At 49.6% G+C, this 57671-nt stretch carries 50 protein-coding genes and 3 pseudogenes (1 of these 53 running past the window's edge); 28 read left to right on the top strand and 25 right to left on the bottom strand.

Translation table 11 applies throughout. From position 1 onward, the window contains the following. The 3 genes from rhaA to rhaM form a co-directional block, all read left to right on the top strand. Positions 1–297: the 3' portion of an L-rhamnose isomerase gene (rhaA, locus tag FQZ95_RS02265; protein ID WP_088542131.1), read on the top strand. 963 nt of this gene lie to the left of the window's left edge; only the last 297 of its 1260 coding nucleotides appear in the window; its start codon lies off the left edge, out of view; the stop codon is at positions 295–297. Positions 298–379: 82 nt separating this feature from the next. Then, positions 380–1204, top strand: coding sequence for a rhamnulose-1-phosphate aldolase (gene rhaD, locus FQZ95_RS02260; RefSeq protein ID WP_032185621.1), 825 nt, complete (start codon positions 380–382; stop codon positions 1202–1204). 9 nt (positions 1205–1213) lie between these two features. Beyond that, positions 1214–1528 (top strand): L-rhamnose mutarotase, encoded by a 315-nt coding sequence (gene rhaM, locus FQZ95_RS02255; protein ID WP_000619503.1) that lies wholly within the window; start codon positions 1214–1216, stop codon positions 1526–1528. Positions 1529–1568: 40 nt separating this feature from the next. Here rhaM and FQZ95_RS02250 read toward each other — a convergent pair. Beyond that, positions 1569–2963 (bottom strand): annotated as a pseudogene (locus FQZ95_RS02250) (carbohydrate porin). A 476-nt stretch (positions 2964–3439) separates the two neighbouring features. On the opposite strand from FQZ95_RS02250, the gene FQZ95_RS02245 reads away from it, so the two are divergent. The 4 genes from FQZ95_RS02245 to FQZ95_RS02230 are packed head-to-tail and all read left to right on the top strand — an operon-like array spanning position 3440 to position 8156. Next, positions 3440–3886: a PTS fructose transporter subunit IIA gene (locus FQZ95_RS02245; RefSeq protein WP_160529840.1), complete on the top strand. Its 447-nt coding sequence runs from the start codon at positions 3440–3442 to the stop codon at positions 3884–3886. 10 nt (positions 3887–3896) lie between these two features. Next, entirely contained in the window at positions 3897–5348 is a 1452-nt protein-coding gene (locus FQZ95_RS02240; RefSeq protein ID WP_021574865.1) for a PTS fructose-like transporter subunit IIBC, read from the top strand. Continuing rightward, positions 5338–6408: an aminopeptidase gene (locus tag FQZ95_RS02235; protein WP_160529839.1), complete on the top strand. Its 1071-nt coding sequence runs from the start codon at positions 5338–5340 to the stop codon at positions 6406–6408. Before FQZ95_RS02240 ends, FQZ95_RS02235 begins: the two co-directional genes overlap by 11 nt. Then, complete coding sequence (locus tag FQZ95_RS02230) at positions 6408–8156, top strand: putative frv operon regulatory protein (protein WP_160529838.1); 1749 nt, start codon at positions 6408–6410, stop codon at positions 8154–8156. Before FQZ95_RS02235 ends, FQZ95_RS02230 begins: the two co-directional genes overlap by 1 nt. Before the next feature lie 55 nt (positions 8157–8211). Here FQZ95_RS02230 and FQZ95_RS02225 read toward each other — a convergent pair whose 3' ends face one another. Continuing rightward, the gene (locus tag FQZ95_RS02225; protein WP_115739181.1) at positions 8212–9267 is read right to left on the bottom strand and encodes a YiiG family protein; all 1056 of its coding nucleotides are present in this window, start codon (positions 9265–9267) and stop codon (positions 8212–8214) included. Positions 9268–9419: 152 nt separating this feature from the next. After that, a complete protein-coding gene (gene fdhD, locus FQZ95_RS02220) occupies positions 9420–10253 on the bottom strand; it encodes a formate dehydrogenase accessory sulfurtransferase FdhD (RefSeq protein ID WP_160529837.1) in 834 nt (277 codons plus the stop codon). Positions 10254–10446: 193 nt separating this feature from the next. On the opposite strand from fdhD, the gene fdnG reads away from it, so the two are divergent. The 4 genes from fdnG to fdhE are packed head-to-tail and all read left to right on the top strand — an operon-like array spanning position 10447 to position 15970. Continuing rightward, positions 10447–13497: a formate dehydrogenase-N subunit alpha gene (gene fdnG / locus FQZ95_RS02215; RefSeq protein WP_015953878.1), complete on the top strand. Its 3051-nt coding sequence runs from the start codon at positions 10447–10449 to the stop codon at positions 13495–13497. Between the two features lie 12 nt (positions 13498–13509). Beyond that, positions 13510–14412 (top strand): formate dehydrogenase O subunit beta, encoded by a 903-nt coding sequence (gene fdoH / locus FQZ95_RS02210; RefSeq protein ID WP_000331377.1) that lies wholly within the window; start codon positions 13510–13512, stop codon positions 14410–14412. Then, positions 14409–15044 carry a formate dehydrogenase cytochrome b556 subunit gene (gene fdoI, locus FQZ95_RS02205; RefSeq protein ID WP_000829013.1) on the top strand — a complete coding sequence of 212 codons (636 nt, stop codon included), beginning with the start codon at positions 14409–14411 and terminating at the stop codon, positions 15042–15044. Before fdoH ends, fdoI begins: the two co-directional genes overlap by 4 nt. Beyond that, positions 15041–15970 carry a formate dehydrogenase accessory protein FdhE gene (fdhE, locus tag FQZ95_RS02200; protein ID WP_000027715.1) on the top strand — a complete coding sequence of 310 codons (930 nt, stop codon included), beginning with the start codon at positions 15041–15043 and terminating at the stop codon, positions 15968–15970. Before fdoI ends, fdhE begins: the two co-directional genes overlap by 4 nt. Before the next feature lie 214 nt (positions 15971–16184). Here fdhE and FQZ95_RS02195 read toward each other — a convergent pair whose 3' ends face one another. The 9 genes and pseudogenes from FQZ95_RS02195 to yihV all read right to left on the bottom strand — a co-directional run bounded on the left by FQZ95_RS02195 (position 16185) and on the right by yihV (position 24027). Continuing rightward, positions 16185–16403 carry a CopG family transcriptional regulator gene (locus FQZ95_RS02195; protein WP_123059859.1) on the bottom strand — a complete coding sequence of 73 codons (219 nt, stop codon included), beginning with the start codon at positions 16401–16403 and terminating at the stop codon, positions 16185–16187. Between the two features lie 694 nt (positions 16404–17097). After that, positions 17098–18012: a transposase gene (locus FQZ95_RS26255; protein WP_337190582.1), complete on the bottom strand. Its 915-nt coding sequence runs from the start codon at positions 18010–18012 to the stop codon at positions 17098–17100. A 12-nt stretch (positions 18013–18024) separates the two neighbouring features. After that, positions 18025–18912 (bottom strand): annotated as a pseudogene (locus tag FQZ95_RS26250) (hypothetical protein); the annotation flags it as partial. A gap of 415 nt (positions 18913–19327) precedes the next feature. Further along, a complete protein-coding gene (gene fabY, locus FQZ95_RS02185) occupies positions 19328–20269 on the bottom strand; it encodes a fatty acid biosynthesis protein FabY (RefSeq protein ID WP_001297068.1) in 942 nt (313 codons plus the stop codon). Between the two features lie 44 nt (positions 20270–20313). Beyond that, the gene (gene dtd / locus FQZ95_RS02180; RefSeq protein ID WP_000560978.1) at positions 20314–20751 is read right to left on the bottom strand and encodes a D-aminoacyl-tRNA deacylase; all 438 of its coding nucleotides are present in this window, start codon (positions 20749–20751) and stop codon (positions 20314–20316) included. Then, the gene (locus FQZ95_RS02175; protein WP_032185608.1) at positions 20748–21620 is read right to left on the bottom strand and encodes a virulence factor BrkB family protein; all 873 of its coding nucleotides are present in this window, start codon (positions 21618–21620) and stop codon (positions 20748–20750) included. The genes dtd and FQZ95_RS02175 overlap by 4 nt, the downstream gene beginning before the upstream one ends. Further along, positions 21614–22213: a glucose-1-phosphatase gene (gene yihX / locus FQZ95_RS02170; protein ID WP_160529835.1), complete on the bottom strand. Its 600-nt coding sequence runs from the start codon at positions 22211–22213 to the stop codon at positions 21614–21616. The genes FQZ95_RS02175 and yihX overlap by 7 nt, the downstream gene beginning before the upstream one ends. Before the next feature lie 98 nt (positions 22214–22311). After that, complete coding sequence (locus FQZ95_RS02165; protein WP_000059678.1) at positions 22312–23097, bottom strand: DeoR/GlpR family DNA-binding transcription regulator; 786 nt, start codon at positions 23095–23097, stop codon at positions 22312–22314. Between the two features lie 33 nt (positions 23098–23130). Beyond that, positions 23131–24027, bottom strand: coding sequence for a sulfofructose kinase (yihV, locus tag FQZ95_RS02160; RefSeq protein WP_088542136.1), 897 nt, complete (start codon positions 24025–24027; stop codon positions 23131–23133). 167 nt (positions 24028–24194) lie between these two features. On the opposite strand from yihV, the gene yihU reads away from it, so the two are divergent. From yihU to ompL, 9 genes are all read left to right on the top strand, one after another. Continuing rightward, entirely contained in the window at positions 24195–25091 is an 897-nt protein-coding gene (yihU, locus tag FQZ95_RS02155; RefSeq protein WP_160529834.1) for a sulfolactaldehyde 3-reductase, read from the top strand. A 23-nt stretch (positions 25092–25114) separates the two neighbouring features. Then, a complete protein-coding gene (gene yihT / locus FQZ95_RS02150; RefSeq protein ID WP_042002952.1) occupies positions 25115–25993 on the top strand; it encodes a sulfofructosephosphate aldolase in 879 nt (292 codons plus the stop codon). A gap of 15 nt (positions 25994–26008) precedes the next feature. Next, complete coding sequence (gene yihS / locus FQZ95_RS02145; protein WP_000870914.1) at positions 26009–27250, top strand: sulfoquinovose isomerase; 1242 nt, start codon at positions 26009–26011, stop codon at positions 27248–27250. A 118-nt stretch (positions 27251–27368) separates the two neighbouring features. Continuing rightward, the gene (locus FQZ95_RS02140; protein ID WP_123059743.1) at positions 27369–28271 is read left to right on the top strand and encodes an aldose-1-epimerase; all 903 of its coding nucleotides are present in this window, start codon (positions 27369–27371) and stop codon (positions 28269–28271) included. A gap of 60 nt (positions 28272–28331) precedes the next feature. Further along, on the top strand, positions 28332–29207 hold the full coding sequence (locus FQZ95_RS02135) for a sulfite exporter TauE/SafE family protein (protein WP_000345431.1): 876 nt from the start codon (positions 28332–28334) through the stop codon (positions 29205–29207). Between the two features lie 107 nt (positions 29208–29314). Then, positions 29315–31351: a sulfoquinovosidase gene (gene yihQ / locus FQZ95_RS02130; protein ID WP_160529833.1), complete on the top strand. Its 2037-nt coding sequence runs from the start codon at positions 29315–29317 to the stop codon at positions 31349–31351. Between the two features lie 45 nt (positions 31352–31396). Next, entirely contained in the window at positions 31397–32782 is a 1386-nt protein-coding gene (locus FQZ95_RS02125; protein WP_001586503.1) for an MFS transporter, read from the top strand. 40 nt (positions 32783–32822) lie between these two features. Beyond that, positions 32823–34226, top strand: coding sequence for an MFS transporter (locus tag FQZ95_RS02120; RefSeq protein WP_160529832.1), 1404 nt, complete (start codon positions 32823–32825; stop codon positions 34224–34226). Between the two features lie 66 nt (positions 34227–34292). Further along, entirely contained in the window at positions 34293–34985 is a 693-nt protein-coding gene (gene ompL, locus FQZ95_RS02115) for a porin OmpL (protein WP_160529831.1), read from the top strand. A 90-nt stretch (positions 34986–35075) separates the two neighbouring features. Here ompL and FQZ95_RS02110 read toward each other — a convergent pair whose 3' ends face one another. The 4 genes from FQZ95_RS02110 to typA all read right to left on the bottom strand — a co-directional run bounded on the left by FQZ95_RS02110 (position 35076) and on the right by typA (position 40182). After that, positions 35076–36341 (bottom strand): MFS transporter, encoded by a 1266-nt coding sequence (locus tag FQZ95_RS02110; RefSeq protein ID WP_000956330.1) that lies wholly within the window; start codon positions 36339–36341, stop codon positions 35076–35078. A gap of 102 nt (positions 36342–36443) precedes the next feature. After that, a complete protein-coding gene (locus tag FQZ95_RS02105; RefSeq protein ID WP_160529830.1) occupies positions 36444–37424 on the bottom strand; it encodes a sugar phosphate isomerase/epimerase family protein in 981 nt (326 codons plus the stop codon). A 7-nt stretch (positions 37425–37431) separates the two neighbouring features. Then, complete coding sequence (locus tag FQZ95_RS02100; protein WP_000829805.1) at positions 37432–38142, bottom strand: GntR family transcriptional regulator; 711 nt, start codon at positions 38140–38142, stop codon at positions 37432–37434. Positions 38143–38358: 216 nt separating this feature from the next. Further along, complete coding sequence (gene typA / locus FQZ95_RS02095) at positions 38359–40182, bottom strand: ribosome-dependent GTPase TypA (RefSeq protein WP_000570668.1); 1824 nt, start codon at positions 40180–40182, stop codon at positions 38359–38361. 372 nt (positions 40183–40554) lie between these two features. Between typA and glnA the strand changes: the two genes are divergently transcribed. The 4 genes from glnA (at position 40555) to FQZ95_RS02075 (ending at position 44831) form a co-directional block, all read left to right on the top strand. After that, a complete protein-coding gene (glnA, locus tag FQZ95_RS02090) occupies positions 40555–41964 on the top strand; it encodes a glutamate--ammonia ligase (RefSeq protein ID WP_001271718.1) in 1410 nt (469 codons plus the stop codon). Between the two features lie 174 nt (positions 41965–42138). Continuing rightward, positions 42139–43188, top strand: a complete 1050-nt coding sequence (gene glnL / locus FQZ95_RS02085) for a nitrogen regulation protein NR(II) (protein ID WP_000190577.1) — start codon at positions 42139–42141, stop codon at positions 43186–43188. Positions 43189–43199: 11 nt separating this feature from the next. Next, positions 43200–44609, top strand: a complete 1410-nt coding sequence (gene glnG / locus FQZ95_RS02080) for a nitrogen regulation protein NR(I) (RefSeq protein ID WP_015953882.1) — start codon at positions 43200–43202, stop codon at positions 44607–44609. Between the two features lie 111 nt (positions 44610–44720). Beyond that, positions 44721–44831 carry a YshB family small membrane protein gene (locus tag FQZ95_RS02075; protein WP_000893994.1) on the top strand — a complete coding sequence of 37 codons (111 nt, stop codon included), beginning with the start codon at positions 44721–44723 and terminating at the stop codon, positions 44829–44831. Between the two features lie 228 nt (positions 44832–45059). Here FQZ95_RS02075 and hemN read toward each other — a convergent pair whose 3' ends face one another. The 3 genes and pseudogenes from hemN to FQZ95_RS26245 all read right to left on the bottom strand — a co-directional run bounded on the left by hemN (position 45060) and on the right by FQZ95_RS26245 (position 47416). Continuing rightward, complete coding sequence (hemN, locus tag FQZ95_RS02070) at positions 45060–46433, bottom strand: oxygen-independent coproporphyrinogen III oxidase (protein WP_160529829.1); 1374 nt, start codon at positions 46431–46433, stop codon at positions 45060–45062. A 188-nt stretch (positions 46434–46621) separates the two neighbouring features. Continuing rightward, complete coding sequence (gene yihI, locus FQZ95_RS02065) at positions 46622–47131, bottom strand: Der GTPase-activating protein YihI (RefSeq protein ID WP_001295266.1); 510 nt, start codon at positions 47129–47131, stop codon at positions 46622–46624. A 118-nt stretch (positions 47132–47249) separates the two neighbouring features. Further along, positions 47250–47416 (bottom strand): annotated as a pseudogene (locus FQZ95_RS26245) (hypothetical protein). 296 nt (positions 47417–47712) lie between these two features. Here FQZ95_RS26245 and yihA point away from each other — a divergent pair. Further along, positions 47713–48345: a ribosome biogenesis GTP-binding protein YihA/YsxC gene (gene yihA / locus FQZ95_RS02060; protein WP_000183349.1), complete on the top strand. Its 633-nt coding sequence runs from the start codon at positions 47713–47715 to the stop codon at positions 48343–48345. Between the two features lie 137 nt (positions 48346–48482). On the opposite strand, the gene FQZ95_RS26905 is transcribed toward yihA, so the two are convergent. Together FQZ95_RS26905 and polA are read right to left on the bottom strand one after the other, a co-directional pair. Then, the gene (locus tag FQZ95_RS26905) at positions 48483–48530 is read right to left on the bottom strand and encodes a spot 42 RNA, inhibition of DNA synthesis (RefSeq protein WP_071892919.1); all 48 of its coding nucleotides are present in this window, start codon (positions 48528–48530) and stop codon (positions 48483–48485) included. A 165-nt stretch (positions 48531–48695) separates the two neighbouring features. Continuing rightward, positions 48696–51482: a DNA polymerase I gene (gene polA, locus FQZ95_RS02055; protein ID WP_000250026.1), complete on the bottom strand. Its 2787-nt coding sequence runs from the start codon at positions 51480–51482 to the stop codon at positions 48696–48698. Positions 51483–51845: 363 nt separating this feature from the next. Between polA and FQZ95_RS02045 the strand changes: the two genes are divergently transcribed. After that, positions 51846–52778: an acyltransferase gene (locus tag FQZ95_RS02045; protein WP_001353708.1), complete on the top strand. Its 933-nt coding sequence runs from the start codon at positions 51846–51848 to the stop codon at positions 52776–52778. Between the two features lie 40 nt (positions 52779–52818). On the opposite strand, the gene FQZ95_RS02040 is transcribed toward FQZ95_RS02045, so the two are convergent. The 4 genes from FQZ95_RS02040 to FQZ95_RS02025 all read right to left on the bottom strand — a co-directional run bounded on the left by FQZ95_RS02040 (position 52819) and on the right by FQZ95_RS02025 (position 56378). Next, positions 52819–54249: a YdgA family protein gene (locus FQZ95_RS02040; protein ID WP_001355342.1), complete on the bottom strand. Its 1431-nt coding sequence runs from the start codon at positions 54247–54249 to the stop codon at positions 52819–52821. 153 nt (positions 54250–54402) lie between these two features. Further along, entirely contained in the window at positions 54403–55029 is a 627-nt protein-coding gene (dsbA, locus tag FQZ95_RS02035) for a thiol:disulfide interchange protein DsbA (RefSeq protein ID WP_000725337.1), read from the bottom strand. Between the two features lie 16 nt (positions 55030–55045). Then, positions 55046–56032, bottom strand: a complete 987-nt coding sequence (srkA, locus tag FQZ95_RS02030) for a stress response kinase SrkA (RefSeq protein ID WP_160529828.1) — start codon at positions 56030–56032, stop codon at positions 55046–55048. Positions 56033–56108: 76 nt separating this feature from the next. Next, entirely contained in the window at positions 56109–56378 is a 270-nt protein-coding gene (locus FQZ95_RS02025; protein ID WP_001295263.1) for a YihD family protein, read from the bottom strand. A 69-nt stretch (positions 56379–56447) separates the two neighbouring features. Here FQZ95_RS02025 and mobA point away from each other — a divergent pair, with 69 nt between their 5' ends. Together mobA and mobB are read left to right on the top strand one after the other, a co-directional pair. Further along, positions 56448–57032: a molybdenum cofactor guanylyltransferase MobA gene (mobA, locus tag FQZ95_RS02020; RefSeq protein WP_032185590.1), complete on the top strand. Its 585-nt coding sequence runs from the start codon at positions 56448–56450 to the stop codon at positions 57030–57032. Then, positions 57014–57541, top strand: a complete 528-nt coding sequence (gene mobB / locus FQZ95_RS02015) for a molybdopterin-guanine dinucleotide biosynthesis protein MobB (protein ID WP_160529827.1) — start codon at positions 57014–57016, stop codon at positions 57539–57541. The genes mobA and mobB overlap by 19 nt, the downstream gene beginning before the upstream one ends. Positions 57542–57671 lie beyond the last annotated feature (130 nt).

Below are 57671 nucleotides of genomic sequence, written 5' to 3'. Positions count from 1 at the left end.
CATATCGGTCTCGATTTCTTTGATGCCTCTATCAACCGCATTGCCGCGTGGGTCATTGGTACACGCAATATGAAAAAAGCCCTGCTGCGTGCGTTGCTGGAACCTACCACTGAACTGCGCAAGCTGGAAGCAGCTGGCGATTACACTGCGCGTCTGGCGCTACTGGAAGAGCAGAAATCGTTGCCGTGGCAGGCGGTGTGGGAAATGTATTGTCAGCGTCACGATACCCCAGCAGGTAGCGAATGGCTGGAGAGCGTGCGGGCTTATGAAAAAGAAATTTTGAGCCAGCGTGGGTAAACACTGCCGGATGCGGCGCGAGCGCCTTATCCGGCCTACGGGTCGTGCATCCGACAACACCGAATTTACAGGAACACAGAACATGCAAAACATTACCCAGTCCTGGTTTGTCCAGGGAATGATCAAAGCCACCACCGACGCCTGGCTGAAAGGCTGGGACGAGCGCAACGGCGGTAACCTGACGTTGCGCCTGGATGACGCCGATATCGCGCCTTATCAAGACAACTTCCATGCACAACCACGCTATATCCCGCTCAGCCAGCCCATGCCTTTGCTTGCAAATACGCCGTTTATCGTCACCGGCTCGGGCAAATTCTTCCGTAACGTCCAGCTTGATCCTGCGGCTAACTTAGGCGTCGTAAAAGTCGACAGCGACGGCGCGGGCTACCACATTCTCTGGGGGCTAACTCACGAAGCCGTTCCAACCTCTGAACTTCCGGCTCACTTCCTTTCCCACTGCGAGCGCATTAAAGCCACCAACGGTAAAGATCGGGTGATCATGCACTGCCACGCCACCAACCTGATCGCCCTTACCTACGTACTGGAAAACGACACCGCGCTCTTCACTCGCCAGCTTTGGGAAGGCAGCACCGAGTGTCTGGTAGTGTTCCCGGATGGCGTCGGCATTTTGCCGTGGATGGTGCCCGGCACGGACGAAATCGGCCAGGCGACCGCACAGGAAATGCAAAAACATTCACTGGTGTTGTGGCCCTTCCACGGCGTCTTCGGCAGCGGTCCGACACTGGATGAAACATTCGGTTTAATCGACACCGCAGAAAAATCAGCACAAGTATTAGTGAAGGTTTATTCGATGGGCGGCATGAAACAGACCATCAGTCGTGAAGAGCTGATAGCACTCGGCCAGCGTTTCGGCGTTACACCACTTGCCAGTGCGCTGGCGCTGTAAGGAGCAAATATGATCCGCAAAGCCTTTGTCATGCAGGTTAACCCCGACGCCCACGAAGAGTATCAGCGTCGGCATAATCCAATCTGGCCGGAACTGGAAGCAGTGTTGAAATCTCACGGTGCGCATAACTACGCCATTTACCTCGACAAAGCGCGTAATCTGCTGTTTGCCACGGTAGAGATTGAATCTGAAGAACGGTGGAATGCGGTAGCCAGTACTGATGTTTGCCAACGTTGGTGGAAGTATATGACCGACGTTATGCCAGCTAACCCGGATAACAGCCCAGTCAGTAGCGAGCTGCAAGAAGTGTTTTACCTGCCTTAATGAGTTGCGGTGCCGGAAAATATCCAGCACCGCGCCTTCATCAGAAGAAGTATTTAAAGCGAACGCGTGCGCCGTAACGGTCATCATTATCATCACCGTGTTTTTTATCACCGTCGCTATCCAGAATGGAGTAATAAGTACCAAGGTAAATATTAAAGTTCTCCATATCCATCACATTAGCGAACTGATAAGACGCATGAATGGTGTGAATGGTGTACGTCCCTTCATCATCAATCCAGCAGTCGTTATCACAAACTACACCGCTGAATTCATCAATCTTATTGTGCGCGTAGATATAACCCAGCTCGAAACGTTTCCACAGCGCGTTAATCCCGGCAGTGAAATCTTTCTCATTATTAGCATCTAAATAGGCGGTATTAAGATTAACCACGACGCCATTTTCCGGATCCGTTTTCAGGCCATTCCAGGTCATGCTCATACCATAGCCGGTACGATCGGACTGATCGACAAAATTACCCTTGTTATCGGTATAACCATAAGCATTATTTACTACGTTCGCTTCCATCGCTGCGGAAACGGTGAATTCTTCCGTCGGCGACCAGGCAATTACCGGACGCAGATAAGCGACATTTTTCTGCTGCTCCATATCGCGTCCATGATAATTACCGTCATTATATAAAGATGTTCCGTCTTCAAGTAACGTGTTTAATTCAAAATACCAGTTATCGAGTTGTTTGCTGACGAGGAAATTACCGCCAGCGTTAGAGCGCCCGCGGCCCTCTTTCATTATATAGATATAACCGCTGCCATCGTCATAAAGATCGTTCGCAGTATTACCGGAATGTTCAACAAAGGTATCCTGATTCAGCGGGAACATATCGTAGGCTTCAAAACGGCCTACTTTGACCTTCCAGTCGTTTTCTTTGCCAAAGAAGAATACCGCATCATCGATATTTACTGAACCGTGCATATCCCCCAGCGGTTGTGCGGAGAACCCGGCGAAATAACCATTATCCAGTTTTCGCATACCATCAAAACCTAACAGAATACGACCATTGAGATTCCACTGTTCATTAGTGGGATCGCTATTCACATCAGCGTTGGTCATTGCCAGCAGGCCATGATTACTTTCCGCATCCATATTAAATTCTACGTCGCCGTAGATTTTTAAATCGCCATAACCTGAAAGCAAAAGATTAGGTGAGGTGGCATTTTTCTTTGCAGATTCCGCCGTTGTCTGTCCATTTACCGGCGTATTGCCCTGGGCAGCCTTAATTTCGCGGATCTCAGCGGCTTGTTGTGTCTGCAGCTATTTTACCTGCCCCTCTACTTTTGCTGCCCGCATTTCTGCCGCTTCCAGGCGTTCTTCCAGCAATGCCATGCGTTGTTCCAGCGTTAAATGCTGTGTTTTTGCCATTCCGGTACTACATGCCAATAATAAACCGATGGCTAAAGATAATGTCGATTTTTTCATTATTTACGTTCCCTGAAATAAAAGATACCCTACGCTTTCCAAAAGGAATACGTATATAGAGAAATATAAGGTGTGCACTTTCGAATTTTTAATCCAACTTCAGCAGGCCGATGGATAGTATCCCGCCACATAATATGAGTAAATCCGCTGATTTCCTGGAACGTGAGGAATATAACAATAGTGCCGTTTTTAACTAAATATCGTAAAAAATATTAGATATAATTCACGCTGACTCATAAGCCACAAATATAAATAACCTTGCTGCAAAATATGTGCGGCAGTTAAACATTCACAACATCATTAAATAATGATTTCTTATTCACTGCATTTATTTTGCCCATCAATATGTGCCTTACACCGCAAAATTTATCCTTCACTCTGCCTTATATTGTCACGACTTCACGACATATCCGCGCTCATCACAAAACCGCCCCGCCGTTACAATTAACTATAATATTTTTTCATGGAGTCCAATAATGGCAGCCCTTACTGCAAGCTGTATTGACCTGAATATTCAGGGCAATGGCACTTATTCCGTTCTGAAGCAGTTGGCGACAATGGCGTTACAAAACGGTTTTATCACCGACTCACATCAATTCCTGCAAACCCTGCTGGTGCGCGAAAAAATGCACTCCACGGGATTTGGTTCCGGTGTCGCCGTGCCGCACGGTAAAAGCGCCTGCGTTAAACAACCGTTCGTGTTATTCGCCCGCAAAGCGCAGGCTATTGACTGGAAAGCCAGCGATGGCGAAGACGTCAATTGCTGGATCTGCCTCGGCGTGCCGCAAAGTGGCGAAGAGGATCAGGTCAAAATCATCGGCACACTGTGTCGCAAAATTATCCACCAGGATTTTATCAACCAACTGCGACAGGGCGACGCCGACCAGGTGCTTGCTTTGTTAAATCAAACCCTCAGCTCATAAGGAAGTGGCGATGGAGTCATCCTTACGTATTGTCGCGATCACCAACTGCCCCGCCGGGATCGCTCACACCTACATGGTGGCGGAAGCCCTGGAACAGAAAGCCCGTTCTCTCGGCCATACCATTAAAGTGGAAACTCAAGGATCAAGCGGCGTCGAAAACCGCTTATCCAGCGAAGAGATTGCCGCTGCCGATTACGTGATTCTCGCTACCGGGCGTGGCCTGAGCGGTGATGATCGCGCGCGATTTGCCGGGAAAAAGGTTTATGAGATTGCCATCTCCCAGGCGCTGAAAAATATCGACCAGATTTTCAGTGAATTACCGACAAACTCACAACTTTTTGCCGCAGATAGCGGCGTGAAGCTCGGCAAACAGGAAGTGCAAAGTGGCAGCGTAATGAGCCATCTGATGGCGGGCGTCTCTGCGGCGCTGCCGTTTGTCATCGGTGGCGGTATCCTGGTGGCGCTTGCCAACATGCTGGTGCAGTTCGGTTTGCCGTATACCGATATGTCGAAAGGCGCGCCGTCGTTTACCTGGGTGGTTGAATCCATCGGTTATCTCGGTTTCACCTTTATGATCCCCATTATGGGCGCTTATATTGCCTCGTCGATTGCCGATAAACCGGCTTTCGCTCCGGCTTTTCTGGTTTGTTATCTGGCAAACGACAAAGCCCTACTCGGCACCCAGTCGGGTGCGGGATTCCTCGGCGCGGTGGTGCTGGGGCTGGCGATTGGCTATTTCGTCTTCTGGTTCCGTAAAGTCCGTCTCGGCAAAGCGTTACAACCGCTGCTCGGTTCCATGCTTATCCCGTTCGTTACTCTGCTGGTTTTTGGCGTACTGACTTACTACGTTATCGGACCGGTGATGTCCGATCTCATGGGCGGGCTGCTGCACTTCCTGAACACCATTCCTCCATCAATGAAGTTTGCGGCGGCGTTTCTGGTCGGTGCGATGCTGGCGTTCGATATGGGCGGCCCCATCAACAAAACCGCCTGGTTCTTCTGCTTCTCACTGCTGGAAAAACACATTTACGACTGGTACGCCATCGTCGGCGTTGTCGCGCTAATGCCGCCTGTCGCGGCGGGTCTTGCGACGTTCATTGCGCCCAAACTGTTTACTCAACAGGAAAAAGAAGCCGCCAGTAGTGCCATTGTGGTCGGTGCCACAGTCGCAACCGAACCGGCTATTCCTTACGCTCTGGCAGCCCCGTTGCCGATGATTACCGCCAATACGCTGGCGGGCGGTATTACCGGCGTGCTGGTGATCGCTTTCGGAATCAAACGTCTGGCACCTGGTTTGGGTATCTTTGACCCGCTGATCGGCCTGATGTCGCCGGTAGGTTCATTTTATCTGGTGCTGGCGATTGGCCTCGCGCTGAACATTTCATTCATTATCGTCCTGAAAGGATTATGGTTACGCCGCAAAGCCAAAGCTGCGCAACAGGAGCTTGTCCATGAACATTGAGTTACTGCAACAGTTGTGCGAAGCCAGCGCCGTCAGCGGCGATGAACAGGAAGTTCGCGACATTCTGATGAACACGCTGGAACCCTGCGTGAATGAGATCACCTTCGATGGTCTGGGCAGCTTTGTTGCCCGTAAGGGGAATAAAGGGCCGAAAGTTGCCGTTGTCGGGCATATGGATGAAGTCGGCTTTATGGTCACCCACATCGACGAGAGCGGTTTTCTGCGTTTTACCACCATTGGCGGCTGGTGGAATCAGTCGATGCTCAACCACCGGGTAACCATACGCACACACAAGGGAGTGAAAATCCCTGGTGTAATTGGCTCCGTCGCGCCACATGCGTTAACCGAAAAGCAAAAGCAACAACCGCTGTCATTTGATGAGATGTTCATTGATATTGGCGCAAACAGTCGCGAAGAAGCGGAAAAACGTGGCGTGGAGATTGGCGATTTTATTAGCCCGGAAGCCAATTTTGCCTGCTGGGGCGAAGATAAAGTGGTCGGCAAGGCGTTGGATAACCGCATCGGCTGCGCAATGATGGCTGAGCTATTGCAGACGGTGAATAACCCCGAAATTACGCTGTATGGCGTTGGCAGTGTGGAAGAAGAAGTTGGGCTACGCGGGGCGCAAACCTCGGCTGAACACATTAAACCGGATGTGGTGATCGTGCTGGATACCGCTGTCGCGGGCGATGTTCCAGGCATTGATAACATTAAATATCCGCTGAAACTGGGCAACGGGCCGGGGCTGATGCTGTTTGACAAGCGCTACTTCCCCAACCAGAAACTGGTAGCAGCGTTAAAAAGCTGTGCCGTACATAACGATTTACCACTGCAATTTTGCACCATGAAAACCGGTGCGACGGATGGCGGGCGCTACAACGTGATGGGCGGCGGACGTCCGGTTGTCGCGCTGTGCCTGCCAACGCGTTATCTGCACGCCAATAGCGGTATGATTTCAAAAGCCGATTACGATGCTCTGCTCACGTTGATAAGGGATTTTCTGACCACTTTAACCGCGGAGAAAGTCAACGCGTTTAGCCAGTTCCGTCAGGTGGATTAATGCTAAACGAACGCCAGTTAAAGATTGTCGATCTGCTGGAGCAACAGCCACGCACGCCTGGCGAGCTGGCGCAACAGACTGGCGTTTCTGGCAGGACCATCCTGCGTGATATTGACTATCTCAACTTTACCCTTAACGGCAAAGCCCGCATTTCCGCCAGTGGCAACGCGGGCTATCAGCTGGAAATCTTCGAGCGCCGCAGCTTTTTTCAGTTGCTGCAAAAGCACGATAACGACGATCGGCTGCTGGCGCTTTTGTTGCTGAATACCTTCACTCCCCGTGCGCAACTCGCCTCGGCGCTTAATTTGCCAGAAACGTGGGTCGCAGAGCGCCTGCCCCGCCTGAAACAGCGCTATGAACGCAGTTTTTGTCTCGCCAGTCGCCCCGGCTTAGGTCATTACATAGATGAGACGCAAGAGAAACGCATTATTTTGCTGGCAAATCTGTTACGCAAAGATCCGTTTTTAATTCCGCTGGCGGGCGTAACACGAGACAATTTTCAACAATTAACCACCGCCTGCGAAAAGCAACGTCGCTGGCCGCTGATGCAAGGCGACTATCTCTCAAGCCTGATTCTGGCTATTTACGCGTTGCGTAATCAGCTTACTGACACATGGCCTGAATATCCCGGTAGCGAGATAAAACAGATTGTTGAATATAGCGGCCTGTTTCTTGGTGATAACGCTGTAAGAACGTTGACGGGGTTGATAGAAAAACAGCATCAACAGGCGCAGGTTATTTGTGTCGATAATGTGCTGGCATTGCTGCAAAGGGTGCCGGGCATTGCGTCATTGAATATTATTGATACGCAACTGGTTGAGAATATTACCGGGCATTTATTACGTTGCCTTGCCGCGCCGGTGTGGATTGGAGAGCACCGCCAAAGCAGCATGAATAACCTGAAAGCCGCCTGGCCTGCGGCCTTTGATATGAGTCTGCACTTTATTACGCTACTGCGTGAACAACTCGATATTCCCCTTTTCGACAGCGATCTGATTGGTTTGTATTTTGCCTGTGCGCTGGAACGGCATCAAAACGAACGCCAGCCGATCATTTTGCTCTCTGATCAGAACGCGATTGCCACTATTAATCAGCTCGCCATTGAGCGCGATGTCCTGAATTGTCGGGTGATTATTGCCCGCAGCGTAAGCGAACTGGTTGCCATTCGCGAAGAGATTGAGCCGTTATTGATCATTAATAACAGCCATTATTTACTGGATGACGCGGTCAATAATTGCATCATCGTAAAAAATATCATTACGGCTGCCGGTATCGAACAAATAAAACATTTTCTGGCGACGGCATTTATTCGCCAGCAACCGGAGCGTTTTTTTTCTGCCCCCGGAAGTTTTCATTATTCGAATGTACGTGGTGAAAGCTGGCAACATATTACCCGGCAAATATGTGCGCAATTAGTGACGCAACACCACATTACCGCCGATGAAGCACAACGGATCATCGCCCGCGAAAGCGAAGGCGAAAACCTGATTGTTAATCGTCTCGCCATCCCACATTGCTGGAGCGAACAGGAACGACGTTTTCGTGGATTTTTTATTACCCTCGCCCAACCGGTTGAGGTGAATAACGAAGTAGTTAACCATGTGCTGATCGCCTGTGCCGCCGCCGATGCGCGTCATGAGCTAAAAATATTTAGCTATCTTGCCAGCGTATTGTGCCAGCATCCGGCAGAGGTTATTGCCGGGTTAACAGGATATGAGGCATTTATGGCGTTACTTCACAAGGGGTGAACTGTGTCGGATGCGCCGCATCCGACACTGCATTTATCACCAAAATCAAAAACATTTAACGCAGGCGATTATAATCATCGACCATTTCGTTGTACTCGCGTAACGCTCGCGGAAATGAGTCGTCGACCATCCAGCTTGTGTTTGCATCCTGAAGTTGCTCTTTATCCCAGTCAGAATACGGAACTTTATCTCTGACGCGGCGAACATATTTTTTAGCCTCGAGTTGATACTGGTCTGCCGAATTAATGAACGAGAAATTCATACCGCCTTTATCCGCTTCTTTGGCCTGCGCCACCAGCGTTTCCAGTTCAGAGACTTTCTTCATTGCCGCATCAACATCAAACTTCTCTTGCGAAATCAGGTTATTAATTTGTTTCGCTGAAATCATGACTGCCAGAGAGTAGTAGTGGAATGTTTTCCCTTCTCTTTGTTCAATATTTTTCAGTTCCGCAAGCTGGCGCTTATCGTTAATTTCCTGAATCGCCGCATGATAAGATTCTGCTACAGGTTCAAAGGCTTCAAGATTTTTTAAGAATGTCTGGTGCAGCGTTTTTCCTTTGGCAAACGCATCGTCTTTATAATTTTCCTGGGTGTAATATTTATCCATTTCGTTAATGGTATTACCCAACGCCACGGCAGCATCGATATAACTCACCGCCACGCCATCAATAGGTTGCAGCGCAGGCGTTAATGCCACGACTCTTTTTATTCCTTTTTCACACTCAGAGAGATTCGATTCACTAATGCTGTAGATGCCATAAACAGTACGCTCTTCACCGGTAGGCCCCTGTTTAAAATCTTTCAGCCAGTCAGCATAACGCGCCAGACTGCTCTGTACCGGGATCTGTAACTTGTTGTAGCACTTGATATAGACATCCATTTTTTCGTCGAAAACCGCTTGTTCATCGACCACTGGTTGCGCAGGTGTTTCAGGTTTAGCTTCTGCTTTTGCAACGGGAGCTTCAGTAGGTTTCGCTTCAGGAGTTGGTGCGGCAGGTTGACTATTGGCAGGCGGGGGCGTTTCTGTTTCGGTTTTTTTATCATCACAACCCGTGATACCGAGAGCCATGATGGCGGCTATAATAGCGGAAGATAATAAATTCCTTTTCATTTAATTGCCTTATAAATAGATAAATAAGAGAGTGAATATAATAAATGAAAAAAGAAAATGTCACTACACGCGTTTTGTTTATAAATAAATCGATAATATTCACGAAATGAATAAATCCTGCAATTTAATATATATCGCAGGACTTATTTTAATTAATTACTCAAACGCTGCGGATGGGTATAAACCGTTGCCCGACCCGGTTTACAAAAGCCCACCAGCGTCAAATTACAACGCTCAGCCACTTCTACAGCAAGTGTGGTCGCGGCAGACACCGCAAACAAAATCTCTACGCCACACATCGCCGACTTTTGCACCATTTCATAACTGGCACGACTGGAAACCAGCACCGCACCTTGCTGCCAGCTTTCCCCTTCTTGCGCCCGGCGACCTAACAGTTTATCCAGCGCCACATGGCGACCCACGTCTTCATGCCCGCCTACCAGTTCGCCAGATGGCAACATCCAGGCAGCGGCGTGAGTACAACCAGTCAGTTGCCCCACTGGCTGGAAATCATTGAGATGGCATAATGCATCATCCAGTTTGTTGAGATCAAATGTCTGAGTGAACGGCAGCGGCTGCACCGGTTTACCGATGTCATTAAGTTGCTCCACGCCGCACACACCACATCCCGTACGTCCCGCCAGTGCCCGACGACGCTCCTTCAACCCCATAAAGCGGCGGCTGGAAAGCTCAATTTGCACTTCCAGACCATTACAGGAAGGAACGACATCCATACCGAAGATATCGCGCGGACTTTCGATAATCCCCTCGGAAAGCGAAAAACCGAGCGCAAAGTATTCAAGGTCTTTGGGCGACGCCATCATCACCACATGCGAAATGCCGTTGTAGACCAGCGCAACGGGAACCTCTTCCGCCACCTCATCTAACCGTGGGTGTTGTAAATCGTCACGCCGCCATAACTCAATTTGACGAACACCTGTGACATTTGTCACATTTTTGATTTCTTTTTGCTGTGTTTTTTTCACTTTCTATTAACCGGATAAGAACACACACACCAACATTATGGTATTCTGTTACAAACCCTTCCTGGATGGAGGGAAATTGAGCCAATTCTGGACCTTTGCGGCCCCTTCCGCAAAGAAAAATAACTCCCACTCCCTGCACACGCAGCAAGCGAATGTAAATGGGACGTGACAATGTCGAAACAAGGAGCAATCCATGCAGGTCAGCAGAAGGCAGTTCTTTAAGATCTGCGCTGGCGGTATGGCAGGCACCACGGCAGCGGCACTGGGTTTTGCACCCAGCGTAGCACTCGCGGAAACCCGGCAGTATAAACTGCTGCGCACCCGCGAAACCCGTAATACCTGCACCTATTGTTCCGTAGGCTGTGGGCTGTTGATGTACAGCCTCGGTGACGGAGCAAAAAACGCCAAAGCATCTATCTTCCATATCGAAGGTGACCCGGATCACCCGGTCAACCGCGGTGCACTTTGTCCGAAAGGCGCTGGCCTGGTGGATTTCATCCACTCCGAAAGCCGTCTGAAGTTTCCGGAATACCGTGCGCCAGGTTCTGATAAATGGCAGCAAATCAGTTGGGAAGAGGCGTTTGATCGCATTGCCAAACTGATGAAAGAAGACCGCGATGCTAACTACATTGCGCAAAACGCCGAAGGCGTGACTGTTAACCGCTGGCTCTCCACCGGGATGCTGTGTGCTTCCGCGTCGAGTAACGAAACCGGCTATTTAACGCAAAAATTCTCCCGCGCGCTGGGTATGCTCGCGGTCGACAACCAGGCGCGTGTCTGACACGGACCAACGGTAGCAAGTCTTGCTCCAACATTTGGTCGCGGTGCGATGACCAACCACTGGGTCGACATCAAGAACGCCAACCTCGTCGTGGTGATGGGCGGTAACGCCGCTGAAGCACACCCGGTCGGGTTCCGCTGGGCGATGGAAGCCAAAATTCACAACGGCGCGAAGCTGATTGTGATCGATCCTCGCTTTACGCGTACGGCGGCGGTGGCTGACTACTATGCCCCTATTCGTTCCGGTACTGACATTGCTTTCCTGTCAGGCGTATTGCTGTACCTGCTGAACAATGAAAAATTCAACCGCGAATACACCGAAGCCTATACCAACGCCAGCCTGATCGTGCGTGAGGATTACGGCTTTGAAGATGGCCTGTTCACCGGCTACGACGCGGAAAAACGCAAGTACGATAAATCCAGCTGGACCTACGAGCTGGACGAAAACGGCTTCGCCAAACGCGATACCACGCTGCAACATCCGCGCTGCGTGTGGAACTTGCTGAAACAGCACGTTTCCCGTTATACGCCAGATGTGGTTGAAAACATCTGTGGTACGCCGAAAGACGCGTTCCTGAAAGTCTGCGAATACATCGCCGAAACCAGTGCTCACGATAAAACTGCCTCGTTCCTTTACGCGCTCGGCTGGACGCAACACTCCGTTGGTGCGCAAAACATTCGAACGATGGCGATGATCCAGCTGCTGCTCGGCAATATGGGGATGGCAGGCGGCGGCGTTAACGCCCTGCGCGGTCACTCCAACATTCAGGGGCTGACGGACCTGGGGCTGCTGTCGCAGAGCCTGCCAGGTTACATGACGCTGCCAAGCGAGAAGCAGACCGATCTGCAAACCTACCTTGCCGCCAACACGCCGAAACCGCTGCTGGAAGGCCAGGTTAACTACTGGGGCAATTACCCGAAATTCTTCGTCTCCATGATGAAGGCCTTCTTTGGTGATAAAGCGACGGCAGAAAACAGCTGGGGCTTTGACTGGTTGCCGAAGTGGGATAAAGGCTACGACGTCCTGCAATACTTCGAGATGATGAAAGAGGGCAAGGTCAATGGCTATATCTGCCAGGGCTTTAACCCGGTTGCCTCATTCCCGAACAAAAACAAAGTGATCGGTTGTCTGTCGAAACTGAAGTTCCTCGTCACTATCGACCCGCTGAACACTGAAACCTCTAACTTCTGGCAGAACCACGGTGAGCTGAACGAAGTGGACTCGTCGAAGATCCAGACCGAAGTGTTCCGTCTGCCATCGACCTGCTTCGCGGAAGAGAACGGTTCAATCGTTAACTCCGGTCGCTGGTTGCAGTGGCACTGGAAAGGTGCGGACGCCCCGGGGATTGCGCTGACTGATGGCGAGATCCTCTCCGGTATCTTCCTGCGCTTGCGCAAGATGTACGCCGAACAGGGTGGCGCGAACCCGGACCAGGTGCTGAACATGACCTGGAACTACGCCATTCCGCATGAGCCGAAGTCGGAAGAAGTAGCGATGGAGAGCAACGGTAAGGCGCTGGCCGATATTACCGATCCGGCAACCGGTGCGGTTATCGTCAAGAAAGGCCAACAACTTAGCTCGTTCGCTCAACTGCGCGATGACGGCACCACCTCCTGTGGCTGCTGGATTTTCGCCGGTAGCTGGACGCCAGAGGGCAACCAGATGGCGCGCCGTGATAACGCCGATCCGTCTGGCCTCGGTAACACGCTGGGCTGGGCATGGGCATGGCCGCTTAACCGCCGCATTCTGTATAACCGCGCCTCCGCAGATCCGCAGGGTAACCCGTGGGATCCGAAGCGTCAGTTGCTGAAATGGGACGGCACCAAATGGACCGGCTGGGATATTCCGGACTACAGCGCAGCGCCTCCGGGCAGTGGCGTCGGGCCGTTTATCATGCAGCAGGAAGGCATGGGGCGTCTGTTTGCCCTCGATAAGATGGCGGAAGGTCCGTTCCCGGAACACTACGAGCCGTTTGAAACGCCGCTGGGAACTAACCCACTGCATCCAAACGTTATCTCGAACCCGGCTGCACGTATCTTTAAAGACGACGCCGAAGCATTGGGTAAAGCCGATAAGTTCCCGTATGTCGGAACCACCTATCGTCTGACCGAGCACTTCCACTACTGGACCAAACACGCGCTGTTGAATGCGATTTTGCAGCCAGAGCAGTTTGTGGAAATCGGTGAGTCGCTGGCGAATAAACTTGGCATTGCTCAGGGCGATACCGTGAAAGTCTCCTCCAACCGTGGCTATATCAAAGCCAAAGCGGTGGTGACCAAACGTATTCGTACGCTAAAAGCGAACGGCAAAGATATCGATACCATCGGTATTCCGATTCACTGGGGCTATGAAGGTGTTGCGAAAAAAGGCTTTATTGCCAATACGTTAACGCCATTCGTTGGTGATGCGAACACGCAGACGCCGGAGTTTAAGTCCTTCCTTGTGAATGTGGAAAAGGTGTAACGGAGACGACATATGGCTTATCAATCTCAAGATATCATTCGTCGTTCCGCGACTAACGGTCTGACCCCCGCGCCTCAGGCGCGGGACTTCCAGGAAGAAGTGGCGAAACTCATCGACGTCACCACCTGTATCGGCTGTAAAGCCTGTCAGGTGGCGTGTTCAGAGTGGAACGACATTCGCGATACCGTCGGCAATAACATTGGGGTGTACGACAACCCCAATGATTTAAGCGCCAAATCGTGGACAGTGATGCGCTTCTCGGAAGTGGAGCAGAACGACAAACTGGAATGGCTAATCCGTAAAGACGGCTGTATGCACTGTTCCGATCCAGGCTGCCTGAAAGCGTGTCCGGCGGAAGGGGCAATTATTCAGTATGCCAACGGTATCGTCGACTTCCAGTCCGAGCAGTGCATTGGTTGCGGTTATTGCATTGCGGGCTGTCCGTTCGACATTCCGCGCCTCAACCCGGAAGACAACCGCGTTTATAAATGTACGCTGTGCGTTGACCGCGTGGTGGTTGGGCAAGAACCGGCCTGCGTGAAGACCTGCCCAACGGGCGCGATTCACTTCGGTACGAAAGAGTCGATGAAAACGCTGGCGAGCGAGCGCGTGGCGGAGCTGAAAACTCGCGGTTACGACAATGCGGGTCTGTACGATCCGGCAGGCGTGGGTGGTACACACGTTATGTACGTGCTGCACCATGCTGACAAGCCAAATCTGTATCATGGCTTGCCGGAGAACCCGGAAATCAGCGAAACCGTGAAATTCTGGAAAGGCATCTGGAAACCGCTCGCAGCTGTTGGCTTTGCGGCTACCTTCGCAGCCAGTATCTTCCACTACGTGGGTGTCGGTCCGAACCGTGCGGATGAGGAAGAGAATAATCTGCACGAAGAGAAAGACGAGGAGCGCAAATGAAACGACGTGACACCATCGTGCGCTACACCGCGCCGGAACGTATCAACCACTGGATCACCGCCTTCTGCTTCATCCTGGCGGCGGTGAGCGGGCTGGGCTTTTTGTTCCCTTCCTTTAACTGGTTGATGCAAATCATGGGCACACCGCAGCTGGCGCGCATTCTGCACCCGTTTGTCGGCGTGGTTATGTTTGCCTCGTTCATCATCATGTTTTTCCGTTACTGGCATCACAACCTAATCAATCGGGATGATATCTTTTGGGCGAAGAATATTCGTAAGATCGTCGTCAACGAGGAAGTAGGTGACACCGGGCGTTATAACTTCGGTCAGAAATGCGTTTTCTGGGCGGCGATTATTTTCCTGGTCCTGCTGTTGGTGAGCGGCGTGATTATCTGGCGTCCTTATTTTGCGCCTGCTTTCTCAATCCCGGTGATCCGATTCGCGTTAATGCTGCATTCATTTGCCGCAGTGGCGTTAATTGTGGTTATCATGGTGCATATCTACGCCGCCCTTTGGGTGAAAGGCACGATTACCGCCATGGTGGAAGGATGGGTTACCAGCGCCTGGGCGAAGAAACATCACCCGCGCTGGTACCGTGAGGTCCGCAAGACAACGGAAAAGAAAGCTGAATGAGTATTCGCATAATCCCGCAAGATGAGCTGGGTTCGAGCGAGAAACGTACGGCGGATATGATTCCGCCGTTATTGTTCCCTCGGCTCAAGAATTTATACAACCGCCGCGCCGAACGTCTGCGCGAGCTGGCAGAAAATAATCCGCTGGGTGATTATCTGCGCTTTGCTGCGCTTATCGCCCACGCCCAGGAAGTGGTGCTGTACGACCATCCGCTGGAAATGGATCTGACTGCACGCATTAAAGAAGCCAGCGCACAGGGCAAGCCACCGCTGGATATTCACGTTTTGCCGCGTGATAAGCACTGGCAAAAGCTGCTGATGGCAATGATTGCTGAGCTGAAACCTGAAATGAGCGGCCCGGCGCTGGCAGTGATTGAGAATCTGGAGAAGGCATCAAGCCAGGAGCTGGAAGATATGGCCAGCGCGCTGTTCGCCTCTGATTTCTCGTCCGTAAGCAGCGATAAAGCGCCGTTTATCTGGGCTGCACTGTCACTCTACTGGGCGCAGATGGCCAATCTGATCCCGGGCAAAGCCCGCGCTGAATACGGCGAGCAACGTCAATATTGCCCGGTTTGTGGTTCTATGCCGGTGTCCAGTATGGTGCAAATTGGCACCACTCAGGGTCTGCGTTACCTGCACTGCAACCTGTGTGAAACTGAATGGCACGTAGTGCGCGTAAAATGCAGCAACTGTGAACAGAGCGGCAAACTGCATTACTGGTCGCTGGATGACGAACAGGCCGCGATTAAAGCCGAAAGCTGCGATGACTGTGGCACTTACCTGAAGATTCTTTATCAGGAAAAAGAACCGAAAGTTGAAGCCGTGGCAGATGACCTCGCCTCTCTGGTACTGGATGCGCGAATGGAGCAAGAAGGCTACGCCCGCAGTTCCATCAACCCGTTCCTGTTTCCGGGTGAAGGGGAGTAATCTCTGACGTTTTCCGGGTGGCGCTGGTCGCCCGGATTACAGTTCATAGGGTATGACGATACCTGCTATTCCCGCAAAATCTCTCGTATTTTGCGAGGCGTTTTCCAGATATGATGTAACAGTTGCAGTTATTATAAGTTCAAGTAAAACAGCCTTGTATTAATACCAGAATAAGGGCATCTGTTTTTTATATTCAAGAATGAAAAAATTTTTGTCATTCCTTATGCTCCTGACACTCATCATCAACACCAACTACCTCCTCCCTTTGCCTCCCGCCTTTTGCCTTACGCACCGGGAATTGCTGACGTTCCAGATATTGCTCTACCGCTTCGCGTAAAATTGCAGATCGTGAAACCTTACGCCAGCCCCTAAGCTTGTTCAGCCGTTTAATTGCCTCTTCTGATAAATGAAGAAAAACCGTATTCATCACCATTACCAATACCTTACATATATTACTCATTAATGTATGTGCGAAAATTACGCCGAAAAATCATTTAAAAAAAGCGGATTTTTGCATGCTGTTTTGTTTTTGCGAGACGTTTTCCAGAAATAATAAGAACGTTGCAGTTGTTTCATTTGTTAATCAAAAATGGTTTGGTTATCGCCCAGGATGAGATATGGGTGCTATAAATATATTATATTCAGGGATATTTATTTTTTGATTGGGTCTTCATTTGCATAATCTGAATGGTGTACCCGAAAAACGTCAGCATCCTAACAGCACCAGGATTTAAGGTGAAATTTAACATCCATCACAGACCGGTCAATGCTGCCACCAACCGGTCTTTACTTGCTCGTCGTTATAATTTTGTGGGTAACAGTTCGGGAAACAAGGAATTCCTTCCGGAACACCCCGGTATCATCCGATAGCATTGACGTCAATCATCAGCGCGACGGTGAGTTTTTTTAATCGAATCATAGGATGGTAACGTTAAGCACGATTACGGGTCATAGTAAAACTCCTGAGCAGGCGGCACTATGCCGCTTTCACAGGAGTTCTGAATGCTGGTGCTTTCTGTATGGCTTCGCTATGCCCCTCGCGGCTAAGTGCCTGCACACTTCTCTCTTTGTATGTCATTTTTGCAATGCATTGGCCGAATTCTGGTAATTCAAATGAGTTTTACTCTTCAGACTCCCATCCCTACGGTATACGAGTTAGATTCATGAATGAAATCGACATTTTTAAAAAACGAATCTTGTAAAACATCCGTGTTGATATTACCTTGCAACCCAACATTAAATTTGTTAGAGAGATGAAGAACTCGAATATCAAAAAGGTCTTTTAACATCATTAATTCTTCAGCTGTTAATGACTCGCAACTAAAATATCCCTGTTGATCAAAAAGGTTTTCAATTTCTCCACCATAGGCGAGGCGTTTTTCAATGAGTGTTTGCAACATCGAGTTGCCAAGGACAATGGATATCGTGCGATCTTTCGCAGATTTACACCCCATCACAACGGCAACATTCGTATCCCCCTCTGGGGTTTCATTTAACGCTGTTGCTAAAATGGTGGTCAAACACGCAAACGGTACTGTATTTCTTTCGTGGTTTAATTTATCTACCAATTCATTCCATTTATTAAAAACCGGCCGATATTTTGTTTGTACAGAATTACCCATGTGGTTAAATAATCCAGCCATACGCTTTTTTATCATCTCGATATCCGGCGAGTCAGAAATACTTTTCGCATAATACGGGCCTGATGATGTTGCATACATTAAAGCAGCGCCCACACCTGTCACCATGATAGGTGCAACCACGGTTTTGGCAAAGGCGACGCTGCGATGGCTATGCGCTTCACAGTCTAAAGGAATATATTCCACTGGCTGCGGTAAATCCTGGCATGCCTCCCTCATCATTGCGGTATGCTTTACAAACAACGGTTTTTCACTGCCCAAAAAAACTTTCTGCTTAATTGCGCTAAGAAAACGTAAATCAAAAATTATTGTTTTTGGTTTATTATTTTTTGGCTCATTTCCCATTATCCCGCTAAGAACCTTCCTTGCTGCATGGAGATTTTTTTGCACAGCACATAACACAATTGACGAAGCCTTCTCTACTTCGTTATTTATTTTAATTTTAAAATCTGCATGATATACGTTGACGGGCAATGTAAGTATATCTGGACTTACATCTTTGGCTGAGTATTTATTGGTGATCGACGGTCGTGAATCCACGAGAAAACTTAGCTGCAAATTATGCTCTATATTATCAGCTGTTTTTGTGGTGTGGTTAAACATAGAGATGCCACCTCTCATTCTTTCACACATATCCTCAACTTTTTCACTTCGTTCTTGTGGCAATTTGGCTTTAACGTTAATTTGATGATTTTTACCGGTGCATTCCTTTACTACAAGAGGAACGTTATCTAAAGTGCCATATAGGCTAATAACGTCACCAGGGTTTTTATCATGTAAGTAAGTTTGATTAATACTCGAGGCATTCACAAAGAGGTCAATATTATAACTGTTTATAACTTCACCTACATCAAATGTGTAGTGCTTACTCTGGAGGCTGCCATCCTTGTTTAATTGTATATCAATCAATATATCTCCGGACTTTGTCACCATATCTTTGCCATAAACCATTTGCATAGCCATTTCGAGGAGATTTTTATCTAACTGATTGCGGGCGTTGAGTAAGCGACTACCAAATAATTTATATACTGTTCCCGTCATTGCCAGCGCTGCACTTTCTGGTACTTTGCGTTTCCACAGTGAGGTTTCTTTATTTTTAAACAGGTCATATTTATTATTACTCAACAACCCGAGTTTAAGTTCGTTAACACAATCGCACAGTTGCTCCTCACCTTCCATTTTAAGGCGATGTGAAAAATCATTTAATAGCGTTTGCTTCGGTGATTCATTACTCATTAGTTGTTTTTCTAAATTAACAATAGAATAACTTTCTTGTTTAATGAGATTAATATTGGCAACCATTACAGCCTCCTTCCCACGGTTTAAGAGCAAACATGCCACATAATTATTTACAACATCCAGAAGCAGTAAATGAATGATACTGACAATGACGCCAGTCCATTATCTTTGCATAATGTTTGTTAGCTATAGATTTTAAAAATATTTATGAGAAAAGTATGGCACCAGAGGGGGTTTTGACTATCAAAAATCGCTCAAACCTGAACTAAGATGATGAATTAAGCATTATCAGCGATAATTGCCACTCAGCTCTACAAATAATATTTAAATGCTCCTGAACAGTGATGTAGCAAGACACGTATGGTGCCAACGAAGAATAAAAATTTATAGCGTTCTTATTCAATATAACCGGAATAGTCAGAGACTGATGTAAATGACCTGAAAGAATGAGAGAGGCTACACCGCCCCTCTCCATCAGCTACTCTTCTTCGTTCCCGCCCTCTTCATACGGGCCAAATGGCTTCGCGGGCAGAACGATATACGTGCCTTCAAACACTGCACCCGGCGTCTCGTCGCCAAAGATTTCGACCTGCATTTGTACCCGCGCTTTGCGCCCGCGCGCCAGACGGTCGAGATCGCCACTTAAGGCACCGAGGTCGGCTACCGCATGAGGTTTGCCGCTAATCGGCTTGCTGTAGCGGATATGCGCATCCGCCAGAATAATCGTTCCGCCGAGGTGGCGTTCACGCAGCATCAGCCAGATAAGCCCCCAACCGGTAAGCGTTGCCAGTGAGAATAAACTCCCGGCAAACAGCGTGTGGTGCGGATTCTGATTGCCGGTTTCCGGCATGGTGGTGATAAATTTTTGCCCGGTATATTGCTGAATGCGCACGCCCATTTTTTCGCTTAGCGGGATATGTTCGTACCACGCCTGTTGCAGCTGCGCGCACCAGTCGCCGCGATGCAGAATGTCATCCAGAGTGGCGACAGGTTTTATCATCAAAAAATGGCGAATCGGCGTGGTGGTTGGCGTGGTGATTTCTCCCTGATTAACAAACCCCAGCTTGGCGAAAAACTCCACCGCGTCTTCGCGGGCGCTACAGGTCACGCGCTTAACACCTTCCTGACGCGCCACCGACTCCAGGGTCATCGCCATCAGCGTTCCTAACCCTTTGTCCTGCACGTCGGGATGAACGGCCATAAAGCGAATGGACGCTTCATTGTCGGCATTAATATACAGTCGGCCTACCGCCACCAGATTACCCTGCTCGTCGACGACCATCTGGTGATGCGCCATCGCATCCCACGCGTCGCGTTCCGAACCTTTCGGTTGATGCAGGGGCTTACGCAACATTTCCCAGCGAAACTGATAGTAACGCTCTAATTCTTCTTCTGTTTGTGGAACCCGAAGGTGATACATAGCGATACTCTCTCTTGTTTCCCGTGACAACCCTGGAAGCTGGCTCATACCTGCAACCAGAATGTTACGGGGCCATCATTGACCAGCGATACCTGCATATCCGCAGCGAAGCGTCCTGTTTGCGTGTTCATCTCTTGCTGACGGCAGCGTTCGACGAAATAGTCATATAACGCCTCTGCGCGATCCGGTGATGCGCCTTTGGAGAAACTTGGGCGCATCCCCCGTTCGGTATCTGCGGCGAGGGTAAACTGGGAAACCACCAGCACACTGCCGCCCGCCTGTTGCACGTTGAGATTCATCTTGCCATCGGCATCGCTGAAGATGCGATAGCCAAGCACACGCTCGCACAGACGGTTTGCTTTCTGTTCGTCGTCATCCTTTTCGACACCCAATAACACCAAAAGTCCCGCGCCAATTTCGCCCGTCACTTCTCCCTCCACGGTGACGCTGGCACGGGTTACGCGTTGAATTAATGCAATCATGGTTCGTCGTCTTCTTCTTGTTCAGCTGCTTGTTTTAGTTTGCGGTATTCCCCGAGAGTGACAGTAATTTCCGCGCCAAGCAAGACGATACACCATGTCCAGTAGACCCAGACAAAGAGAATGGGGATCACCGCCAGCACGCCGTAAATGAGCTGGTATGACGGGAACATGGTGATATAAAGCGCGAAACCTTTCTTTCCTGCTTCGAACAGGAGTGCGGCGACAAACGCACCGACAATCGCGTCGCGATTAGGTACGCGGATAGTAGGAACAATGCTGTACAGTAACCAGAAGGAGATCCACGACAACAGCAACGGAAAAATACGCAGCACATTGTCAATGACAGTATTGAGATCGCTTGCCCAACGCAGAGAGAGCAGATAGGAGCTGATCGCCAGACTGGCCCCTGCCAGCAGCGGCCCCAGCGTTAAAATCATCCAGTACACGGCAAACGAGTAAATTTTTGGTCGCGCTCGTTTACTGCGCCAGATGGTATTCAACGCGCTATCGATGGAGTACATCAGCAATAATGCTGTGACGATCAGCCCACACGCCCCAACGGCGGTCATCTTGTTGGAATTGGCAACAAATTGTTCGATATATCGCTGAATAACATCGCCAGTTGCGGGCAGAAAGTTGGCAAAAATGAAGTGACGCAACTGAATACTGACGTCGGAAAACATGGGAAAAGCGGCGAAAAGCGCAAAAACAACGGCAACCAGCGGCACTAATGAGAGCAACGACACATAGGCAAGATTACCTGCCAGGGTTGTCATATTGTCCTCATCAATGCGTTGCCAGAGTAGTTTTAGCCAGGCCCATAGCGGACGGGTACGGTGCCTGGCTTTGTCCTGAATGTTTTTTAGCATAACACCTTCGCGAAATAGTCCGGGATGGTGGTTTTATCTTTCACCAGAATACTGGTAATACCTAGCTGATTTGCTCCTTCTATATTATCGGCGTTGTCATCGAAAAAGACCGTATCGCTGGCTGAAAAACCTTCCGCCTGCAAAACATGCTGGTAAATTCGTGCTTCAGGTTTGCGCATCCCTAGATCTTGCGACAGATAGATATGGTCAGCAGCAGCACGGATTTCCGGGTATTCCTCCGGCCAGAAGGTGGTATGTAGGCGGTTAGTATTGGAAAGCACCACCACACGATGACCCTGCTCACGCAGTTTATGCATGATGGCGATCACTTCCGGGCGCAGCGCGACAAACACCGCCTGCCAGCCGTGGGAAAACTGCTCATAGCTTAGCGGTAGAGCCATCTCATGACACAGCGCCTCTGCGAACGCTTCGTCGCTAATTTCCCCACGCTCATGCTGATGAAACGCCTCGCCCATGTGGAAACTCTTCTTAAGCGTAGCCAGGGGAACACGCGTTAAATCGCTCCAGGCTCCCAGCACACGGTTAAAGTCGATATCGACAATCACATTACCTAAATCAAAGATATAGAGCATTTTTGCCTCCTTTCGCGCCACAAGAAATTAACTGTAGCGGGAAAGGATGGGTTTGGCTATGTGGTCAGGTATGAAGCAAGGTCAACGGTCACAAAATTCTACGCGTCTTCCTGGGGAAGGATGATTTCAATTTGGCTGTCTTGTAAGCGTGATTTTAGCGCAGCGGGCGGCAGCTCGTCGGTAAAGAGCGCAGTGACCTGTGCCACGTTACCAATTTCAACCGCCGCCGAAGCATGATACTTAGTGTGATCGGCGACCAGCAGAATATTTCTCGCGTGCGCCATCATCGTTTTCACCACGTTAGCTTCGTTTACATCAAACTCCATCAACGCGCCATCGCTCTCAATCGCCCCAACGCTTGTTACCAGATAATCAGCCCGAAAATCGGCCACAAAGGAAGCCGCTGAAGGGCCAATGATCCCGCTATTATGAGAGCGCAACGTACCGCCGGGCACCATCACTTCAAAGCGCGGGTTGTGGTACAGAATATGCGCCACACGCAGGCTGTTCGTGATTATCCGCAAATGATTATGGTTAAGTAACGCCCGGGCGACATGTTCGACAGTCGTACCGATGGTGATAAATATTGTCGATCCATCAGGAATATAGTCTGCCACCGCTTCGGCAATCGCTTTTTTCTCTTCAGTTTGCGAAACCTCACGCTGTTCGAACGCCGTATTAACGACGCTGGAGGCCCGACCCGCGCCACCGTGATGGCGCGTGATCAGCCCTTGCTCGCTTAATTTACGAATATCCCGGCGGACCGTCTGCGTGGAAACATCCAGCAGATTTGCCAGCTCATCAATATTCATATACCCACGCTCGGCGATCAGCATGAGGAGTTGGTCGTGCCGCGGGTTACCGGTCAGTTCGGTAAGGCTCATGAAAATTCCTCGAAAAACCATCACCCTGGCATTTTATACAAAAAGTGACAAAAAAGATCGGGTTTGATCACAGTCAGGGATCCCGGCACGCCCACCGGGACGCGTGCATTTTAACGCCGCCACACCGCTGGCAAAGCGGACGGAATCCGCTAAATCTCCACCTGTTGCCAGCGCCACCGCCAATGCGCCGTGAAAAACATCGCCCGCACCAGTAGTATCTACCACATCAACTTTGAAAGCTGGCTGATGCTGTCGCCCGCCATTCTCCAGCCAGTCACAGCCTGCACTGCCCTGAGTAACATAGACATGTCCATTTGTGAGCGTTTGTGCCTGTTTTAGGGCACTCGCCATCTCTTTCACGCCCGTTAGCCGCGCCAGACCCGGTTCTGAAAAAGCGGCATGATCGCTTAACGCCACCAGCTCACTGATATCCTGCGGCGTAATATCACCGTCCAGCACGGTCATCACGCCCACCTGCCGGGCCAGGGTGAAGGCTTTTTTCGCGCCGTCGTGCCAGCGTACATCTGCCAGCACCACGTCCCACTGAGAGAAATCAATTTCCTCCAACCACTCTGCGTCAGGCAGCAGGTCCGGGCTGGGATAGTTAATGATGATTCGCTCGCCTTTGGCATCCACCATGATGGCGGATTGCGAAGATTTCGCCTGGTTATACCGTTTGGTGTAACGGGTGTTAACGCCCCAGGATTCCAGCTCTGCCAGCAGGCTGTTGCCCGTGTCGTCGTCACCGACGCGACCAATAAAATCGACCTGCGCACCCAGTCTGGCCGCCGCAACTGCTGCTGTAGCCGCTGGCCCGCCGCCAACTTCCGTATAATTTTTTGCCACGTATTTACCGCTCTCCGTCGGCAACCCTTCCACGTAATAGATGCGATCCATCACGGTAATTCCTACACAAGCAACACGAATCATGGTCATTCCTTAAGCATTTTGGGATGCGTTCATTTTAATTTCATCAATTGTTTAAAAAGTGACGGCTGTCAATTTTTTGACGATAAATTACAAATACGATCAAAAACAGACAAACAAGGCATGTCATAAATGACAAAAAGTGACATCACTGTATTCAGGAGAGGGTTATGGCAGCAATCGCGTTTATCGGTTTAGGACAAATGGGTTCGCCAATGGCGAGCAATTTATTGCAGCAAGGGCATCAACTTTGCGTCTTCGATGTGAATGCCGAAGCTGTACAGCATCTGGTAGACAAAGGGGCGACTCCCGCTGCTAACCCAGCGCAGGCCGCTAAAGGTGCCGAATTTATCATTACCATGTTGCCGAATGGCGATCTGGTGCGTCACGTGTTGTTCGGTGAAAACGGCATTTGTGAGAGCTTATCTTCCGATGCGCTGGTCATTGATATGTCGACCATCCACCCCCTGCAAACCGATAAATTGATTGCTGATATGCAGGTCAGAGGCTTCAGCATGATGGATGTTCCGGTTGGCCGTACTTCCGCAAATGCCATTACCGGTACTCTGCTCCTGTTGGCTGGCGGCACTGCTGAACAAGTTGAACGCGCCACGCCGATCCTGATGGCGATGGGCAGCGAGTTGATCAACGCGGGCGGTCCGGGCATGGGGATCCGCGTTAAGCTTATCAACAACTACATGAGCATAGCGCTCAATGCGTTGTCGGCAGAAGCCGCCGTTTTGTGCGAAGCCCTGAATCTTCCCTTCGATGTTGCCGTCAAGGTAATGAGCGGTACTGCCGCCGGTAAAGGCCACTTCACCACTTCCTGGCCGAACAAAGTCCTCAGTGGAGATCTCTCTCCCGCCTTCATGATCGATCTTGCCCATAAGGATCTTGGCATCGCCCTCGATGTCGCCAACCAGTTGCATGTGCCGATGCCGCTGGGGGCCGCCTCACGGGAGGTTTATAGCCAGGCGCGCGCAGCGGGTCGAGGTCGCCAGGACTGGTCCGCCATTCTGGAGCAGGTCCGTGTCAGTGCCGGGATGACTGCCAAAGTAAAAATGTAACGACTGGATAAAGGAATAAATGAATGAATAAGTACACCATCAACGACATTACGCGCGCATCGGGCGGTTTTGCCATGCTGGCGGTCGATCAGCGCGAAGCCATGCGCATGATGTTTGCCGCGGCTGGCGCCCCCGCTCCAGTAGCCGATAGCGTTTTAACTGATTTCAAAGTTAACGCCGCGAAGGCCCTTTCACCTTATGCATCGGCGATTCTGGTAGATCAACAATTCTGCTACCGCCAGGTGGTTGAGCAAAACGCGATTGCCAAAAGTTGCGCCATGATTGTCGCCGCCGATGAGTTCATCCCTGGCAACGGTATTCCGGTAGATAGCGTAGTCATTGACCGCAAAATCAACCCGCTACAAATCAAACAAGACGGCGGTAAAGCCTTAAAACTGCTGGTGCTGTGGCGTAGCGATGAAGATGCGCAGCAACGCCTGAATATGGTGAAAGAGTTCAACGAACTGTGCCATTCAAACGGTCTGGTGAGCATCATTGAGCCGGTTGTTCGCCCGCCGCGTCGTGGCGATAAATTCGATCGCGAACAAGCGATCATCGATGCCGCCAAAGAGCTGGGCGACAGTGGCGCTGACCTCTACAAAGTTGAAATGCCGCTTTACGGAAAAGGTCCGCAACAAGAGCTTCTCAGTGCTTCACAACGTCTGAATGACCATATCAATATGCCGTGGGTGATCCTCTCATCCGGCGTCGACGAAAAACTGTTCCCGCGTGCCGTACGCGTGGCAATGACAGCGGGTGCATCGGGCTTCCTGGCTGGTCGTGCCGTCTGGGCATCGGTTGTCGGTTTACCGGACAACGAGCTGATGCTGCGTGACGTTTGCGCACCGAAATTACAACAACTTGGCGATATCGTCGACGAAATGATGGCTAAACGCCGTTAAGATGAGGATACAAAAATGAAATGGTTTAACACCTTAAGTCACAACCGTTGGCTGGAACAGGAAACCGATCGCATCTTTGATTTTGGTAAAAATTCCGTAGTACCGACTGGCTTTGGCTGGTTAGGCAATAAAGGGCAAATCAAAGAAGAGATGGGCACCCATCTGTGGATCACCGCCCGTATGTTGCACGTGTATTCCGTTGCTGCGGCGATGGGTCGACCTGGCGCTTACTCGTTGGTTGATCATGGTATCAAAGCCATGAACGGCGCACTGCGCGATAAAAAATATGGCGGCTGGTATGCCTGTGTCAATGACGAGGGCGTGGTGGATGCCTCCAAACAGGGCTATCAACATTTCTTTGCCCTGCTGGGTGCCGCCAGTGCCGTCACAACGGGTCACCCGGAAGCGCGTAAGCTGCTCGATTACACCATTGAAATTATCGAGAAATACTTCTGGAGCGAAGAAGAGCAGATGTGCCTGGAATCCTGGGACGAAGCCTTCAGCAAAACCGAAGAGTACCGCGGCGGCAATGCCAATATGCACGCGGTGGAAGCTTTCTTGATTGTTTATGACGTAACGCATGACAAAAAATGGCTGGATCGCGCGATTCGCGTGGCTTCCGTCATTATCCACGACGTCGCCAGAAATAATCATTATCGCGTTAACGAGCACTTCGATACCCAGTGGAATCCGCTGCCGGATTACAACAAAGATAACCCGGCGCACCGCTTCCGCGCATTCGGAGGCACGCCGGGCCACTGGATCGAATGGGGCCGTTTAATGCTGCATATCCACGCTGCCCTGGAAGCCCGTTGCGAACAGCCTCCGGCCTGGTTGCTAGAAGATGCCAAAGGTCTGTTCAACGCCACCGTGCGCGATGCCTGGGCGCCCGATGGTGCCGACGGGATTGTTTATACCGTTGACTGGGAAGGCAAACCGGTGGTCCGCGAACGTGTGCGTTGGCCTATCGTCGAAGCGATGGGTACAGCTTATGCGCTCTACACCGTCACCGGCGATCGCCAGTACGAAACCTGGTATCAGACATGGTGGGACTACTGCATTAAGTACCTGATGGACTACGAAAACGGTTCCTGGTGGCAGGAGCTGGATGCGGACAACAAGGTCACCACCAAAGTCTGGGACGGTAAACAGGATATTTACCACCTGCTGCATTGCCTGGTGATCCCGCGTATCCCGTTAGCACCAGGCCTGGCACCGGCAGTTGCGGCGGGTCTGCTGGACGTGAATGCCAAATAACTGACTGAAAACCCTAACCCTCTCCCCAAAGGGGAGAGGGGACCGCCCGGCGCAGTTTTTTGGTTTGACATCAGCCTCATGGGAGGCTGTATGCCGTTTTTTAATTAAGGTGCCTCGTATGCAAATCACCAACATGCATTGCAGTGGACAAACCGTTTCACTTGCCGCGGGGGATTATCACGCGACTATCGTGACGGTTGGTGCTGGTCTGGCTGAATTAACTTTTCAGGGTTGTCATTTAGTCATCCCGCACAAACCCGAAGAGATGCCGCTGGCGCATCTGGGTAAAGTGCTTATTCCGTGGCCGAACCGGATCGCCAACGGCTGTTACCGCTATCAGGGACAGGAATATCAGTTACCCATTAATGAACATAGTTCAAAAGCCGCTATTCACGGGCTGCTTGCCTGGCGAGACTGGCAAATTAGCGAATTAACCGCCACCAGCGTTACCCTGACAGCTTTTCTACCGCCCAGTTACGGCTATCCGTTTATGCTGGCTTCGCAGGTTGTTTATTCGCTCAATGCTCGCACGGGCCTTTCCGTTGAGATCGCAAGCCAGAATATTGGTACTGTGACCGCACCTTATGGTGTGGGTATTCATCCTTATTTAACCTGCAACTTAACATCTGTTGATGACTATCTTTTCCAGCTTCCGGCAGAACAGGTTTATGCCGTCGATGAGCACGCAAATCCGACAACGCTTCACCACGTTGATGAGCTGAATTTAAATTTCACGCGGGCGACAAAAATAGCCGCGACAAAAATAGACCATACCTTTAAAACCGCTAATGATCTGTGGGAAATGACCATTACCCATCCACAGCAGGCGCTGTCGGTGAGTCTTTGTTCCGATCAACCCTGGGTGCAGGTTTATAGCGGCGAAAAATTACAGCGTCAGGGACTGGCAGTTGAACCTATGAGTTGCCCGCCTAACGCCTTTAATTCAGGTATCGACTTATTATTACTGGAACCAGGAAAAACGCACCGCCTGTTTTTTAATATTCACGGGCAGCACAATTAATTTTATTAAGAAAAGAACGAGATTATTGTTTAGGGTTGTATTTACACAACAGGAAATATTATGGACTTTTTTACGTTATTTTCGCCAGATGGGGCCATGCTGGAAACAAACGTGGTATGTATCGTTATCGCGTTGATGTTTCTTTATACCTTTGTGGGGATATGCGCGGGATTTGGTGGCGGTTTAACCACCATGCCACTCGTCACGTTAATGCTCCCCGTAAAAATGGCAACACCACTTTCGGTAATTGTCGGCACCGCAACCGCCTTGTACGCCACCTGGCTATCACGCAAAGAAACGGATTGGCGCTCGGCAATGGTGCTGATTATTTTCTCATTTTTGGGAATACCCGTCGGTTTATATGCGCTGTCATATTTACCCGACCATTTTATGAAAGTGGGCTTAGGTGGATTTCTTATCCTCTACTCCTTTTACAGCATGTTTATTCCTCGCTTGCCGATTTATGACCGTAACTGGATCGCCGCACCTATCGGCGCAGTAGCTGGCGCATTAGGCGCGGCGTTCTCAACCAACGGGCCGCCGATGGTTATCTACGGGATGCTGCGTAACTTAGGTCCGGCGGCATTTCGCGGCACTCTGAACGCTTTCTTCACCGCAAACAACATCGCGGTGATCGGCGGGCTGGCGACCAGCGGAATTTTGACTGTTTCTATCTTTAAACTGGTGCTGTTTTGTATTCCCACCATGATCCTCGGTTCACTGATTGGACAATATGTGCATAAACGCATTTCGGTCAAAGTGTTTCGTGTGATGGTCTTTTTATTGTTGATTGCCTCCGGTTCTATGTTGATAAAAGGTGCGTTGGGAATTCCCGCCGCTGCCGCACTTCTGCCTCCGTTTACCTTGTTAGTTATACTGCAACTGGCATTTGGTAAAAAAGTGGCGGCAATCCGCCGAGCTGAAGAAAGTAAATAATCACTTGCGCGGGTTTTAATTTATACCCGCACACATTCTTTGATTAATGAAACCTGTAATAACAGGATGGCATGAAATATTAATTTTATACTCTATGGAGATTATTTATGGATACGCCACGCCCACAGTTATTAGATTTTCAACTTCATCAGAATAACGACTGTCTTACCCTACGTTTTCAGGGCCGTCTTATTTTAACCCATAGTAAAGATAATCCTTGTTTATGGATTGGCTCAGGTATAGCGGATATCGATATGTTCCGCGGTAATTTCAGCATTAAAGATAAATTGGAGGAGAAGATTGCGCTCACCGACGCCATCGTCAGCCAGTCACCGGATGGCTGGTTAATCCATTTCAGCCGTGGTTCTGACATTAACGCCACGCTGCGTATCTCTGCCGACGATCAGGGCCGTTTATTGCTGGAACTACAAAACGACAACCATCACCACAACCGCATCTGGCTGCGTCTTGCCGCACAACCAGAGGACCATATCTACGGCTGCGGCGAACAATTCTCCTACTTTGATCTGCGCGGCAAACCGTTCCCGCTATGGACCAGTGAACAAGGCGTTGGTCGCAACAAACAAACCTATGTCACCTGGCAGGCCGACTGCAAAGAGAACGCGGGCGGCGACTATTACTGGACTTTCTTCCCGCAGCCTACTTTTGTCAGCACGCAGAAGTATTACTGCCATGTTGATAACAGTTGCTATATGAACTTCGACTTTAGTGCCCCGGAATACCATGAACTGGCGCTGTGGGAAGACAAAGCAACACTGCGTTTTGAATGTGCTGATACATACATCTCCCTGCTGGAAAAATTAACTGCCCTGCTGGGACGTCAGCCAGAACTGCCCGACTGGATTTATGACGGGGTAACGCTCGGCATTCAGGGTGGGACGGAAGTGTGTCAGAAGAAACTGGACACCATGCGTAACGCGGGTGTGAAGGTTAACGGCATCTGGGCGCAGGACTGGTCCGGGATCCGTATGACCTCTTTTGGCAAACGTGTGATGTGGAACTGGAAGTGGAACAGTGAAAACTACCCACAGTTAGATTCCCGCATCAAGCAATGGAAAGAAGAAGGCGTGCAGTTCCTCGCCTACATCAACCCGTATGTTGCCAGCGATAAGGACCTCTGCGCCGAGGCGGCTTCACACGGCTATCTGGCAAAAGATGCCTCTGGCGGTGACTATCTGGTGGAGTTTGGTGAGTTCTATGGCGGCGTTGTCGATTTGACCAATCCTGAAGCCTATTCCTGGTTCAAAGAAGTCATCAAGAAAAACATGATCGAATTGGGCTGCGGCGGCTGGATGGCAGATTTTGGCGAATATTTGCCGACCGATACGTATCTGCATAACGGCGTTAGCGCCGAAATTATGCATAACGCCTGGCCCGCACTGTGGGCGAAATGTAACTACGAAGCCCTTGAAGAAACGGGCAAGCTTGGCGAGATCCTTTTCTTTATGCGCGCCGGTTCTACCGGTAGCCAGAAATACTCCACCATGATGTGGGCGGGCGACCAGAACGTCGACTGGAGTCTGGACGATGGCCTGGCGTCGGTTGTTCCGGCGGCGCTCTCGCTGGCGATGACCGGGCATGGCCTGCATCACAGTGACATTGGCGGTTACACCACCCTGTTTGAGATGAAGCGCAGCAAAGAGCTGCTGCTGCGCTGGTGCGATTTCAGCGCCTTCACGCCGATGATGCGCACCCACGAAGGTAACCGTCCTGGCGACAACTGGCAGTTTGACGGCGACGCGGAAACCATCGCCCATTTTGCCCGTATGACCACCGTCTTCACCACCCTGAAACCTTACCTCAAAGACGCCGTCGCACAGAACGCGAAGTCCGGCCTGCCGGTTATGCGCCCGCTGTTCCTGCACTACGAAGACGATGCACACACCTACACCCTGAAATATCAGTACCTGTTAGGCCGCGACATTCTGGTCGCTCCGGTGCATGAACAAGGCCGTAGCGACTGGACGCTCTATCTGCCGGAGGATAACTGGGTCCACGCCTGGACAGGTGAAGCGTTCCGGGGCGGGGAAGTTACCGTTAATGCGCCCATCGGTAAACCGCCGGTCTTTTATCGCGCCGATAGCAAATGGGCGGCACTGTTCGCGTCGTTAAAAAGCATCTAATCACGTCCGCCCGTGGGGAAACTCACGGGCACAGGGAGAACAACGATGAGTCACATCACAACGGAAGATCCGGCTACTTTACGCCTGCCCTTTAAAGAGAAACTCTCTTACGGTATCGGCGATCTGGCCTCTAACATCCTGCTGGATATCGGCACGCTTTATCTTTTGAAGTTTTATACCGACGTTCTGGGGCTGCCCGGCACCTATGGCGGTATTATCTTTTTGATCTCGAAATTCTTTACTGCCTTTACCGACATGGGTACCGGCATCATGCTCGATTCCCGACGCAAGATCGGTCCAAAAGGTAAGTTCCGTCCTTTTATTCTGTATGCGTCATTCCCGGTCACCTTACTGGCGATCGCCAACTTTGTCGGCACACCGTTTGATGTCACCGGTAAAACGGTGATGGCCACTATCCTGTTTATGCTCTACGGGCTGTTTTTCAGCATGATGAACTGCTCTTATGGCGCAATGGTCCCCGCTATTACCAAAAACCCCAACGAACGCGCATCACTGGCGGCATGGCGTCAGGGTGGCGCTACATTGGGCCTGCTGCTTTGTACGGTGGGATTCGTGCCGGTTATGAATCTTATCGAGGGTAATCAGCAAATTGGCTATATCTTCGCCGCCACGCTGTTTTCACTGTTCGGCCTGCTGTTTATGTGGATCTGCTATTCGGGCGTGAAAGAGCGTTATGTCGAAACGCAACCTGCAAATCCGGCGCAAAAGCCAGGCTTGTTGCAATCTTTCCGTGCGATTGCCGGTAACCGCCCGCTGTTCATTTTGTGCATTGCTAACCTCTGTACCTTAGGGGCATTTAACGTCAAGCTCGCCATTCAGGTCTATTACACCCAGTACGTGCTTAACGATCCCATCCTGTTGTCATATATGGGATTTTTCAGCATGGGCTGTATTTTCATCGGCGTGTTCCTGATGCCTGGTGCAGTCAGACGTTTTGGTAAGAAGAAAGTCTATATCGGCGGTCTGCTGATCTGGGTGCTGGGCGATCTGCTCAACTATTTCTTCGGCGGCGGCTCGGTCAGCTTTGTGGCGTTCTCCTGCCTGGCGTTCTTCGGCTCAGCGTTTGTTAACAGCCTGAACTGGGCGCTGGTTTCTGACACCGTCGAGTACGGCGAGTGGCGCACCGGCGTTCGTTCGGAAGGTACGGTCTACACCGGCTTCACCTTCTTTCGCAAAGTATCTCAGGCGCTGGCAGGTTTCTTCCCAGGCTGGATGCTGACGCAAATCGGCTATGTGCCAAACGTGGCGCAGGCTGACCATACCATCGAAGGTTTACGCCAGCTGATCTTCATCTACCCAAGCGCACTGGCGGTAGTCACCATTGTGGCGATGGGTTGCTTCTACAGTCTGAACGAGAAAATGTACGTCCGCATTGTTGAAGAAATAGAAGCCCGTAAACGCACGGCATAAATAATAAACAACGCCCTGCGGGGCGTTATAAGGAGTGATTATGTCTGACCATAATCCACTGACATTAAAACTGAATCTGCGGGAAAAAATCGCTTATGGCATGGGCGACGTCGGTTCGAATTTAATGCTTAGCATCGGCACTCTGTATCTCCTCAAATTTTATACCGATGAATTAGGGATGCCTGCTTACTATGGCGGGATTATCTTTCTGGTGGCGAAATTCTTTACCGCGTTTACCGATATGCTCACCGGATTTTTACTCGACTCGCGGAAAAATATTGGGCCTAAAGGCAAATTTCGTCCCTTTATTTTATATGCAGCGGTTCCGGCGGCGTTAATTGCAACGCTCCAGTTTATCGCCACCACCTTTAGTTTGCCGGTTAAAACGACGATTGCCACCGCGCTGTTTATGATGTTTGGACTTTCATACAGTCTGATGAACTGCTCGTATGGCGCGATGATCCCGGCCATTACCAAAAACCCCAATGAGCGCGCGCAGCTTGCGGCTTACCGCCAGGGTGGTGCAACCATAGGGCTATTGATTTGTACCGTAGCATTTATTCCATTGCAGTCGCTTTTTTCTGACTCCACTGTCGGTTATGCCTGCGCGGCACTGATGTTCTCCATTGGTGGCTTTATTTTTATGATGCTGTGCTACAGAGGCGTCAAAGAGCATTATGTGGACACGACGCCAACCGGACATAAAGCCAGTATTCTCAAATCTTTTTGCGCGATATTTCGTAATCCGCCATTGCTGGTTTTATGCATTGCTAACCTGTGTACCCTGGCGGCATTTAATATCAAACTGGCAATTCAGGTCTATTACACCCAGTATGTGCTGAATGATATTAATTTATTGTCGTGGATGGGATTCTTCAGTATGGGATGCATCCTCATCGGCGTATTGCTGGTGCCATTAACTGTAAAATGTTTTGGTAAAAAACAGGTTTATTTAGCTGGCATGGTGCTGTGGGCGGTGGGGGATATCCTGAATTATTGCTGGGGCAGTAATTCGTTCACCTTCGTCATGTTCTCTTGTGTCGCCTTTTTTGGCACGGCCTTTGTGAACAGCCTGAACTGGGCACTGGTACCGGATACCGTAGATTATGGTGAATGGAAAACAGGTATACGTGCCGAAGGTTCTGTTTATACCGGTTATACCTTCTTTCGTAAAATTTCAGCCGCACTTGCTGGCTTCTTGCCAGGCATTATGCTGACGCAAATCGGTTATGTTCCCAACATCGCGCAAAGCGATGCGACATTACAGGGTTTGCGTCAGCTCATTTTTATCTGGCCTTGTGCACTGGCAATTATTGCTGCATTGACGATGGGATTCTTTTACACACTCAATGAAAAACGGTTTGCATTGATTATTGAGGAAATCAACCAACGCAAAAATAAAGAGATGGCGACAGAAGAAAAAACGGCTTCCTTAACGTTATAAATGTCAATAGCCGCTATTTCCATCCTGGTGGGTGGCGGCCTCCCTACGTTTAAAAATGGACTTATTATGAAAAAGATTAATGCAATAATTCTATTATCCTCTCTGACCTCTGCCTCGGTATTTGCTGGCGCATACGTCGAAAACAGGGAGGCATATAATCTCGCCTCCGATCAGGCAGAAATTATGCTACGTGTAGGTTATAACTTCGATATGGGTGCGGGTATCATGTTAACCAATACCTATAATTTTCAGAGAGAAGATGAGCTTAAACATGGCTACAATGAAATTGAAGGTTGGTATCCTTTATTCAAACCAACCGATAAATTAACCATCCAACCCGGTGGCTTAATTAATGATAAAAGCACCGGTTCCGGTGGTGCAGTATATCTGGACGTCAACTATAAATTTGTACCATGGTTTAATCTGACAGTGCGAAATCGCTATAACCATAATAACTACAGTTCAACAGATTTGAACGGGGAGCTGGATAATAATGACACCTATGAAATTGGTACCTACTGGAATTTCAAAATCACCGATAAATTCTCCTATACATTTGAGCCACATTATTTCATACGCATAAATGACTTCAATAGCAGCAATGGAAAAGATCATCACTGGGAAATCACTAATACCTTCCGTTACCGTATTAACGAAAACTGGCTCCCTTATTTCGAATTACGCTGGTTAGATCGTAATGTCGAACCATACCACCGCGAGCAAAACCAGATTCGTATCGGGACGAAGTATTTCTTCTGATGTGAAACTGCCGGATGCGGCGTAAACGCCTTATCCGGCCTACGGTTGATACGGTTTTCGTTGGCCGGATTAAGCACATCCGGCCACTAATTAAGCTTCAGCCGCCAGCATCTCTTTCTTACGTTGGCTAATACGCTTAACCAGCATTACGGAAACCACCGCACCACAGAATGCGAAGCAGGCCATAATGCCAAACACGATTTTGTAGCCAATAATCCCCGGATTTAAATCCAGAATGTAACCATACAGACTGAAGCAGAACATCGCCGGGGCGTAACCGATAAAGCTACCCAACGCCATCGCCGCGCCTGTTTTATTTTCAGCAATTTTTGCTTCGCCGATAGGTGCAAAAAATACGGCTCGCTGTGTAAAGACTATCGCGCCAAAGCCTAATGTACAGGCCATCCCTAAATAGACCGGCATACTTTCGTGCGGCAGCATAATCAACAGTACGAGCGCAGCGGTACTGATGATAAAGGTGTAGCATAGATATTTACTCGGCGATTTCAGGATCTTATCTGAAATCATGCCACCAATCGGTCCACCGATCATTTTCAGACAGTATTGGTTAATGATGCCGTAAGCACCCACCAGCGCAACGGGCAGCAGATAGATGTTTTTCAGGAATGGAATGAAGAATGTCAGGCCACAGTAAACCGCGTAAACGAAGAAGACGTTGAAAGCGATAAGCCAGATGGTTTTATCTCTCAGCACCGAAGTCATACTGGTGTTTTGCGATGCTTCGTCTTCTTTTTTCACCTCCACGGACGGTGCCTCTTCTTTGTCATTGAGTACAAAGAAAATGATAACGCCCACGGCAATCACAATAAGGGAATAGAACCAGATACCCGCTTTAAAGCCCAACAAGCCACTGCCAAACCAGGTAAATACTGCCAACGCAGAAAATGCCACCACAGTATCGACAATTCCACGCCCTGTTTCGAAGAAGCCAAACAAACGACCTTGTTGTTCGCTATTGCCCAGTCGACTTACCGACTTGAGCAAGACAGGCCAGTTCATCATGTCGCAGGTAACGCCAAATAGCGCCCAGACAAAGAGGATGCCCCAATACCCCGGCATTGTCGTCAAATAAACACCCAGTAATCCTGTCGCAATGAGTGAGAATGACATGGTGTATCTGCGCGGTAGTTTATCGGCAAAATAAATAGACAGAAAAAAGCCCACTGTGGTGACAAATGAGTTTACCGACATAGCATTACCAATTTGACCATTGGTCAAATGGAAATATTCCTGCATCGGGATATAAAACGCATCTTTCAACGACGGTAATTTATAAATTGTACCGCCACACAGTGTTAATAGACTAAATAACGCCCATTTCTTTTTCGTGAGCATAACATCCCCTAAGCGATTTTGAAAATCACTGTTCTAAAGGCAATAAGATACCGGCCATTCTTATGGAATGGTTTTTATTAACAGCGGATGAGTTAAAGCTTATTAGTGGTTCAGAAGATGGCTTGCCTCTTGTTTGATTTGTTGTAGTACGTTACGCACATGATTTATCTGATTAATTGCATCTTCTTTTTCTTTACGTAACCGCGCATCCAGTAAATGATTTTCTGGCAGTGGTGTTTCACTCATCTGGCGATAAGGGATCCACGGATTATCATCTTCGTCTTCAAAGCGGAACGCCGGAGCATAATAATCAACCTCTTCTTCCAGGCCATACGCTGTCACCTGTGGCTCATCATCACCCAAGCAGATAAGGTGCGTTAATAATTCTTTAAATGGCATATCTCCCTGACCTGAAATACAGGCTTTATGGCCCAGGCCACCTTGTTCTTTAACAATCAAGGCATCTTTGATATGGACCTGGGTAATATGTGGTGCCATCGTTTTTAAAGCGTCTATGGGATGTTCATTTGCATTGATCATGTTCGCAAAATCAAACAGTAAGGAAAGAGACTCCATCTCACTCCCTCTGACCAGCGACACCAGTTCATGGCTTTTTAAATCTTCATGCTGTTCGATCGTAAAGGTCAGGCCGCTGTCCTGATACGCTTCCCGCACATAGGCAATGTCGTTAGCGATGATCGATAATACGTCGCGCAAATTACCTTCATAACGCGGATAAAAACGCACTGACGATGCCCCTGTTTTCAACGCAATGGCAACGGCTTCGTCAATAGATGCCTTATCTGAGGCACTGGTTTCAATATGAATATCAAGGTTCAGATGGCGGGCTTTATCGCCAAAGGCAGAGAGTTCTTTATCTGCCATATTGCCCAAAGAAAAACGTTCGCCATCCAGAACATGAATTTTTACGCCTCGCAGATTATTTTCACTCGCAATATCAAGTAAATCAGCTGGCAATACTCTTTCCAGCCGCATATTTAAATGAAAAGCGTAGGCATGCAAATAAAGAGGAAGAGTATCGACACGTTGTAGAATCTTTCTTGCGTTATTTATTGTCACCATAAAACACCTACAGATTAATGATGAGATCCACGGCCTCAAATCGCCAATATTCAATATCTATCTGGACAATATTGCCTTGCTGGTCAGCGCGATGTTTTTCAATTAAGATCGCAGGCATGCCCGCTGAACCGCCAAGAAATTTACTGATATCACCCGGCATTCTTACGGGTTTGAAAACCAGTTTTTTTACTACCGTCTCTTTTTGGTAGCATTTTTCCCAGACTGAAGAAAATGAGTGGTTTTCAAGTTGCTCTATAAAACCTGGGGCAACTTCAGGATTAATATATGTTTCGTGATAGAAAACTTTATGTCCTTCCAGCGCCCCCCAGCCGGTAATGCGATAGAGTTCAGTTGATGGCGTCACTGCAACCAGTGGCGCGAGCGTCTCGGGAATGTCGCTGGTACGGCTTTTCTCAGTAAAACCCCAGGAAGGTTCCCGCCCTTGCTCAATTGCGGCCCGCTGAAAGCTCGCCGACAGCTCCGGACTGTAATTAAATCGCGGCTGAGTCACGAACCACCCTTTACGATCCTTACGGAAAATTTTGGATTCTGCCTCAAGGTTCAGCAACGCCTGGCGTAACGTCATACGTTTAATGCCCAGCAGCTCTCCCAACTCTCTTTCTGAAGGGAGTTTTCCACCCGGCGTGGTGATGCCATCTTTCAACCACCGATCCAGTTTCTCTTTTGCATTTTCTACGGTGGATTGATTCTCCGCCATTGTTTAATCCTTTTGGTTTAAACCAGATGAGGCATCTTACGCTTACGCCAAAAAAGAAAGCAATTAACAGCGTATGACTTTGCAGATAATTGTGACAAAGCTCTCTATTGACGTAACCACAAACTTATAAGGGAGATACTCGCACTGGTGAGAACTTACGACAGGCAAAAAAAAACCTGCCATCGCTGGCAGGTTTTTTATGACTAAAAAACGAAATTAATCGTCTTTCGGTGCGCGGTTGGCGCGACGACGATCGTTTTCCGTCAGGTGACGTTTACGAATACGGATAGAGGTCGGAGTCACTTCTACCAGTTCGTCATCATCGATGAACTCCAGAGCTTGTTCCAGAGTCATGCGGATAGGCGGAACCAGAACAACGGCTTCGTCAGTACCGGAAGCACGCATGTTGGTCAGTTTCTTACCGGTCAGACAGTTTACAGTCAGGTCGTTAGAACGGCTGTGAATACCGATAATCTGACCTTCGTAAACTTCGGCACCGTGACCGAGGAACAGCTTACCACGATCCTGCAGACCGAACAGCGCGAACGCTACCGCTTTACCCTGACCGTTAGAGATCAGTACGCCGTTCTGACGCTGACCCACTTCACCCGGACGTACGTCGTCATAGTGGCTGAAGGTGGAGTACAACAGACCCGTACCAGAGGTCATGGTCATGAACTCAGAACGGAAGCCAATCAGACCACGGCTTGGGATCACGTAGTCGAGACGTACGCGGCCTTTACCGTCTGGATTCATGTTTTTCAGGTCGCCTTTACGTTCGCCCAGCGCCTGCATTACAGAACCCTGATGCTGTTCTTCAACGTCCAGAGTCACGTTTTCATACGGCTCTTGTTTACGACCGTCGATTTCACGGAAGATAACTTTCGGACGGGATACCGCCAGTTCGAAACCTTCACGACGCATGTTTTCGATCAGAACAGACAGGTGCAGTTCGCCACGACCAGAAACGCGGAACGCATCGGCGTCTTCAGTTTCTTCTACGCGCAGCGCAACGTTGTGTACCAGTTCTTTGTTCAGACGATCCAGAATCTGACGAGACGTTACGAACTTACCTTCTTTACCGCAGAACGGTGAGGTGTTAACGCAGAAGAACATAGAAACGGTCGGCTCATCAACGGAGAGTGCCGGCAGCGCTTCAACGTTTTGCGTGTCGCAAACGGTGTCAGAAATGTTCAGTTCGCCCAGGCCCGTGATCGCCACGATATCGCCAGCTTCCGCCAGATCGGTTTCGATACGTTCCAGACCGAGGTGGCCCAGCACTTTACCGACTTTCGCGTTGCGGGTTTTGCCTTCGCTATCGATGATAGTAACTTGCTGGTTCGGCTTCACTTTACCGCGCTTGATGCGGCCAATGCCGATAACGCCAACATAGCTGTTGTAATCGAGCTGAGAAATCTGCATCTGGAACGGACCGTCAAGGTCAACGTCCGGCGCAGGAACGTGGTCAACAATTGCCTGATACAGCGGGGTCATGTCTTCCGCCATATCTTCGTGGTCCAGACCGGCGATACCGTTCAGCGCAGAAGCGTAAACGATCGGGAAGTCCAGTTGCTCGTCGGTCGCGTCGAGGTTAACGAACAGATCGAATACCTGATCCACAACCCAATCAGGACGCGCGCCAGGGCGGTCAACTTTGTTGATAACAACAATCGGCTTCAGGCCGTAAGCAAACGCTTTTTTGGTTACGAAGCGCGTTTGCGGCATCGGGCCGTCAAATGCGTCAACCACCAGCAGCACTGAGTCTACCATGGACATTACACGTTCAACTTCACCACCGAAGTCGGCGTGCCCCGGGGTATCAACGATGTTGATACGGTAATCATTCCATTTGATAGCGGTGTTTTTCGCGAGGATGGTAATCCCACGCTCTTTCTCCAAATCGTTGGAGTCCATCACGCGCTCTTGGGTTTCGGCACGAGAGTCGAACGTACCGGATTGTTGGAGCAGCTTGTCTACCAGGGTGGTTTTACCATGGTCTACGTGCGCGATGATGGCGATATTACGCAATTTTTCGATCACAACTTTGCCTCAGGCATTAGAAATAGCGCGTTATTGTACACGGATTAATCGCACTACAAAACAGGATCACAAACATCCTCCGCAAACAAGTATTGCAGAGTCCCTTTGTGATCGCTTTCACGGAGCATAAAAAGGGTTATCCAAAGGTCATTGCACCAATATGGTGCTTAATGTTTCCATTGAAGCACTATATTGGTGCAACATTCACATCATGGTGCAGCCCTTTTGCACGATGTTAAGCATGATAACGCCTTTTAGGGGCAATTTAAAAGTTGGCACAGTTTTCGCTTTATCTTTTTTACGGCGACACGGCCAAAATAATTGCAGATTTCGTTACCACGACGACCATGACCAATCCAGGAGAGTTAAAGTATGTCCGCTGAACACGTACTGACGATGCTGAACGAGCACGAAGTGAAGTTTGTTGATTTGCGCTTCACCGACACCAAAGGTAAAGAACAGCACGTCACTATCCCTGCTCATCAGGTGAATGCTGAATTCTTCGAAGAAGGCAAAATGTTTGACGGCTCCTCGATTGGCGGCTGGAAAGGCATTAACGAATCCGACATGGTGCTGATGCCAGACGCATCCACCGCAGTGATTGACCCGTTCTTCGCGGACTCTACCCTGATTATCCGTTGCGATATCCTTGAACCAGGCACCCTGCAAGGCTATGACCGTGACCCGCGTTCCATCGCGAAGCGCGCTGAAGATTACCTGCGTTCTACTGGCATTGCCGACACCGTACTGTTCGGGCCAGAACCTGAATTCTTCCTGTTCGATGACATCCGTTTCGGATCTTCTATCTCCGGTTCCCACGTTGCTATCGACGATATCGAAGGCGCATGGAACTCCTCCACCCAATACGAAGGTGGTAACAAAGGTCACCGTCCGGCAGTGAAAGGCGGTTACTTCCCGGTTCCGCCGGTAGACTCTGCTCAGGATATCCGTTCTGAAATGTGTCTGGTGATGGAACAGATGGGCCTGGTAGTTGAAGCCCATCACCACGAAGTAGCGACTGCTGGTCAGAACGAAGTGGCTACCCGCTTCAATACCATGACCAAAAAAGCTGACGAAATTCAGATCTACAAATATGTTGTGCACAACGTAGCACACCGCTTCGGTAAAACCGCGACCTTTATGCCAAAACCGATGTTCGGTGATAACGGCTCCGGTATGCACTGCCACATGTCACTGTCTAAAAACGGCGTCAACCTGTTCGCTGGCGACAAATATGCAGGTCTGTCTGAGCAGGCGTTGTACTACATTGGCGGCGTAATCAAACACGCTAAAGCAATTAACGCCCTGGCAAACCCGACCACCAACTCTTACAAGCGTCTGGTCCCGGGCTACGAAGCACCGGTAATGCTGGCTTACTCTGCACGCAACCGTTCTGCGTCTATCCGTATTCCAGTGGTTTCTTCTCCGAAAGCACGTCGTATCGAAGTCCGTTTCCCGGACCCAGCGGCTAACCCGTACCTGTGCTTTGCTGCCCTGCTGATGGCCGGTCTTGATGGTATCAAGAACAAGATCCACCCAGGCGAAGCCATGGACAAAAACCTGTATGACCTGCCGCCAGAAGAAGCGAAAGAGATCCCACAGGTTGCAGGCTCTCTGGAAGAAGCACTGAACGAACTGGATCTGGACCGCGAGTTCCTGAAAGCCGGTGGCGTGTTCACTGACGAAGCCATTGATGCGTACATCGCTCTGCGTCGCGAAGAAAATGACCGCGTGCGTATGACTCCGCATCCGGTAGAGTTTGAGCTGTACTACAGCGTCTAATAGTTGAAGTTGTACTACCCGGTGCAAAGAAGGCCGGGATTTAGTTGCCGTGGAAACTTTCAGCCCATCTCTGCATGGGCTTTTTTCTCCGTAACTTCTTTGATGCTTCGCGCTTTTTATCCGTAAAAAGCTATAATGCACTAAAATGGTGCAACCTGTTCAGGAGACTGCTTTATGGCAACAGGCACGCAGCCCGATGCTGGGCAGATCCTCAACTCACTGATTAACAGTATTTTGTTAATTGATGACAACCTGGCAATCCATTACGCCAACCCCGCCGCGCAACAACTACTCGCCCAAAGCTCCCGCAAATTGTTTGGTACGCCGTTACCGGAACTGTTGAGCTACTTCTCATTAAATATCGAGCTGATGCAAGAAAGTCTGGAGGCGGGGCAAGGTTTTACCGATAACGAAGTGACGCTGGTGATCGACGGTCGCTCGCATATCCTTTCTGTGACGGCCCAGCGTATGCCGGACGGCATGATCCTGCTGGAGATGGCACCGATGGATAACCAGCGCCGCTTAAGTCAGGAACAGCTACAGCACGCCCAGCAGGTTGCTGCCCGTGATTTAGTGCGCGGCCTGGCGCATGAGATTAAAAATCCGCTTGGCGGTTTACGTGGTGCAGCGCAGTTGCTCAGCAAAGCATTACCTGACCCGTCACTGCTGGAATATACCAAAGTGATTATCGAACAGGCGGACCGGCTGCGAAATCTGGTCGACCGTCTGTTGGGGCCGCAGCTGCCCGGTACGCGCGTTACCGAAAGTATTCACAAAGTGGCTGAACGCGTGGTGACGCTGGTGTCGATGGAACTGCCGGACAACGTGCGGTTGATTCGTGATTACGACCCCAGCCTGCCGGAACTGGCGCACGATCCGGATCAAATTGAACAGGTATTGCTGAATATTGTGCGCAATGCGCTACAGGCGCTGGGGCCGGAAGGTGGTGAAATCATTCTGCGTACCCGCACCGCGTTTCAACTGACCTTACACGGCGAGCGCTATCGGCTGGCGGCGCGGATTGATGTGGAAGATAACGGGCCAGGCATTCCGCCTCATTTGCAGGATACGCTGTTTTACCCGATGGTCAGCGGCCGCGAAGGTGGCACCGGGCTTGGCTTATCCATCGCCCGTAATTTGATTGATCAGCATTCAGGCAAAATTGAATTTACCAGTTGGCCAGGTCATACCGAGTTCTCGGTTTACCTGCCTATCAGGAAATAAAGGTGACGTTTATGCAACGAGGGATAGTCTGGGTAGTCGATGACGATAGTTCCATCCGTTGGGTGCTTGAACGTGCGCTCGCTGGAGCGGGTTTAACCTGTACGACATTTGAGAACGGCGCGGAAGTACTGGAGGCGCTGGCGAGCAAAACGCCGGATGTGCTGCTTTCAGATATCCGTATGCCGGGAATGGACGGGCTTGCGCTGCTCAAGCAGATTAAACAGCGCCATCCGATGCTTCCGGTCATCATTATGACCGCACATTCCGATCTGGATGCTGCCGTCAGCGCCTATCAACAAGGGGCGTTTGATTATCTGCCCAAACCGTTTGATATCGACGAAGCCGTGGCGCTGGTTGAGCGCGCCATCAGCCATTATCAGGAACAGCAGCAACCGCGTAATGTTCAGCTTAACGGCCCGACGACCGATATCATCGGCGAAGCGCCAGCCATGCAGGACGTGTTCCGGATTATCGGTCGGCTTTCACGTTCTTCTATTAGCGTGCTGATTAACGGCGAATCCGGCACCGGTAAAGAACTGGTCGCTCATGCCCTGCATCGCCACAGTCCTCGAGCCAAAGCGCCGTTTATCGCGCTGAATATGGCGGCTATCCCGAAGGATTTGATCGAATCAGAACTGTTCGGTCACGAGAAAGGCGCGTTTACCGGCGCGAATACTATTCGTCAGGGGCGTTTTGAACAGGCCGATGGCGGCACATTATTCCTCGATGAAATTGGCGATATGCCGCTCGATGTACAGACGCGTTTGCTGCGCGTGCTGGCAGACGGTCAGTTTTATCGCGTTGGCGGCTATGCGCCGGTGAAAGTGGATGTGCGGATTATCGCTGCGACCCATCAGAATCTCGAACAGCGGGTACAGGAAGGCAAGTTCCGTGAGGATTTGTTCCACCGCCTGAACGTTATCCGCGTTCATCTGCCGCCGCTGCGTGAGCGTCGGGAAGATATTCCCCGTCTGGCACGCCATTTTTTACAGGTTGCCGCGCGCGAACTGGGCGTAGAAGCGAAGTTGCTGCATCCGGAAACCGAAGCCGCGCTGACGCGTCTGGCATGGCCGGGTAACGTGCGCCAGCTGGAAAACACCTGTCGCTGGCTAACGGTGATGGCTGCCGGACAGGAAGTGTTGATTCAGGATTTGCCCAGCGAACTGTTTGAATCAACGGTTGCGGAGAGTACTTCGCAAATGCAACCGGACAGTTGGGCGACACTTTTAGCGCAATGGGCAGACAGAGCGCTACGTTCCGGTCATCAAAACCTGCTTTCCGAAGCGCAGCCTGAGCTTGAGCGGACGTTACTGACGACCGCGTTGCGACATACGCAGGGGCATAAACAGGAAGCTGCGCGGCTACTTGGCTGGGGGCGTAACACCCTGACGCGGAAGTTAAAAGAGCTGGGGATGGAGTGATTCACAGCTTGTGTGTAAAGATTGATTATTGAGCGCAAATTGCTGGTATTTTGCGCTTTACTGTTCCGATAAGTTCAGTATGATCTTGCCCGGAAAACGGGGAGAGTCATTATGCTGGAATCAATAATTAATCTGGTATCGAGTGGCGCAGTTGACAGCCACACACCGCAAACTGCCGTTGCTGCCGTGCTGTGTGCTGCGATGATTGGGCTGTTTAGCTGAAGCTCGTTGTTTATGCCGGATGCGGAGAAAGTCGTAGGCCTGATAAGACGCGACCAGCGTCGCATCAGGCATCATGCTCAGATGCCGGATGCAGCGTAAACGCCTTATCCGGCCTACAAAAGCAATAATTTCAACAGGTTTTCTTAACCAGCGCATCAGGCAATCTTGTTCTCAGCACATTGATGGCGCTTTCGTTTTCTACTTTGTAAACGAAGCGCCATTCACCATTTAAATCACCCGTGAGAACTGCTGCATCCGCGCTTTCTGGCGCAGATAGGTATCAAAGCACATGCAAATGTTGCGGATCAGCAGGCGACCTTTCGCCGTTACCTGAATCCCCTTCTCATCCACATCCACCAGCCCATCTTTTGCTAACGGGGCAAGCAGCTTGAGATCTTCTGCAAAGTAGTCAGCGAAGTGCAAATCCCACTGTTGCTCAATGGGGGCATAATCCAGACGGAAGTTGCAGATGAGCGACTTAATCACATCGCGACGAATACAGTCATCACGCGTTAGCGCAATACCACGCCACAGCGCATTGCCTTGTTCATCCACTTGCTGATAGTACTGCTTCAACTCTTTCTGATTCTGCGCGTAGCAGTCGCCAATCATGCTGATGGCGGAAACGCCCATCCCCAGCAGATCGGTATCGCCCTGAGTGGTGTAGCCCTGGAAGTTACGATGCAGCACGCCTTCACGTTGGGCCACCGCCAGCTCATCATCCGGGCGAGCAAAGTGATCCATACCGATAAACTGATAGCCCGATTGTGTCAGGAAGGCGATGGTTTCCTGCAGGATATCGAGTTTTTGCTGCGGACTCGGCAGGTCAGCATCTTTGATTTTACGCTGAGCAGCAAAAATGGTCGGCAAATGCGCGTAGTTGAAGACGCTCAGACGATCGGGGTTAAGTTCCGCCACGCGTTTCAGGGTAAAGGCGAAACTCTCCGGCGTCTGTTTCGGCAGGCCGTAAATCAGGTCGATGTTGGTGGAAGTAAAGCCAATCTCACGCGCATGGTTAAGCAGCGCAAAGATGAAATCTTCATCCTGCTCGCGGTTAACCAGACGTTGCACTTCTTTGTTGAAGTCCTGCACGCCCATGCTCAGGCGATTAAAGCCTTCGGCGCGTAAATGATCGAGTACATCCAGTTCGATTTCCCGCGGATCGACTTCGATCGAAATCTCCGCATCGGCATTGAACTGGAAGTTTTCGCGCAGCAACTTCATCAGTCGGCTGATTTGCGCTTTGTTCAGATACGTCGGCGTACCACCGCCCCAGTGCAATTGGCTGACGTGACGCCCGGCGAACAGCGGTGCACGATGGACGATTTCTTGCTCCAGTGCGTCCAGATACTGATCGGCCTTGTGCTGCTGGCGAGTAACAATCTTATTGCAACCGCAGAAGTAACAAAGCTTATGGCAGAACGGAATATGTACGTAGAGAGATAATGGACGCTCAGGATAGCGCGCCACGGCTTGTAAAAACGCCTGTTCGCCGAAGTCTTCTGAAAACTCCAGCGCGGTCGGGTACGAGGTGTATCGTGGCCCGGAATAGTTATATTTCTGGATCAGGGCCAGATCCCAGTCGATTTGCTGTACAGACATGCTCACTCCTTCCGATGGCGTCTCTGGCGGCTACGGCGTACCGGCGGATGCCCGTTTCGGGTCATCAGCCGGTTGCGCAGCCACTTTTGTCGCCGCGACAACCGCTGTAGTTTAACGAATAACCACACCAGATAACATATAACCGGAAGGGTTATCAGCAGAACGGGAAGGCCCACGGCGGCAATCCGTTAGTTGCCCCGCAGCAGACGCATCATGTCTTCTTGCTTCTCGTCTTCTTCCTCTTCTTCGTCATCGTCATAAGAGAGGCCGAGTTTCTGCATCAACTCATCAATACGATCCAGTTTGGCATCCACCCAGGATTGCTCTTCGGCGCTCAGGGTTTCGCCTGCCTCCAGACGTTCCAGCAGCGCATCCAGACGCTCATCAGTTTCCAGTAACTCCAACTCCGCCTGCGGTGAAAGCATAGGTTTCTCACTCTTCGGTTTGTGCTGTTTGGTGACTTTTTCAGTCACGCCCAATGGAATAGGGGTTTTACTGCCAATACGTGGATCTTTCGGTGCGTTCTGGCCTTTGCTGCCTGACGTGGTGTTACCGCCCGCTGCGCGGCTGCCCGGCGCATGACCACGACGTTTTTTCTGACGCTTACGGTCACGAGCTTCCTGATCCAGCTCCTCGCGTGTTTTTCGACGCGCTTTTGCATGACCTTTGCTGCGTGAGTTTGAAGATGATGGTTTCATAATGGTTCGTCTTTTAGCCGTTTTATTCAGTATAGATTTGCGGCGGAATCTAACAGAAAGCAAGCAAAGAAAAAAGGCGACAGATTACTCTGTCGCCTTTTTTCCTGACTCATAACCCTTAACGGGTCTTACAATCCTTGCAGGCCGCCAACACACCCTGTTTTTCCATTAGCCGGAACAATCCGTGTTGATTCCATTTCCGTTTAATTACGTCTCCGGACGTTTGTCTTCCTGACAATCCTCTGTCTTCGCCTCCTGGCGCTCCTGACCCTCATCCTGAGTCATTGTTCCTGTTAGCGTCCTCGCTCTATGGGTGCTACTTTACGCCTTTGCTTTAAACAAACAATCAACCGCCATCAGTATTTGCACATTTTCAGAGTTTTATATAAAAGCAATTAACTGATTTATATAGCTTATTTGACATGCATCGCAGAATTTTCTCTGCTATTTCGCATAAAGACTATCGGCAATGTCTCACAAAGCGTATGGCTTTTACTTACAACGCTCACGCCGAAAAATCCGCCTTTTATTATGGTTCAGGTATAATCGCCGCAAAGCTTTGACTGACGGAGACGACCGCTTTGACTAATTTGAATTATCAACAGACGCATTTTGTGATGAGTGCGCCTGATATTCGCCACCTACCTTCCGATACCGGAATTGAAGTGGCTTTTGCAGGCCGTTCCAACGCAGGTAAATCCAGCGCGCTGAACACGCTGACTAACCAGAAAAGCCTGGCGCGGACCTCAAAAACCCCAGGGCGCACCCAGCTTATCAACCTGTTTGAAGTGGCTGACGGCAAGCGTCTGGTTGACCTGCCCGGCTATGGCTACGCGGAAGTCCCGGAAGAGATGAAGCGCAAATGGCAGCGCGCGCTCGGCGAATACCTCGAAAAACGTCAGAGCCTGCAAGGTCTGGTGGTGCTAATGGATATTCGCCATCCGCTGAAAGATTTGGATCAGCAGATGATTGAGTGGGCGGTAGACAGCAATATCGCCGTGCTGGTGCTGCTGACCAAAGCGGACAAACTGGCAAGCGGCGCACGTAAAGCGCAATTGAATATGGTGCGTGAAGCGGTGCTGGCGTTTAACGGTGATGTGCAGGTTGAAACGTTCTCTTCACTGAAGAAACAAGGCGTGGACAAGCTGCGGCAGAAACTGGATACCTGGTTTAGCGAGATGCAGCCTGTAGAAGAAACGCAGGACGGCGAATAATTTTCTTGCCTTAATGCTTGTGCCGGATGTGGCGTATCCGGCTCTGGCATAGGCCTGAGAAGCATCAGGCATTACGATCTTTTCTTTCGCCCAATAAAAAACGCCCCAGTCATTACTGACTGGGGCGGCTAAAATATTCAGCCAAATCCGATTACGTGAAGTAAAAGGTCTGAAAGATAGAACATCTTACCTCTGTACCCTACGCGACTAACTTTACTCTTTTTTGTTCAGTTCAGAAAGCATTTTTTGTAATTTTTTTTCAGTTGTTGCATAGGAATTTCTAATAGCCATCACAAAACGTGACAGCTTATGTTGCTTACTTACGAAAAAAGGGCATGTTCAGGCGAATCTTAGTGCGCCTGATCCCAGTTTTCGCCACTCCCCACTTCCACCAGCAACGGCACATCCAGACGGGTACAGTTTTCCATCAGTTGATGAATCTGTTTCGCGACGGCATCGACATCATCTTTATGAACTTCAAATACCAGTTCATCGTGTACCTGCATAATCATACGCACACGCGGTTGCTCAGCTTGTAACCACGCATCAACGGCAATCATCGCTCGTTTGATAATGTCGGCGGCGGTTCCCTGCATTGGCGCGTTAATGGCTGCACGTTCAGCCGCTGCACGACGAGCACCATTGCTGGATTTGATATCCGGCAGATACAGACGGCGTCCGTCCAGCGTTTCAACGTAGCCCTGTTCTTTCGCCTGCGCACGGGTGCGCTCCATATACTCCAGCACGCCTGGGTAGCGTTCGAAGTAAAGGTCCATGTACTTCTGCGCTTCTTTACGTGGAATGTTCAATTGTCGCGCCAGACCGAAAGCACTCATGCCATAAATCAGACCAAAGTTGATCGCTTTCGCGCTACGACGTTGCTCGCTGGTGACGGTTTCCAGTGGCAAACCAAACACTTCTGCCGCCGTAGCCCGGTGGATATCTTTTCCTTCCGCGAATGCGGTCAGCAAGCCTTTGTCACGCGAGAGATGCGCCATAATGCGCAGTTCAATCTGCGAGTAGTCCGCCGAGACAATCACATAATCCTCTGGCGCAATAAACGCCTGGCGGATACGACGACCTTCTTCGTTACGCACCGGAATGTTTTGCAGGTTAGGATCGGTTGACGATAAACGTCCCGTTGCGGTTACTGCCTGGTGATAAGAGGTATGTACACGCCCGGTTTTCGGGTTGATCATCAGCGGCAGCTTGTCGGTGTAGGTCGATTTCAGCTTCGCCAGACCACGATACTCCAGAATCACTTTTGGCAACGGATAGTCCAGCGCCAGTTCTTCCAGTACCTCTTCCGACGTTGACGGCGCACCACCCGGCGTTTTCTTCAGCGGTTTAATGCCCTGTTTTTCAAACAGAATGGTTTGTAACTGCTTGGTGGAAGAAAGGTTAAATTCTTCACCTGCAATTTCATGCGCTTTCTTTTCCAGCTCAGCCAGACGTAGAGTGAGCTCTTCAGAATGATTATGAAGCACTTTCGGATCGATCTTCACACCGTTACGTTCAATGCGTGAAAGCACCGGCACCAGCGGCATTTCGATATTCTCGAAGACGTTCAACGGCCCTTTGTGTTTTTGCAGATCCGGCCACATTTTCAGATGCAACTGCAAGGTGACATCGGCATCTTCGGCGGCGTAACGTCCGGCCTCTTCGAGGGCAATCTGGTTAAAGGTCAGTTGATTTTTGCCTTTACCCGCAATCTCTTCAAAAGTGATGGTTTTGTGCTTCAACCAACGTTCCGCGAGGCTGTCCATATCGTGACGCCCGGCAACGCTATTGAGAATGTAGGACTCCAGCATGGTATCAAACGCAATCCCACGTAGTTCAATGCCGTAGTTCGCCAGAATACCGCGATCGTATTTCAGGTTTTGCCCGACCTTCAGCGCCTTTTCATCTTCCAGCAGCGGTTTTAGCAACTCGAGTGCACGCTCGCGAGAGATTTGATCGGGCGCATCAAGATAATCATGAGCAACCGGAATATATGCCGCTACGCCTGGCTCGATAGCAAAAGAAAGCCCGACCAGGTTAGCAGAGATGTTATCAAGGCTGTCGGTTTCGGTATCAAATGCAAATACCGGCGCTTTTTCCAGCTTCGCAATCCACTCTTTCAGTGTTTCTTCATCAAGGATGGTGACGTAGTTGTCATAAGAAATCACCGTTGCCGTGACTTCTGGCGCTTCGTCTGCAACACTGGTTTCCTGCGGCCTGGCTGCGGGTTTCGCCCCTTTAGCCTGTAGCCATTTGCCCGCTTCGACATCAGCAGTCCAGCGTTTGAACTCATACTTTTTGAACAGCCCTAACAACTCTTCCGCCGCCGGTTGCTGCACTTCCAGTTGTTCACAGGTCAGCTCCAGTTCAACGTCGGTTTTAATCGTCGCCAGCTGGTAAGAGAGATAAGCCACTTCTTTGTTTTGCTCGAGCTTCGCCGCCATTGTTTTCGCGCCACGGAAGCTCAACCCAGCAATTTTTTCTGGCTCGGCATACAGCGTATCCAGTCCGCCAAGACCTTGTAGCAATGCTTGCGCGGTTTTTTCACCGACGCCCGGTACGCCAGGGATGTTATCAGAGGAGTCACCCATCAGCGCCAGGAAGTCGATGATCAGTTCTGGCGGCACGCCGTACTTATTCACCACCTCTTCCGGGCCGAGGATGGTATTCGTCATGGTATTGATAAGCGTAATATTTGGCGTCACCAGCTGCGCCATATCTTTATCGCCAGTGCTGATCAGCACCGGACGCCCGGCTTTTTCGGCTTCCCGCGCCAGAGTACCGATAACGTCGTCCGCTTCTACGCCAGAAACCGCCAGCAGCGGCAGTCCCATCGCTTTAACCATCGCGTGCAAGGGTTCGATTTGTGCACGCAGATCGTCCGGCATTGGCGGGCGATGTGATTTGTAATGTTCAAACAGTTCATCACGAAAGGTTTTTCCCTTGGCGTCAAAGACCACCGCTGCATGCGTCGGTTTATATTGCATGATTAGACTGCGCAGCATGTTGAGGACACCATACATCGCACCGGTCGGCTCGCCTGCGCTGTTAGTCAGCGGGGGAAACGCGTGATATGCGCGATAAAGATAAGATGAACCATCTACAAGGATAAGTGGATTTTGGGGGATCTGAACCATAATGTCCGTGCCTGTTTATCAGATTATGGGTAAAGGATGCCACAGACAGGATGAAAACATGAGTTTTTCACCGCTTTTCGTGAAAATCTTTTGTAGATCTTCTGGATCGCTCGCAAATCGTCATGTGGATAACTTTGTGCATAAATTATTTACATCGCTTTTAATTTATTATCATGCTTTTTACAGCATGATGTTTGTCTTTGCTTTTCATACAGTTAAATATAAAGCCATCCCTAATAATTGTGATAATGGGATTTTTTCTAATGTGGATAGATATGAATTATTTTTCTCCTTAAGGATCATCCGTTATTTGGGGCGTTTTCTGCTAAAATCGGCGCCTTGCGCTTCTTTAGCGCACTGTCTATGGCTAACCTTTTGAATAAATTCATTATGACGAGAATACTCGCTGCGATAACCCTTTTGCTGAGTATCGTATTGACCATTTTGGTCACTATTTTTTGCTCCGTCCCGATCATCATTGCCGGGATTGTAAAACTATTGCTACCTGTGCCAGTCATTTGGCGAAAGGTTTCGCGTTTTTGTGATTTTATGATGTATTGCTGGTGTGAAAGTCTGGCGGTATTACTGCATCTGAACCCACACCTGCAATGGGAAGTTCACGGGCTGGAAGGGTTAAGTAAGAAGAACTGGTATCTGCTTATTTGTAACCACCGTAGTTGGGCAGATATTGTCGTACTGTGCGTGCTGTTTCGTAAGCACATTCCGATGAATAAATATTTCCTCAAGCAGCAGCTTGCCTGGGTACCATTTCTTGGCCTGGCATGCTGGGCGCTGGATATGCCGTTTATGAAGCGTTATTCCCGCGCTTATTTATTACGTCATCCGGAGAGACGTGGTAAAGATGTTGAAACCACCCGGCGTTCTTGTGAAAAGTTTCGCCTGCACCCCACCACCATTGTCAATTTCGTTGAAGGCTCCCGTTTCACGCAAGAAAAACATCAGCAAACCCACTCCACTTTTCAAAACTTGTTGCCACCAAAGGCAGCAGGCATTGCGATGGCGCTAAATGTATTGGGTAAACAATTCGATAAACTGCTTAATGTTACGCTGTGTTATCCGGACAATAACCGTCAGCCGTTCTTCGATATGTTAAGCGGTAAACTGACGCGAATTGTCGTACATGTGGATTTGCAGCCTATTGCCGATGATTTACATGGCGACTACATCAATGACAAAAGCTTTAAGCGCCATTTTCAGCAATGGCTGAACTCACTGTGGCAGGAAAAAGACCGGCTTCTGACGTCGTTGATGTCATCACAGCGTCAGAATAAGTAAGTTTTACTCGCCTCTGAATGAGCAGAGGCGAGTGAGTATTTTAATGAACAAAACGTCCGGCACGAGACATAAATTCTTCTTCGCTCATTTCCTGTCCGTTAAAAACAACTTTACCCGGTGTATAACGCAGTTGCAGCGAGGCGGTATTGTTGTCAATCGTGATTAACTGAAACATCTGACCTAATGTCATCATCCCGCTGATTTGTTTATCAGCCCGCTTTTGCGCTTTTTCAGCATCCATTCCTTCAGATAAATTAAGCTGTTTTGCGGTTTCTGTGACGACATTAAGCGGTAACTTCACGTCAAAATTGAGCGATTTAATATCTTTGTTTGTGGATGATGAAGATTTGGCTGGGTCGGCAATACTGATATCCAGATTGGCATTTAGTTCGCCGAGTGCGTTCTTCCATCTTACCGGTTGTTTAATGGTCGGCTCACTTTTTTGTAATAACGGTAAATACTCTTTGAACAATGCAGCATTCACTTCTTGCAGAGCAACTTCATCGTTTGCTAACTCAGGGTGTGCAGCAAGCTGCTTCTGCATCGCAATGTTATACTGAATAATAAATTGGCGCACCGCTGAGGGATCAATAGATTCCGCAATCAAGGACCACTCACCACTACCGAGTTGCTGATTCCCTTTTGTTAACTTATCAAGTTCGTAGGTCAGATTGACATTGATATAATCTTTGTCTTTAACGCGATCCAGCCTGGTTTTTGCAACGAAAGCATCGATTTGGGCAACGTCTTCTCCCTGATTGATAATGTTAATCTGATTGAATTTCGACTCGCTTTCGCCAACCGGAAATTTCTTTTCTTCTAATCGCGTCAGAGAATCAATGGTAAAACTTTTCGCCGTTACTTTGTTCAATGGCGATAATTCCAGAACAATATCTTCGACTTTGCCTTCAATATCCAGGTTAGACAATGAGCTACCATCACCATTAAAAGTAAACTGGCCTTCACCAAAAGAAAACTTTCCATATTTTGCAGGGGCAACATCTAATGTCGTGGAGAATGAGCCACCAAACGCGAATCGCAATGTCGCTTCCACGGGCGATTTATTTTTTGCGGCGATAAATAGCGGTTGTGTCAGTTCATTATTCACTAAGTTCACTTTTGCCGCTGCCAGTGCGGGGATGACATTACCACGCATTAACATTGTGATGGGCAACGGACCGTGCTCAACATCCACATCAAATGCAACTTTCTGGCCTGGCTTGATATTGAGATCGGGTGCACCGTTATCAAATGTCATTTGCATTTGAAAATGAGAATTAAAAAAGCCTTTGTCAAAGTTTTTATAACTTAACGTCATATCGTAGGCATGTTCACCTTTCTTTTTAGCATCGTTAAAATCTTTAATGAACTTTTCGACACCAGGCTGAATTTGCGTACCTGTGTACCATGTGCCACCACCCCAGATTACGGCTAACGCAACAATAACACCTGTAGCTGACTTACGTATCATATAAATATTCCCTGATAAAACAGCAAAACTTTGAATATCCACTTATGCTGAAATAAGTCCAGCGGCAGGACGCATTATCAGAATGTATTTATATTTATTAAATAATAAAAAAAGCCCGTGAATATTCACGGGCTTTATGTAATTTACATTGAATTATTTTTTCTCGGACAGATATTTCACAGTATCAGCATACTGCTGAACAAAAACATCCATATTGCTGGTATCCATACCCTGCGGATTCAGCTGATATTTACCGTTAACAAACATCGCCGGAACGCCACGCAATTGCACGTCAGCTGCAGCTTTTTCCTGCTGAGCGACCAGGGATTTCACCACGAAGCTGTTCCACGCCGCGTCGTACTCTTCACCTTTAATACCTGCGTTGATAAATACATCGCGGATATCAGATGCTGAACGAATGGTCTGGGTTTTCTGTACGCCTTCAAACAGCGGAACAGTGACTTTGTCTTCCACGCCCAGTGCCATCGCCACTGCCCATGCCTGAGTCAGATCTTTGCCCAGGTCACCCCCCATGAAGTTGACGTGGTATTTAGTCATCTTCACGCCTTCCGGCAGTTTTTTCTTCACGTTATCAGAAATATGCAGAACTTCTTCAAACTGATAGCAGTGCGGGCAGAAGAAAGAGAAAAACTCCAGCACTTGCGGCGCGCCAGCTACCGGTTTTTCCAGGGTAGTGTACTGTTTACCATCTTCATACTGCGCCGCCGATGCGCTAAACGCTAAAACTAAACCAGCCAGCGCCAGCCAAATCTTTTTCATGATCTACTCTCTCCGATTAATACATAGGTGTTAATTGCAAAGGGGGTTCTTGTAGAACTTTTGCCTGTTCTATAAAAGTCGCCGTCTGTCGCAGCCAGTAATCTTCCCCGGTTAACCACGGGAAATTTTTCGGGAACGCGGGATCAGCCCAACGCCGCATTAGCCAGGCAAGATAATAAACCAAACGCATGGCGCGTAAAGGTTCAATCAGTCCGATTTCAGCGGTGTCGAACTCGCTAAATTCTTCATAAGCTTCAATAATAGTTTCCAGTTGCATCCGCTGCTCGGCTTTATCGCCATTGAGCAACATCCACAAATCCTGAACGGCTGGACCATTACGTGCATCATCCAGATCAACGAACATTGGACCATCACGCCAGAGAATATTCCCGGCGTGGCAGTCTCCATGTAGCCGCAGAACGGTGAAATCTTCCCGCCAATGTGCTGTAACGGCGGCGATCAGCTCATCTGTCGCTTTCAGGAATGCCGCTTTCAACCCGGAAGGTATCAGTGTAGCGTCCTCAAACAGCTTGCGTGGCTCAATGAGATATTCATTCAGACCGATGGTCGGGCGATGGATAAAAAGCTGTTTGCGCCCCGTCTGGTGCATACGCCCTAAATAACGCCCAACAGCTTCCATCTGATCGATATTATCAGCTTCGAACTGGCGACCACCGACGCTTGGAAAAACAGCGAAATAAAATCCCTGATGATTCAATAAAGTCTGACCGTTAAAGGCCACAGGCGCTGCGACCGGAACTTCATCGTTAACCAGCTGCAACGCAAATTGATGTTCTTCGAGGATTTGATCGGCTGTCCAACGGTCAGGGCGATAAAATTTGACGACAAAACGTCGACGATCTTCGTCCTGAAATTGATAGACACGGTTTTCATAGCTGTTAAGCGGGGTAAGACCGGAATCCACCCGGATCCCATGCTCAAACAGAGCGTCCATGATGGTATCCGGGTGTAGTGTCTGGAAAGTAAAAGCGCTGTTGTTCATCCCATCATCCGGAAAACATTACGAATGATGAAGGATATCATTTCACGATGATTTTGGTGGCACCGCTTACAAGCTTTTACTCTTTAATTACGCCGCGAGCGCGTAACAGCGCCGTTTTGAAATCTTCTTCATAATCTTTCTGCAAACCCGGGATCACCGCATCTTTCGCGGAATCACGCATTTTCAGGTGATAGATCAGAATGTCATCCGTCAAATCCGCCAGTTCGCCGTCAAAACCTGACTCTTTCGCCAGTTTCTGCAAAAATTGCAGCAGGTTAAGGTCTGGCTCTTTTTGCCAGGCTGGCTGGAGGAGTTCAATAACTTCATTCAGACGTTTACATTTCATAGTAATGCTCCTTACTCTTGAGACAGACACGTTAGCAGGGTCAATCCCACAATAAAAGAGGCGATATCGGTGAATCTGATGACGACGATAACAGGCGTTGTGCTGGCGGGCGGTAAAGCCAGACGAATGGGCGGCGTAGATAAAGGATTGCTTGAATTAAACGGCAAACCATTATGGCAACATGTCGCTGACGCGCTTATGACGCAGCTCTCTCACGTCGTGGTTAATGCTAATCGTCATCAGGAAATCTATCAGGCAAGCGGTCTGAAAGTGATTGAAGATACACTGGCGGATTACCCAGGCCCTCTGGCAGGAATGCTTTCAGTAATGCAGCAGGAAGCGGGGGAGTGGTTTTTGTTTTGCCCATGCGATACGCCTTACATTCCCCCTGATTTAGCTGCCCGGCTTAATCATCAGCGCAAAGATGCGCCTGTCGTGTGGGTCCACGACGGTGAACGCGATCACCCGACTATTGCTCTGGTAAACCGCGCAATTGAGCCTTTATTACTGGAATATCTGCAAGCAGGAGAACGCCGGGTAATGGCATTTATGCGTCTGGCTGGCGGTCACGCGGTCGATTTCAGCGATCATAAAGATGCATTTGTAAACGTGAATACGCCAGAGGAGCTTGCCCGATGGCAGGAAAAACGATGATACCGTTACTCGCCTTTGCCGCGTGGAGCGGCACTGGAAAAACTACGCTGCTGAAAAAACTGATCCCGGCATTATGCGCCAGAGGGATCCGTCCAGGGCTGATTAAGCATACGCACCATGATATGGATGTTGATAAACCGGGCAAAGATAGCTATGAGCTGCGCAAGGCTGGCGCGGTACAAACCATCGTTGCCAGCCAGCAGCGATGGGCCTTGATGACGGAAACACCAGACGAAGAAGAGCTGGATCTACATTTTCTCGCAAGTCGAATGGATACCTCAAAGCTGGATTTGATTCTGGTCGAAGGGTTTAAGCATGAAGAGATCGCAAAGATTGTGCTGTTTCGCGATGGAGCCGGACATCGACCGGAAGAATTAGTGATAGACAGACATGTTATTGCTGTAGCCAGTGATGTGCCGCTTAATCTTGATGTCGCGTTACTGGATATTAATGATGTTGAGGGGCTGGCTGATTTTGTGGTGGAGTGGATGCAAAATCAGGACGGATAAGCAAGAGTAGGCTGGATAAAACGCGCCATGCGTCGCACCCGGCATTTTTTTCTGCACCAGCGCAAAAAGGCCATCCTGACGGATGGCCTTCTGCTTAATTTGATGCCTGGCAGTTCCCTACTCTCGCATG

Origin of the sequence: Escherichia sp. HH41S (genome assembly GCF_009820115.1) — a bacterium.
In the GTDB taxonomy this organism is placed as follows: Bacteria; Pseudomonadota; Gammaproteobacteria; order Enterobacterales; family Enterobacteriaceae; genus Escherichia; species Escherichia coli_F.
Note: the sequence above shows the minus strand (reverse complement) of the source record. Positions and strands in the feature narration are given on the sequence as shown.

Bases quoted from the DNA above. Each gene is read 5' to 3' on its own strand.
- rhaD (WP_032185621.1), top strand. From the start codon at position 380: ATGCAAAACATTACCCAGTCCTGGTTTGTCCAGGGAATGATCAAAGCC.
- rhaM (WP_000619503.1), top strand. From the start codon at position 1,214: ATGATCCGCAAAGCCTTTGTCATGCAGGTTAACCCCGACGCCCACGAA.
- FQZ95_RS02245 (WP_160529840.1), top strand. From the start codon at position 3,440: ATGGCAGCCCTTACTGCAAGCTGTATTGACCTGAATATTCAGGGCAAT.
- FQZ95_RS02240 (WP_021574865.1), top strand. From the start codon at position 3,897: ATGGAGTCATCCTTACGTATTGTCGCGATCACCAACTGCCCCGCCGGG.
- FQZ95_RS02235 (WP_160529839.1), top strand. From the start codon at position 5,338: ATGAACATTGAGTTACTGCAACAGTTGTGCGAAGCCAGCGCCGTCAGC.
- FQZ95_RS02230 (WP_160529838.1), top strand. From the start codon at position 6,408: ATGCTAAACGAACGCCAGTTAAAGATTGTCGATCTGCTGGAGCAACAG.
- FQZ95_RS02225 (WP_115739181.1), bottom strand. From the start codon at position 9,267: ATGAAAAGGAATTTATTATCTTCCGCTATTATAGCCGCCATCATGGCT.
- fdoH (WP_000331377.1), top strand. From the start codon at position 13,510: ATGGCTTATCAATCTCAAGATATCATTCGTCGTTCCGCGACTAACGGT.
- fdoI (WP_000829013.1), top strand. From the start codon at position 14,409: ATGAAACGACGTGACACCATCGTGCGCTACACCGCGCCGGAACGTATC.
- fdhE (WP_000027715.1), top strand. From the start codon at position 15,041: ATGAGTATTCGCATAATCCCGCAAGATGAGCTGGGTTCGAGCGAGAAA.
- FQZ95_RS02195 (WP_123059859.1), bottom strand. From the start codon at position 16,403: ATGGTGATGAATACGGTTTTTCTTCATTTATCAGAAGAGGCAATTAAA.
- fabY (WP_001297068.1), bottom strand. From the start codon at position 20,269: ATGTATCACCTTCGGGTTCCACAAACAGAAGAAGAATTAGAGCGTTAC.
- dtd (WP_000560978.1), bottom strand. From the start codon at position 20,751: ATGATTGCATTAATTCAACGCGTAACCCGTGCCAGCGTCACCGTGGAG.
- FQZ95_RS02175 (WP_032185608.1), bottom strand. From the start codon at position 21,620: ATGCTAAAAAACATTCAGGACAAAGCCAGGCACCGTACCCGTCCGCTA.
- yihX (WP_160529835.1), bottom strand. From the start codon at position 22,213: ATGCTCTATATCTTTGATTTAGGTAATGTGATTGTCGATATCGACTTT.
- FQZ95_RS02165 (WP_000059678.1), bottom strand. From the start codon at position 23,097: ATGAGCCTTACCGAACTGACCGGTAACCCGCGGCACGACCAACTCCTC.
- yihV (WP_088542136.1), bottom strand. From the start codon at position 24,027: ATGATTCGTGTTGCTTGTGTAGGAATTACCGTGATGGATCGCATCTAT.
- yihU (WP_160529834.1), top strand. From the start codon at position 24,195: ATGGCAGCAATCGCGTTTATCGGTTTAGGACAAATGGGTTCGCCAATG.
- yihT (WP_042002952.1), top strand. From the start codon at position 25,115: ATGAATAAGTACACCATCAACGACATTACGCGCGCATCGGGCGGTTTT.
- yihS (WP_000870914.1), top strand. From the start codon at position 26,009: ATGAAATGGTTTAACACCTTAAGTCACAACCGTTGGCTGGAACAGGAA.
- FQZ95_RS02140 (WP_123059743.1), top strand. From the start codon at position 27,369: ATGCAAATCACCAACATGCATTGCAGTGGACAAACCGTTTCACTTGCC.
- FQZ95_RS02135 (WP_000345431.1), top strand. From the start codon at position 28,332: ATGGACTTTTTTACGTTATTTTCGCCAGATGGGGCCATGCTGGAAACA.
- yihQ (WP_160529833.1), top strand. From the start codon at position 29,315: ATGGATACGCCACGCCCACAGTTATTAGATTTTCAACTTCATCAGAAT.
- FQZ95_RS02125 (WP_001586503.1), top strand. From the start codon at position 31,397: ATGAGTCACATCACAACGGAAGATCCGGCTACTTTACGCCTGCCCTTT.
- FQZ95_RS02120 (WP_160529832.1), top strand. From the start codon at position 32,823: ATGTCTGACCATAATCCACTGACATTAAAACTGAATCTGCGGGAAAAA.
- ompL (WP_160529831.1), top strand. From the start codon at position 34,293: ATGAAAAAGATTAATGCAATAATTCTATTATCCTCTCTGACCTCTGCC.
- FQZ95_RS02110 (WP_000956330.1), bottom strand. From the start codon at position 36,341: ATGCTCACGAAAAAGAAATGGGCGTTATTTAGTCTATTAACACTGTGT.
- FQZ95_RS02105 (WP_160529830.1), bottom strand. From the start codon at position 37,424: ATGGTGACAATAAATAACGCAAGAAAGATTCTACAACGTGTCGATACT.
- FQZ95_RS02100 (WP_000829805.1), bottom strand. From the start codon at position 38,142: ATGGCGGAGAATCAATCCACCGTAGAAAATGCAAAAGAGAAACTGGAT.
- glnA (WP_001271718.1), top strand. From the start codon at position 40,555: ATGTCCGCTGAACACGTACTGACGATGCTGAACGAGCACGAAGTGAAG.
- glnL (WP_000190577.1), top strand. From the start codon at position 42,139: ATGGCAACAGGCACGCAGCCCGATGCTGGGCAGATCCTCAACTCACTG.
- glnG (WP_015953882.1), top strand. From the start codon at position 43,200: ATGCAACGAGGGATAGTCTGGGTAGTCGATGACGATAGTTCCATCCGT.
- FQZ95_RS02075 (WP_000893994.1), top strand. From the start codon at position 44,721: ATGCTGGAATCAATAATTAATCTGGTATCGAGTGGCGCAGTTGACAGC.
- hemN (WP_160529829.1), bottom strand. From the start codon at position 46,433: ATGTCTGTACAGCAAATCGACTGGGATCTGGCCCTGATCCAGAAATAT.
- yihI (WP_001295266.1), bottom strand. From the start codon at position 47,131: ATGAAACCATCATCTTCAAACTCACGCAGCAAAGGTCATGCAAAAGCG.
- polA (WP_000250026.1), bottom strand. From the start codon at position 51,482: ATGGTTCAGATCCCCCAAAATCCACTTATCCTTGTAGATGGTTCATCT.
- FQZ95_RS02045 (WP_001353708.1), top strand. From the start codon at position 51,846: ATGGCTAACCTTTTGAATAAATTCATTATGACGAGAATACTCGCTGCG.
- FQZ95_RS02040 (WP_001355342.1), bottom strand. From the start codon at position 54,249: ATGATACGTAAGTCAGCTACAGGTGTTATTGTTGCGTTAGCCGTAATC.
- dsbA (WP_000725337.1), bottom strand. From the start codon at position 55,029: ATGAAAAAGATTTGGCTGGCGCTGGCTGGTTTAGTTTTAGCGTTTAGC.
- srkA (WP_160529828.1), bottom strand. From the start codon at position 56,032: ATGAACAACAGCGCTTTTACTTTCCAGACACTACACCCGGATACCATC.
- FQZ95_RS02025 (WP_001295263.1), bottom strand. From the start codon at position 56,378: ATGAAATGTAAACGTCTGAATGAAGTTATTGAACTCCTCCAGCCAGCC.
- mobB (WP_160529827.1), top strand. From the start codon at position 57,014: ATGGCAGGAAAAACGATGATACCGTTACTCGCCTTTGCCGCGTGGAGC.